Below are 57,478 nucleotides of genomic sequence, written 5' to 3' on the forward strand. Positions count from 1 at the left end.
GTCGACGCTGGTTTGATACGCGGGACGTTGGGAACGGTTTGATCCGTCCTGATCCTCGAACGGCGTACGCCATACTCATTCGAAAAGCGGTCGATCGCGGATGCTGACGCCGGCCGTCGGATTCACATCATGCCGGCTTCGCGGTCGGATCCAAAGGAAGGTAGTCGGGTGAAAAGGCCGGTGTTAAGGTTCGCTTGGATCGCCCTCCTAGTGCTCGCCGTCACGGTCTGCGTCTACATCTTCGCTGTGATCGGCGCGGGGCGCCAGCAGGCCGAAGCGGTCGCAACGCAAATCTCCGATCCGCGACGGGACGCAGCCGAGCGCCCGGGGGCCGCACCGATCGCCACGACGCTCGCCCGAGCCGTACGGCATTCGATCACCGAGACACTCGCGGTGACCGGATCCCTCGTGGCCCGAGAGGAGGATGTTGTCGGTGCGGAAGTCGACGGGTTACGTATCGTCGAGATGCTGGCCGACGTCGGCGATCGCGTCGAAGAAGGGCAGGTGCTCGCTCGCCTCGACAGCACGATGCTCCGGACACAGCTCGCGCAAAACACCGCGATGATCGCGATAACCCAAGCGTCGGTCGCGCAGATGAACGCGTCGTTGACGGAGATGCAAGCCAACCAAGCGGAAGCGGCGGAGACGTTGAAACGCACGCAAACCTTGAACGCGACCGGCGCGATATCTCCAGCGCAACTCCTGACGCGTGAGACCCAGGCCAAGGTCGCCGCGGCAAAGTCCGCTGCCGCTGCGGAGAATTTGCGCATGGCCGAAGCCCAGGAAGCGTTTGCGGAGGCGCAGCGTGGCGAGATCGAGCTGAAAATCGCGCGAACCGAACTGAAGGCGCCGTCTGCGGGGATTATCTCGCACCGCGCCGCCCGCCTGGGCGCGGTGGCCGGCACGGGGGGCGAACCTCTATTCCGGCTCGTCCGCAACGGTCAAATCGAATTCGATGCCGAGGTTCCGGAAACGGTGCTTCCACAGATCGAGCCAAGCCAAGACGTCGAGGTTTGGCTGCCCGGCGTCAGCGAGGCCGTCATCGGCCATGTGCGGCTGGTCGATCCCACTGTAGACAAATCGAGCCGTCTCGGCCGCGTCGCGGTCGCGCTCCCGCCGCATACGGCCATGAGGGTCGGTGTTTTTGCCCGCGGCAGCATTACAATCGGCAAGCGACAAGCCATCACTGTGCCGTTGTCCGCCGTGAGCTTCAGCAAGAATGGCACCTATGTTCAGCTTGCGACCAACGATGTCGTCGAAATCCGCAATGTCCAGACCGGCCTCAAACGCGGCACCCGTGTCGAAATTGTCGACGGGCTGATCGAAGGTCAGGAGGTCGTCGTTCGAGCCGCCGCTTTTGTCAGGCCAGGCGAACGGATCTTGCCGGTCCGCAGCGATGCTGGACCAGGGCGGGCAGATTGATATGGCCCTCAACATCTCCGCCTGGTCGATTCGTAAGCCTATTCCGTCATTGGTGTTGTTTGGCGTTCTGATCGTGCTCGGCGCGGTCAGCCTGAAGACCCTGCCGATAACGCAGATGCCCAACATCGACATCCCCATCGTGACCGTCACGATCGCCCAGACCGGCGCTGCGCCGAGTGAGCTGGAAACGCAGGTCACGAAGAACGTAGAGAATGCGGCGACCGGGGTCGTCGGGGTCAAGCACGTCACGTCGAGCATCTCTGACGGGGTCTCCGTGACGACCGTCGAGTTTCAACTGGGGACGCCGGCGGACCGTGCGGTCAACGACGTCCGCAATGCGATGGCTAACATCCGGTCGGAGTTGCCGCAGAGCATCGAGGAACCCTCGATACAGCGGGTGGAGGTCGAAGGGATGGCAATCGTTACCTATGCCGTGTCGATTCCCTCTTGGACGACCGAGCAGGTGTCCTGGTTCGTCGATGACGTCATCACGGGGGCGCTCCAGGGCGTTCGGGGCGTCGCGCAGGTCAAGCGTGCGGGCGGCGCCGATCGTGAAATCCGGGTATCGCTGCTGCCCGACCGGCTGATCGCACTTGGCATCACCGCGGCGGACGTGAACGAGCAACTGCGAGCGACCAATGTCGATCTCACCGGCGGGCGCGGTGAAGTGGGGTCGGGAGAGCAAACCATACGGATGCTCGCGGGGGCCGCGACGATCGACGGACTGACCAATAGCGCGATCGTGCTGCCGGGCGGTCGAAGGGCTGCGTTGAAGGAGATTGCCACGGTCACCGATGGCGCAGCCGAAGCACGCAGCTTTGCTCGCCTCAATGGGAGTCCGGTGGTCGCCTTCGGTGTCTTTCGTGCAAAGGGCTTCTCCGACGTAGCCGTCGCGGAGGCGGTCGCGAAGAAGTTGCAGGCGCTCACCAACGAGCATCCCGACCTGTCCGTGTCCGAGATCGACAGCACGGTGCGCTATACCAAGTCCGATTATAGAGCCACCATGCAGACGTTGGCCGAAGGCGCAATCCTCGCGGTCATCGTCGTATTGATTTTTCTGCGCGACCTTCGAGCGACGGCGATTTCCGTGCTCGCGATACCACTGTCAATACTTCCGACCTTCTGGGCGATGGACCTCATCGGGTTTTCGCTGAACGCCGTTAGTCTGCTTGCGATCACGCTGGTCACCGGCATCCTGGTCGATGATGCGATCGTCGAGATCGAGAACATCGTCCGGCACATCCGGATGGGCAAATCACCCTATCGCGCCGCGCTCCAGGCGGCCGACGAGATCGGGCTCGCGGTCGTCGCGACGACCACGACCATCGTCGCCATGTTCGTGCCGGTCAGCTTCATGGGCGGCATCGCCGGTCAATACTTCAAGCAGTTCGGCCTCACGGTCGCAATTGCAGTGGCGTTTTCTCTGCTGGTCGCAAGGCTGATAACGCCGCTACTGGCGGCATATTTCCTTCGCGACCGTCAGCACCATGCCGAAGGGCACGGAGTGATCATGCGGCACTATCTTCGCATGCTCGAATGGTCGCTTCGCCACCGCTTCGTCACGCTCGCGCTTGCGGCGCTGGTCTTCCTGGGCTCGCTAATGGTCGCAGGATCCTTACCGCTTGGCCTTCTGCCGACCAATGACCTGTCGCGTTCGGTTCTCCAGATCGAGCTGCCACCGGGCTCGACGATCGCGGATACCGCGGCCGCCGCGGACCGCATCACGGCCCTGCTCGCGAAACGGCCAGAAGTCAGGAGCGTCTATGTCACCGGCGGCGCCGCCGGCGCCAACGGGCTGAGCGTCACCGCCGGTGACGTCCGCAAGGCCACCATCATCGTCGAGCTCGTTGCGCGCAGGAACCGGTCGCACGACCAGAAGGCATTCGAGCACGACATGCGCGCGACGCTCAGCGCGATCGCGGACATACGTTACAGCTTCGGCAATGGCGGCGGCGGACGCGAGTTCACGCTGATCCTTTCCGGACCCGATGGCGCCGCAGTTGAGCAGGCGGGGCTCGCGGTGGAGCGGGACGTCCGGCAGAACGTCTCCGTTCTCGCGAATGTCGTCTCGACTGTGGCTCTTGCCCGGCCGGAGATTCGCATCTTGCCAAGGCTGGAGGAGGCTGCCGATCTCGGAATCTCCGGGACGCAGATCGCCGAAGTTGCACGGATTGCGATGATCGGAGATACATCCGCAAATCTGGCGAAGTTCTCGGCCATCGACCGGCAAGTACCGATCCGCGTGCAACTCGACGAGCGGGCGCGGGGCGATCTATCGACCCTCGATATGCTGCGAATCAGGGCCAAGAACGGCACCGTACCGTTGGCCACGGTCGCCGACGTCGGCTTCGGCGAGGGGCCGACGACCATCGAACGCTATGACAGCAGGCGTCGCGTCGCGATCCAGGCCGATCTCGTCGGAAACACCCCGCTCGGCGAGGCGATCGAGCAGGTTATGGCGCTGCCCTCGGCGCGAAACTTGCCAGCCGGTGTGACGATCGCAAGGTTCGGCGATTCAGAGATCATGGAAGAAGTTTTTTCGAGTTTTTCGCTCGCGATCGCTGCAGGCGTACTCATGGTGCTCTCCGTCCTCGTTCTTCTCTTCGCCGACGCGATGCATCCGATCACCATTATCTTCTCCATGCCGCTTTCGATCGGCGGAGCGTTCCTTGCGCTGCTTCTGACCGGCAATGCCATCAACCTCTCGGCCACTATCGGCTTCCTCATGCTGATGGGAATCGTAACGAAGAACGCGATCCTGCTGGTGGACTTCGCAATCACCGAGGTGGCGAGCGGTGTGGAGCGCACGAAGGCGTTGATCGAAGCCGGCCGCAAGCGCGCTCAGCCCGTGATCATGACCACAGCGGCTATGACCGCAGGCATGGTCCCTTCTGCATTGGGAGTCGGCGAAGGCGGCGCATTCCGTTCCCCCATGGCGGTCGCATTGATTGGCGGGCTGCTCGCCTCGACCTTTCTCAGCCTCGTATTCGTGCCGGCCGCCTTTACGATCATGGACGACGTCGGCCGGATTTTAAGCAGAAAGCTTTCGCGCTTTGTCGGGCCGAAGGATGAAATGAAGCTCGACGAGAGTGACCCGGCCTCACCACGCAGATCGTCTGCACGGCATTGATCGGCTTGAACTCGTTGCCGCCGTTGTGCAGATCGCCGGCAATGGCACCGGTGACACACGATGGAAAGTGCCGGGCGTGCTGGACTGGTCGAGCATGAGCCATAATCCCTTCGTGGACGTGACCAAGGATACGACCACGCTCTATGCCAGTGATCGCGACGTGTTCCTGTTTCTGGTCGACGACACCAATCCAATCGAGGCGGGACGGCTGCCGGACGGCTCGCCCGATGTCTATTTCCGGGGCTCTACTGTTGGAACAGTGAGGTCGGGAGCAAGACGCTTGGCATAGCGAGCTTCTATCTGCGCGCCGTCTGCATGAACCGCAATCTCTGGGGCGTGGAGAACTTTGAGCAGATCACCATCCGGCATTCGAAGTTCGCCGCGCAGCGGTTTGCGCATGAAGCTGCACCGGCATTGACGAGTTTTGCCAATTCCTCGCCCGCGCCGTTTGTCGCTGGTATTGCAGCCGCACGGCAGCGGATCGTTGCTCGCACGGATGAGGACCGGGAAAGCTTTCTGCGCAAGAATGGCTTTTCCAAAGCCGAGACATCGAAGGTCATTGAAGCCGTTCTTGGCGAGGAGAACCGCAAGCCGGAGAGCATCTTCGACTTCGTGCAGGGCATCACCGCCGTGGCCCGAAGCAAGGCGCATCAGGACGGAAGACTCGAGCTCGAAAGCAAGGCCAGGCGCCTGATGGAGCGTGCCGCCTGAGCACAAGCCGCGCACGGTCTTCAGCGCCGCCGCTCCCGCAAGCCGAACCCGCGGCGCGGCCGCGTGCACACGGCCGGGGGGCTCGCCGGTCCTTCAGCCTGGCTCGCGAGAGCATAAATCGAACAGTCGATCACAGATACGACTTCCAGGCGGACGAACGATTCGTCCGACGTTTCTGGATCGCGCTGGTTTGCCAATTTCGCGAGATCATGGGCTTAGTGCGCATCCTGCACGGAACGATATCGCCAACGACGTCGGCATGCAGTGGCGAGCTTGGTGCTGACGTCTGGCCGAAAATCGACTGACAACCGACATCTGATTTGCCGTGGGTGGGCAGAAAGTCAGGCGGCGTGCGTCAGTTGCCACGCGTTGGAAGCGGCTTCATCCTTGGCCCCGCGGCGCCGAATGGTCTTGGTCCAATTTATCAGGCTGACGATTCCCAGGATCGATCGGCCGCTGCGAGCCGCGATCGGTCTGCAACGGGACTGCCGAGATAGTCTCATTGCTATACGGGGGTAGGGATATGCTCGCCCGATCGTAATGCAAAGAGCCTCCACGAAATTCGCACTCGGAAGGCAGTTTGTTGGCAGCGCAACTGTAGCCATATCGACTTGCCGACCGCAGGACTTAAGCGATTTGTCCGCTGAGATCTGGCTGATCCACAAGCCCCGGAAGAGGACGAGAAGCCAAGCCAAGGATCAAGGAAGGGAAGGGAGATTTCACACCCTATGCACCCCTGGTGCAGGTCTGAAGCGAGATGATAGTCGCAATTGAACGATATCACCGCCAACCGATGATGGTGCGCTCTCGCCACGGAAATCGATCTGCCTGCTAACTCTTTGCGGCTCGACCGTAAGCCTCTTAGCAATGATCTGACAGAAATCTTTGCCGAAAGATCAGGTGAGAAGAGGGCAGGGTCTGATGGCAAGATAAAAGCGGCTCGCCTGTTGATCAGCAAGCCATTGACATGGCTAGCGTTCAACCGTGCTCGTTCGGTCGAGCTGAGTGCCGCAATCGAGCTTTTTGTCAGCAAAGTGAAAGGCGATTTCGGCACTGATCGTAGTCTAGCGAACTCCGGCGAAAAACTCGGTGGAGCTACGCAACGAGTGCAGGATCTGCGACTCGGAGTGCGGGTTGACCGATCAATCGTGTTGCGCCGTCGTATCTCGGAGCCTTGGCCGATGCGTTCCGCCGCCGCGGCCGGAATGAAATCTTGGTCGTTTCCTTCGGGGGATCACTCGGGTCAGACGGTGCTACTGCTGCCGACCTCGGCCTCCTGTGCGGGCCTATCGATCTCAGCTCCTTATCGCTCCAGCCAAGAGCCAGGGGCATGATACCAGACCCGTTCGGAATCTTGCGGACGATGGGTTCCCGCGGTGGAGTGCCCGGATCGGGACATTCACCGTGTTCGCGCTCTCGAGTGCGCTCTTCAGCCGGCGGCTGGCGTCCTCATCGCGGCCATTTTTGCAGGGGTAGATGCTGACCCCACCGGTGGACGAGGCGTCGAAAGAAGTGCCGCGGCGGACCACGCGCAGCAGGAAGCCGGACCAATCCTCGGCGGTCAGCGGGAGGAGCAGCCGGCCGTTCTCGGCGAGGCCATCGAGCCATCGCGCCGTGGTATGCGTGCAGCCCGCGAACACGATCACGAAGCGCGTGCGACGTCTGCGCAACTGGCCCCGTGGAATCCCCGGGCGGCGACATCGGCGACGGCATGGTCGACGAGCCGTGTCGGCGCGTCCCCGCGTCTGCAGGGCGAGGTCGGCGCGGCTAACGAGCATTCGCTGGGGTGTGCCGGCTGCCGGGGAGGGCGGCGAGGATCCCTTTCGCTTTGCGCAGGGACCAATGCGCTGAGCAGCGGCTCGGAAGAGGTCACCGGGAGCTTGAGCCGGACTACATGTTCGGCAGGATGGGCGTTGACGCCAAGGTCGGTGGTGCCAGCAATCCCAGGCTGGACCGTTACGGCTCTGGTGTTCATTCCATTCGCGGCTGGTTATTTCCTGTCGTACCTGTTCCGGACGATCAATGGCGTGGTCTCCCAGCGCCTCGCCTCCGAGCTTGGACCGATGCCGATGATCGCTCTTGGCGCTCGCCGAGGCGAAGCAAGCCACGCGTCTGGAGGTCGTATCAATAGAGCCGAGCCGGACAAATGCAGCGCTGCGGTTGGAGGCTTCGGCACGTCGCGATGAACTGATGTGCCGGCCGAACCGGCTCCATGGGGGAGCGGCGGAGGTTCATTTCGCACCCGACAGGAAGCTCTTGATGAAATCGACGGCTCCCGCCGATTTTGCCGGATCGGGCGGCGGCGCTTCGGCGGCCGACGGTTGCGCCGCCTGACGCGCGGTGTGCGCGTGAAGATGCCGCGTCCGCCGGTGGGCGTGAGTGGCGCTCCGCCCGTGCCTCTGCGAAGCACTGCTCACGGTGATCGTGATCTTCTTCGATACCAGCGGCGGATCGAAGTTGAAGTGCATGCCGTCGCCCAGGACGAGCTGCAGGGTATGCTTGCCGGGGGGCAGCTCGATCAGAGCCTCGGTCTCGCCCGCGCCGTAGTGCAGGTGCTTTCTGTCCTGCGGAATCGGCTCGCCTGGGCTGATCGGCTCATCGGCGTCGATCAGGAGGTGATGATGGCCGGTATTGGCAAAGGCGTCACCGGCATGGGTCACGCCCATGTTGCGAAGGCCGAAGCGGCACCAGAACGCGCTCTTCACGGTGTCGCCGTCGGTTGGCGTGATGAAATACAGGTAGGCGTCCTTCGGCGCCGTTTTCGCCTGTGCCCATGCGAGAGTCGGCAACAGCACCAGCGTGCAGGCCAACACGGTGGACCCGAGCGTCGCGACTGGGGCGAGACGACGTCGTCGCCAGGGCGTCAGATCCAATAGCGGCGCGCGACGCGTAGATTTCTCACTCCACATAAATCCCCAACTCATAAACAACGACGATCATCGATCGCAAATATCGAACGGTGTAGCCGGTCCATGAATGGGGCGTAGCGCGGCAAATTTGAGGTTTCGATCGGTCTCGTCCTACGATTCCCGATAAGAATTTGAATAAAGAGGCTCGGCAGAACAGGCGTCCTGCGGATCTGCGACGCTGGTGTTCGCTGTGGTGCGAGACATTTGCGGGCGCAGGCCCGGCATCGGTGTCGACGGCACCCTGGCCTGGCTCAGCATACAGCGGCCGCATCAGAGCGAAAGAGCGAGGCGAAAGCCATGGGTCGGATACCTGACGCGCCCATCATAGCGATCGCGGCTCCCGCTGCGGGCATAGCTCGCATCCTTCTTCCATGAACCCGAGCGAATGACATGGACGAAGCTCTGCTCGTCGATCCATGCCGAGCCATCGGACGGCGCGCCCTGATAGCTCTTGTGCCAGCTGTCGGCCACCCATTGGTCGACGCTCCCGCCCATGTCGAACAGGCCAAACGGATTGGCCGCAAAGCTTCCGACCTTCATGAGCTGCGCGGGCGCGCCGGGCTCGTTGCATCCGTTGCAATTGGCCATGCCGGAGCGCATCTGGTCGCCCCACCAGAACGCCGTCGTTGCGCCGCCGCGCGCTGCATATTCCCATTCGGCCTCGGTCGGGAGCCGGAACGGCTTGCCGACGGCCCGCGAGAGCCAAGCCAGATAGCCCCTGGCGTCGTCGTAGCCGACATTTGTCACGGGGTTGTCGTCCGGGCCGCTCATCACGTCGGCGCATGCCCTGTCAGCCACGCACGCCTTCCACTCGCCAATCGTGACGGGGTATTTGCCGAGCGCGAACGGCTTGATCGTGACGCGGTGGACCGGAAGCTCGGAGCTCTCGACGCCGCCCATTGCGAATGCCCCTCCTGGAATCATCACCATGTCAGGCAGGCGAATCGCCGCTGCCTCCGCCGGCCCTGGGGTCGCAGTCGACTCTGCCGCCGGCGCAGTCTCGGGAGCAGTCGCAGCGCTTGCCGACGCGAGCAGGGCGGGCGCCTCGAGCGGCGCGGTTTCCGCGGAACGCGAGAGCGTTGCAGTGTCCGAGGGCGCGTCCGGCATCGGCGCCGGGGCGGGGGCGGTCGCGGCCGACATGGCCTCTGCCGTGACGACGCGCCCCGAACTCTCGACGCTTGCGCGGCTCGACGCGGCCACGGAGGCCTCGGCGGCTTGCGGCTGTGTTGGTGGGGGAGCGGCCGGCTCCCGCGCCAGCATGAACCAGCTAGCGGCGGCAGCGAGCAACAATGCGCCGCTGCCGGCCGCCGCAGCGCGGGTCCAGACCAGCGGCCTGCGCTCCGCCCTCGCCGCGGCCGCACGAAGCGTCGTGGCCAGCTTGTCGTAGCCGTGTGCCTGCCAGATCTCCGCGCGGCTGCGCGCCTCGTTCGGGGCGTATTGAGCGATCGAGACGCCGGGAATGCTGCAGACGACCCGTCCCGCCTGTCCGCCACCGGGAGCGGTGGCCTCGACCTCGGCCGCATCGCATCGTGCGGCGAGCGATTGCTTCAAGGGACCGCACATCATCAACAACAGTCCGCCGTCGCCCCTGCTGCGGCGCTCCTGGATCTCGGGGCAGGCGACCTGCTCGTCGACACGGTGGAAACTGGGCGGGCGCAGCGTGTTCATCGCCACCCGCACGATCCGGCCGCACTGCTCGCAAGGCACCGGATAGGTGACGGCGGTCAGCGGTCGCTCGTCCCGATCGGTGACCGGCGCCTGCGCTGGCGCGACGACGTCGATGCCGATCATCGGACGCCTTTCGTGCGCCGGCCTTGCCGTCTGGTCATTGGCCCCAGGCGGCAAACGCATCCTTGAACGCGCGCTCACCGTCCGCTCCCTTCTCGATCGCCAGCACCGCCCGGCTGCCGCCATTGTAGACGATCGGGATGTCGATCCAGTCCTTGCCCTTGAGCAGCAACACGTTCCGCTTCATGTCGACATCACCCGCCGACAGCGCGATCATGAAGAACTCTGGCGTCACTTTGGCGGTCATGGTGGTCAACGGGGTCCCGCGGCCCGCTTCCTTGGGCTTCATGCTGACGCCCTTCAAAGTCTCTACCCCGACGTGAGACGGATCGTCCGGCCAGTTGAACTTGATCTCCATGATGTGGCTCGCCGGCATTTCGGTTTCCTTGTTTGGACGCAGCGACAACGTCGCCTTCATCCTCTTGTCGATCTCGACATCGCCTTTGATCGATGCCGGCACCGCTCCTGCCTCAGGCTCGACATGCCAGGTTACCTTCCCGAGATAGCGCTTGCCGTTCGGATCCTGCGGATCCTCCTGATACAGCACGGCGTGGGATACCATCGTCGCGGTCGCGTTCCCCGTGGTGATCGCATCGCCGCCTGCACCGCCCCTGACGTCGGGCGTGATCCGATCCGCGGTGACCTTGCGGGGCTCGGTGCCGGCCGGTAGCGCGGCGGCCGGCGAGGCCGCATTCCAGGAGACCGGGAGTCGGTTCAAGACCGTCTGCCAGGACGTCGTGATCCGGCTCGCCGCCGGCTGCCAGTAGATCGATGCGCCAACCACCGCGACCGCCAAGCCGGCGGCAGCGGCCATCATGTGCCGGCGGAGCGAGCGGTGTGGACGCCTCGCTCCATGATCAGGCCGCGGACGCCGACCCGGCGACAGCGCGCGATGATCGATACGGACAGCGGCAGGCTCCGACTCGGCTTGACCGGGTGTCATCGTCTCGGACGTTTCCACCTCGTGGGCGAGCACGGCCACTCGTGCGACGGCGACATCGTCCGCCGGCGACCTTGCAGCCTGCGCAAAACGATCGGCCACGGGCGGCTCATTCTCCGCGATTTCGACCGGCGCTGCGGGCGCGACGGACGCTGGCGGCGCAGAGGCGAGCGTATCAGACGACGAGGCGGCAGGCGTTTCGTCGGTCGCGACCTCACGCGCCCCGCGCCGCGATGGGCGTGCATCGATGCCGGCGCCTGTCCTGTTGCTCAGCCAATCCGGCACCGGACTCTCGATCGAGATGGCCGGCTCGTCGCGTTGCTCCGACAGCCGGGCCATCGACAGGCTTTCGGCCACCGTGGCGATCTCGTCTTCCAGCGAATAGGCGCGGCGCGTCAGGGATTGCGCAGATGCAGGGTGATCCGCCGCCGTGCCAGCAGCGGGTCCCGTGGCAGCCGGATGCATACCGGTTGCCGGCTGTGCCGATGGCTGCGGTGAGCCGACGGCTGCAAGCGCGACCGGATCGACCCGGCGAGCGTGCTCCCGAAGTCTGATCATCCGGTCGGGAAACAGCATCTTGACGAAATCGCAGAGCGCTGCGCCCGGCAGCAGGAACTGGCGCATGGCAGCCGGACCGCTGCGCAGGATGCTGCGTGCGATGGTTTCGATGTCGTGCTCACCTTGCGCGACGCGCTCGCCGGTCTGCCGATCGTCCTCGATGACGACGACCTTGCGGGCCCGGAGCATCGCAGTGAGTTCGCGCAGATCGGATTGCGAGGCATCGTCGATGACGACGAGATCAAATGCGCCGAGCCGGGCCGGTAGCTGCTCGGCCACGCGCCATGCCGGCACGAGCTGGCATGGGATGCCTTCGTAGCAGCTCTCGAGTGCCTCGCGTGTAACCTGACGCAACCGGCATGCGGTGGGGCCGGAACAGGTCGCTGCCATTTTTCGCAGCGTGGTCATGAACACGGTGAGGGCCTGCCTCATGGCGCTGCCGGTGTTCTGTACCAGGCCGAGATGCATCCGTGCCACGACCACCTGGCCGAACAGCTCGCGCAGTCGCATCTCCATCGCCGCGCGCTGGTCGGACAGATCTCGCAAGCGCTGATGCTGACCGATGCCTTCGTTCTGCCGCATCAGCACCGCCCAGTTCCAGGCCATCATCCAATCTGCAACGAGCACCGGATCGCCGGTCTGCGGATGTGCCGGCTCGGTCCTGAGCCGACGGGCGAAGGCATCTGCTCCGGCCTCGGTCATCGCTCGGCAGACCTCGTCGAGCAGCTCGAGATCCTGGCGCCGGTCGTGCAGCGACTTCAGCCGGGTGCGAAGGGTGGTCCAACGCGTCTCGATGTCGCGCGGCTCGACACCATCGCAGCCGATCTGCGACAGCACGTCGGCATGAGCCAGCGTTGTGAGCTTACCGCTGCCGCGAAACAGCCCGTTCAGCCGGGTGAGCTCCAGCCGCTGCTTGGTGATGCGGAGAGCCATGCTCCTCACCGCAGCTGCCAGCGCAGAAAGTCGTCGGCCGTCGCCGAGCAATCCGGCGATCGCGTCGTCCGACATCGACAGCTTCGGTGCGGCGGTGAGAACATTGCGCTTCGCCAGCGCCGCCAGCACGATCGCGGCCTCGACGCTTTTGACGACGCGCTCGTGACCGTGGAACGTGTGAGAGGAGTCCGGCTCGGGCGCAGGCGCACCGATTTCGGCCGCCAGCGATCGCCATCTGGCGTCGAGCGAATGCAGGTGACGACGCCAGGTCAGATAGTCGCGAACATGGCCCCAGTCGGCCGCGCCTTTCGGCGGGAAGCCCGCCACCCTGATCGCCTCCACGGTCTGCTTCAACGCACGGCCGGACAGGGAGAATGTCGCGAACGGCCTTGCTCCGGCCGACAGCCGTTCGACAATCGTGAGCAGTTCCTGGCTGGCGAAGGCGTCCGCCGGCGTTTCCACCGGCCGAACCAGGAAGCCGGCACGTTGCGACAGCAGGGACGACGCATCGCGGGCAAAATCGACGAGGATGCCACCGTCAACCGACATTGCATCGGCCTTGCGGCCGACCGGCGACAGCGCTGCGAGCCAGGGCTCGTCGGCAATGACCCGGTGGGCCGCCGCGAGCGCGTCGAGGTCGCCGGCGAGCAAGTCCGCTCCGTCCGGCCCGAGCTCCGCGATGATCTGGCAGGCAAGCCGGCCGTCACGGCTTTCGCCGTCGATCCGCGCCGGCTGCAGGTCCTGGTGCAGACGTCTCACTGTCGCGGCGTCCGGCAGGGCCGCGATTTCCGGGAGCGCGTCGTCGACATATGCGAGATCGGCACCCAGCCGAACACGCGCCTCACGGGCCTGCTCGACCGCCGCAACCAGAAGGTCGTTCTCTCTCACGAATCGTGACGGCTGGTCGGTGAACCAGGCATAGGCGTCGCGGTCGGCGATCAGCGTCGTCAACGCGTCGAACGGCAGGTCGGGGACACCGGATGACCGCAGCATGCTGCGGCTGGCGATGTCTGCGAACGCATCATCGAGACGTGATATCTCGACGCTGGTCGCGATGATGTCGCGCTCCAGCCGATTGACCTGTTCCGCCCGCGCGCGCGGGTTCGTGGTCTTGAGGATCGACAGCAGCCGGCTGACGACTGTCTCTGCATGCTTCAAGACGTCCTTGTCGGAGCCGGTCAGATCGACGGTCAGATCACGGACGGCGCGCGGCAGCTTCTCGGACAACAGTCCGAGCGCAGCCTCGTTGCGCGAGACGACGAGAACGCGCAGGCCCATTGCGAGGTGATGGCAAACCAGGTTGACGAGGGTGGACGTGCGCTCGGACCCGCGCGCGCCTTGCACGACAAGTCCGTCCGATCGCCGGAGCTGTCGCACGATCTCCATCTGGTCGGAGTTCGTCGGCAGCGGAAAGAACAGGTCGCCGTGATCCGCCGCGATCTGCGCATCCGGCCCGACGTCGATCGGGTCACCGATCACGCCGGATAGACGACGGCGCGCGCCGTCATGGGCTTCGTGGTCCGGCGCGCCAAGCAGGAGGCGAGACAGTGCGGCCAGGCAGCAAGCGTCGCCGGGCGCGTATTCGATCGCTCGCTTCAGTCGGTCGATGTCGCGCAACAGCAGTGCGTCCGAGCGCGGCCGCGCAAAGATCACCCAGCGATCGGAGACGACCAGTTGCTCGTCCTCCTCGGGAAGCAGCAACGCGGAGTCGGGCATGGTGGGACAGTAGATCCCATGCGGGTCGAGCTGTGAGCCGATGGCGCTGAGAACCGGCTCGAAGCTGGCGGGCTGGAATGGCGAAAGCTCGTTGCCGCGCTCGATCGTCTCGAGCAACTGCTCGGCCGTTTGCCCCGCCAAGCCGGCCGCTGATGTCAGCGGTTCGAACGCCTTGAGATTGGCCGTCGCGCCGACCATGCGGGGCCGGATTCTGATTTCGGTGTCGGAGCCATCGAGGACCTCGATCTCGACCAGGCGTTCGAGCAGCGGCAGATCCAGCTCGCGGCCTTGTCGCCGCCAGCGTGACACGCCAACGCCCCACACGATTTCGCAGCTGCCATCGTTGCCTCCGGCTCCCGCCACGCGAGCCATCTCGCGCAATCGCTGGTGAACCGCGATGGTCTTGCGGCGTGGCCGCTCGGCCGCGGCCCAATTGGCCCACGAGCCGGCGAGATAGCGGTCCAGACGCTCGACGATGTCCGGGCGCTGCTCAAGATGCAATCGCACGCTCCAGAGCCCGGCGGCCACCCCCGGGCCGTTCGCCGGCGAGCAGTGCTCGGCGCGTGCGTGACCGGCCGCGATCAGCAGGTCTTTTTCCGCCGCGTGCACCGTGATCGTCACGCGCTGCCGAACCAGAGGGCGACGGTCCGGATCGCCGGACACGTCGATCCACATCGCCAGGTCGTACTCGACGGCGGGAGGATCGGTGGCGACCAGGCGTTCGATGGAGAGCCACACGGGGCCATCAGCATCGAACGTGTTGTAGGTAATGCCGGGCAGCTTCTCCAGCTCATGCTGATGAAACACGAAGCATTGTCCGCCCGCAAGCCGATGGTCAGACAGGCGCGCGACCGCACGTGCATCGCGCAGGATCATCTCGGTGAGATATCCAAGAACATTCTGCAACGGTCCGGCCGCCGGCTCCAACCGATGGACAGCGTTCATAGTGCCTCTCCGATGATAGCGGCGACCAAGCGAAGCAATCGGTTCACCCTCAACTCCCGTCCTGACGTTCGTCCCGCTTTGCAGAAAATTCCGTCACGCGCGTCGAAGAAGATGGACGTATCTGACTATTCACGATCCGATGTGGCCAGGCGACGTCTTTCGTCGACGGCATTCGAGGGAATACTGAAGCCAACGTCATATAGACCGCACTAACTGGCGAATAGTAGCGTCACGCAATGCGGCGTAATGATGGGAGCTAGTCCGGGCGTGTCGTCGGTCCTGAAAATTGCGCCAACTGATTTGTTATCATTTCGAGAACCGCCGCTGTCGGTTCGCGTAACCGGTTTAGAATCCCTTTAAAGAAGCCGAGCGTCTTTCCGGTTTGACCGCCTTGATCGGAAACGGCTGGTATTCGCGTGCGTAGATGCGGCATCTCCATGAGAGAAGCATGCGGCGTCTTGCCGCAATCTCAGTCGCGATCACTTGCGGTTTTTCGTCGGATTCCATCGCTTCGTCCGAGCTGCGCCATCGCGCCAACGCAATTTCTTTCGGAGTAGGGCCGTCGCTGACGAAGTGTGACATCGCTTATTACTTCGCGATGCAAAGGCATGAATGCAGCTCTACGCTGCGCTACTCGGCGCTTCGCACGCCGGACATGAACCCAGCAGCAATTATCAATGACTGAAAACACTTAGCCAGATCTCGGCAGGGTCCGAGCGATTGGTAGGCCCAGCCGCGCCTCTGCCGCGCAACGAGCGCCGCCCAAGTGCTGACACGCGAGCATCCCCGACGAGCCCAAGTATCGACATCGCGGGCTTCTAGCGCGAATGGCTCGCAGTCGCGCACGAATTCTGTGCTCACGGCGGCGCGGGCGAAGGGGATGCACGTCCGCGTATCATCATGGGGAGGTTTGACTGATGGTCTTGATTAGCTGCAGCGGAAGGCGCGCAGATTGCTCCGCGTCTTCACACGACGGCGCTTTGAGTATTGGCAAAGGCGGCGGCCCGCTTCGCGGCCGCGACCGACTCCTGCCATCTCTGCTTGCCGCGGTATCGACATTGGCGTTGAGCGCGGCAGCAGCCCAGGCGGCCGAAGCCGGTTCGGCGCGGTCCACGGACGGGGCAGCCGTCAAAGCGCTGATGGCGAAGCTCGAGTCCATGGAGCAGCGCATCAACAGCCTTCAAGTCGAGCTCAAGGACGCCAAGGCAAAGAAGACGACCAGCGTCGGGCAGTCCGCATCACTTGCATCCCGCCGCCCGTCCGATCCGATGCCTCTGATCGGCGCCAAGGACGCGCGTGCCGGCGGCGCGAAGGCATCCGACAACGCACAGGCTGCATCCAGGCTGCCGGTCGGCAATGCCATGGCGCTCGCCGACCCGAAGGACGTCAAGGCCAGTGGAACGAAGGCGGCTGATGCCGCACCATCGTCGTCCCCGGCATCACGGCTCGCGGCAGCGTTCGCCGATTCGGATTCCAAGCCGCGATCTCTCCCGGCAGCCGATCTGAAAGCGCCTGCGCCGCAGCCCAGCAGAGACCTGTTCGGTGCCGCGCCGTCGCCGGTCCCCGGCATGAAGATCGGCATGTACGGCGAGATCAAGTTCGGCTCGGTGCAAAATCCCGCAGCTAACGGTCAGTGGCAGAACGGCTTCGACATGGCCCGCCTGGTCTTGCTGCCGACCTATCAGGTCAATGACTCCATCACCTTCAACGCGGAGCTGGAATGGGAGCATGGCGGCATCGCGTTCGACAATGACGACAAGCTTCACGGTGCGGTCGAGGTCGAGCAGGCCTTCTTCGACATCAAGTTCAACGACCACTTCACCCTGCGCTCTCCGGGTATCGACCTGATCCCGATCTCCTTCACCAACCTGTATCACGAGCCGACGCTATTCTACAGCGTGCATCGGCCGGAGCTCGCCAACGGCCTGATCCCGACGACGTGGTATGCGCCATCGGCAGGATTTCATGGCAAGATCATCGATGGCTTGAACTACCAGTTCCAGGTCAGCCAGAGCGCGGAGGACTTCGGCGACGGATTCGATCATCGCGGCGACAATGGCCACATCAATCCGGGCGGCTATGAAGGCGGCATCAGCGGCTCGGAAGCGCTCGCGCTGTCGCGAGCGCCGATCGGCGACTATCGGCAGCTGAGCAACGAGCTCGCCTATACGCTCCGGCTGAGCTACACGCCATCGTTCCTCCCCGGCTTTGCCGGAAGCTCGGCGATCTATTATTCGCCGAATGTCACGCCGCGGGGCGCCTATGCGACGCTGCCGGACGGCAGCGAGGTGCCGCTCGGCAAGAACGCGATGACGATCTTCAATACCGAGGCTCGCTATCGCGTTCCGAACACCGGGCTGGAGCTGCGGGCTGAATATGCCCACGTAAACTTCTCCAATCCGGAGAACCTCCGCGCCAACAATGATCTCGTCGACGACAACAACGTCGGCAAGAACATGTGGGGCTATTCCGGCGAGATCGCCTACCACTTCAGGGCGCCGAACGACTACGACATCGTGCCGTTTTACCGCTATACCCGACAGAATTTCCAGACGTCGGGCATGCTCGGCTCCGATCTCACCAACGGCCTGAACAACATCACGGGCAGCGGTGACATGACGTTCCACGATGTCGGCATTGCCGTGTTTCCCAATCCGAGCCTTGTCTACAAGCTGAACTACACCAAGGTGATCGATCACAGCGCGGCGGGGGCGATGTCCGATCGGGTTCTCGCGGGCGTCGGCTGGCTCTGGTAGCCGACCGGCGCGAGCAGGGGCCGCGGCCTGACGGCAGCGGCGTCTCCTCGCAAGACACAGGTTGGAGGACCCGGGCGGAAAGCAGTCGCTCTCCGCCCGGGCGTGCCTCGAAACGAAGAACGGACTCGGCAGATCGGGTGGGCGGGCGAGTGGTTGAGATTGCTGATTTGAGCGCAGGTTGGCTGCGATGCCGCACGCTCGCAACGCTGGTCATGACGTCGATCGCGTTGGCGGGCTGCAACCCGGCGACGCTCGGCAGCGATAGCCGCGGTGATGACGTGCTTGACAAGGTGGGCCGGATCGACCTTTCGCCGCGCTATCCCAGGCAGGCGATGCCGGAGCAGTCGCCGGCGGCGCGGCGCGCCCGTGCCGAAATCTATGGTGGCAACGACGATGCACGAGATGCCAGGGATGCGCGAGCGGAAGCGCCGGCCGCGGGCTCGCTTCCGATCCAGCAGGTGGCGGCGCATTCGCAGCCGGTTGGCAACGGGTTCGAGCTGAACTTCGAGAATACGCCGATCGCGACGGTGGCCAAGGTCGTGCTCGGCGACGTCCTCGGCGTCGGCTACACCATCGATCCAAGGATCCAGGGAACGGTCAGCCTGTCCTCGGTGCGCCCGGTCCCGAAATCGGACGTTGCCTACGTGCTCGAGAACGCGCTCCGGCTCTCGGGGACGGCGCTGGTTCGCGACAACTCCGGATACCGGCTGATTCCGCTCGGCGACGCGGTCGGCGCCGGCAACGTCGATCCGGCCGGAGGCTCGGCAGAGCCTGGCTACGGCATCTCCGTGCTGCCGCTGCAATATGTCTCCGCCCCGACATTGCTGAAGCTGCTCGACAGCTTTGCGCTCAAGCCGGGCACGGTGCGCGCCGATCCGGGTCGCAATCTGCTGCTGATCCAGGGCACCGGAGCCGAGCGTCGCACCGCGATCGATGCCGCGCTGAGCTTCGATGCGGACTGGATGCGCGGACAGTCGGTCGGGATCTTTCCGATCGTCAATGGCAATCCCGAGCCGATCGTCGCCGAGCTCGAGAAGATCATGGACACCGGCGACAGCGGGCTCGGCCAGAACATGGTCAAGTTCCAGACTGTCAGCCGGATGAACGCCGTCATGGTCATCAGCCGCAAGCCGGCGCTGCTGCACACGGCGGAGACCTGGATCAAGCGGCTGGATGCCGGCAACACGCTGCGCAACAGCGTCCATGTCTACCGTGTCAAGTATGGCGAGGCGCGCCAGATGGCGCGGGTGCTGAACGACATGTTCACCGGAAACGCGGGCAGCGCGGCCGAGGGATCGTCGACTGATCTCGCTCCCGGGTCGGGAGCATCGTCGAGCTCGAGCAGCGAGCGGCTCTCGGCCGCCGGGACGACGGCACAGTCGGGCGGCTTCGCGAGCCAGCAGCAGGGCAACACCGGCCTTGTCGCCAACCGCGGCTTCGGCGGGACGCCGCCACCGACCCAGGCTGGCCTCGACGCGGGATCGGAATCGCGCGCAACGGGCGCGGGCGGCAAGCCGCTCATGGAGGGCGTGCGGATCACGCCCGACGTCGTCAACAACACGCTTCTCATCTACGCGGACAGGGAGAACTACCGGCTGATCGAAGCTACCCTGCGTCAGTGCGATCGTCCGCAGCTGCAGGTCGCAATCGACGCGACGATCGCCGAAGTCACGCTCAACGATTCGCTGAACTACGGCGTGCAGGCCTATCTCACCAGCAAGAATCTCGGCCTGAAGCCCGACCAGGGGTCAGCGCTCAACACCACTTCGACATCGGCGCCGGCAACGGTTGCCTCGGCCGCGGGAACGATCACCAACGCCTTTCTCAGCCGCGCCTTTCCCGGGTTCAATTTCCTGGTCGGGTCGGAATCCCAGCCGAGCGCGATCCTGAGCGCGTTGCATACGGTCACCGACGTCAAGGTGCTGTCCAACCCATCGCTGGTGGTGATCGACAACCAGGCGGCGACTTTGCAGGTCGGCGATCAGGTGCCGGTGTCGACCGGCAGCGCGACGGTGCTCACGACCAACAACACGGTCGTCAACACGATCGATTACCGCAACACCGGAATCATCCTGCGGGTCGCTCCGCGGGTCAACGAGAACGGCAACGTCCGGCTGGAGATCGAGCAGGAGATCAGCAACGTCTCGCCGCAGACCGCCAACAGCCTCACGCCGACGGTAGCGCAGCGCAAGGTGAAGAGTTCGGTCGCAGTCGCCAGCGGCCAGACCGTGCTGCTGGCCGGTCTCATCAGCGAGACCCATCAGGGCAGCCGCAGTGGCATTCCGGGGATCGACCAGATCCCGGGTCTCGGCGACCTCTTCAGCAACAACGACCGCAGCCGCGGGCGGACCGAGCTGATCATCTTCATTCGCCCCCAGATCATCCGCGACGGCACTGACGCGCACTACGTCGCCGAGGAGCTGCGCTCCAAGCTGCGCGGCACGATAAGGCCGGTGTCGACGAGTGCGCTCCAGGCGCCGCGGAGCAATCGATGACGAGGCAAGCGACGGCCGCCTTCGCCATTCTGGCGCTTGCCTTGAGCACCGCTCCGTCCGGCGCGCGGCCGAAGGGAGACGGATGGGCCGCGCTCGCGCATGGCGACTATGTCAGGGCGGCGGCGTTGCTGGCGCCGATGGCGCAGAGTGGACATCCGCGCGCCATGACCGCGCTCGGCTACATGTATGAAAACGGGTTCGGCGTCCCGCAGTCCTACGAGGCGGCGGTCGAGCTCTATATCGGAGCCGCCGAGCGCGGCGATCCGACGGCGCAGCACCTCTTGGGCCTGAGCTACGACAAGGGGCATGGCGTGTGGCGGGACCATGTGCTGGCCTACAAATGGCTGAGCCTGGCAGCGGCTGCCGCGCCCGTTCCCCTGCGCGAACCTTATCTGCGAATTCGCGATGCGGTCGCACTCAAGATGTCACCTGATCAGATCGTCGACGGTCAGCGCCTCGCGCTCGAATGGCGGCAGACACAGACGACCAGGGTTGGTGCGGCCGCATCGGATTCAGGTTTGTAGTTCTTCTAATCAGGTCATCGCAGAAGTGTCATCTTTGACATCGACAACGAACCGTTCAACGATCCGGCCCTCGGCAATGAGGTGATCGACAACGATCCATCACGGGACGCGCCATGAGCTCGACTCCTCTTCTCCGATTTGCTGACGATCTGCAGGGTGGCGGAGGGGCGGACGGTCTCGCCGCTCGACCGGTCGGCGCGGCGCGCGAAGGCGCGGGGATGAGATCAACGGCGGCGACCGACGCCGCAATTCCCGAATCCGCCGACGACATCGCGCGACAGCTCGGATTGCCTCGGATCGCGCTGTCGGATCTGCTGGCGTCCAAGCCGCTGGCCGAGCATTTTTCACGGCGCTTCCTGCGCGAGACGATGGTCTTTCCGTTCCAATCCGCCGGGCACGGACCGTGCCTTGCGGTGGCCGATCCCCGCGACACCGCGGCTGCACGCGCCGCGGAGCTGGTGTTTGGCGGCGCGGTCGAGCTGGTGGTGGCCTCCACCGAGGACATCGCCACCGCGTTGAACCGGCTCGCGGGTGATGACGAGGTGCCTGCGCGCAACGAGGTGGCTGCGCCGCAACTGCGCGACGACGACATCGAAAGCCTGCGCGACCTCGCCACCGGAGCGCCGGTGGTGCGCGCCGTCAACGATCTGTTCGAGCACGCGGTCGAGCTGCGCGCCAGCGACATTCACGTCGAAGCGATGCGGAGCGGGTTGTCGGTCCGGATGCGCGTGGACGGCCTGTTGAAGCCGGTCCCTGAGCCGTCGGGCGTGCTGCCCCAAGCCGTCATCTCGCGCATCAAGATCGTCGCCGGGCTGAATATCGCCGAACGGCGCCTGCCTCAGGATGGCGCTGCGCGGCTCCGCGCCGGCCGCTTCGAGCTCGACGTGCGCGTTGCCGTGATGCCGACGCAGCATGGCGAGTCGGCGGTGATCCGGCTGCTGCCGAAGGACCGGGGCCTGCTCGCCATCGAGAAGCTCGGCTTTGCCCCGCACGACGATCGATCGCTCCGCCGCCTGCTGGCGCTGCCGCACGGCATGATCGTGATCTGCGGGCCGACCGGCAGCGGCAAGACCACGACGCTCGCGACCGCGCTGTCGATCCTCAACGAGCCGACGCGGAAGATCCTCACGATCGAGGATCCGGTCGAGTATGAGATTCCCGGCATCAACCAGTCGCAGGTCAAGCCATCGATCGGGTTGACCTTCGCCTCTGCCTTGCGGTCCTTCGTCAGGCAGGACCCGGATGTCATCATGGTCGGCGAGGTGCGCGACGACGAGACCGCCCATGTCGCGGTCCATGCGGCGCTGACCGGCCATCTCGTGCTGACCACGCTGCACACCGAAAACGCTGCGGCGGCGGTGCCGCGGTTGCTCGATCTCGGCGTCGAAGATTTTCTGTTGCGATCGACGCTCCGCGCGGTGATCGCGCAGCGGCTGGTGCGCCGGCTGTGCGAGCGCTGCAGGTCGAAAAGGATGCTGAGCGCTGCCGATCTCTGCGTGGACCCGCGCTACGCAGCGGTAGGCTTCGACGTCGGCGAGACGGTCTATGAGCCGGCGGGCTGTGAGAGCTGCGGCGGTACGGGCTATCGCGGCCGGCTCGGCATCTTCGAGGTCCTGGAGCTGACTCCGGAGATCCGATCGCTGATCCAGGGCACGACCGATGCGGCCGCGATCGACCGCAGCGCCATTCTGAACGGCATGACCACGATGCTCGACGATGGCCTCGAAAAGTGCCGGGCCGGCGCCACGTCGGTCGCCGAGATCCTGCGCGTCACGACGTTACGGTGAGCCGGTGAGCAAGTTCCGCTATCGCGCACTGACCGAGAACGGCGACGTGGTGCACGGCACGATCTCGGCCGCGACGGCCAAGGAGGTGATTGACCGGATCGAGTATCTGCGGCTGTTGCCGATCGAGACGGTCGAGGAAAAGACCGCGAGCTTCGTCGCGCGCGACATGCTTGCGCTGCTCGGCGGTCCGACCCACGGCGATGTCACGACCTTCACGCGCGATCTGGCGCTGTTGTTGAAGGCCGGGGCACGGCTCGAGGAGTCGCTCGAACTGCTGGCCAGCGACGCCGATATCGGGCGGCTGCGTCCGATCATCGGTCGGTTGCGATCCAGCGTGCTGGCGGGAGAAAGTTTCGCCGAAGCGCTGTCGCATCATGCTGTGCAGTTTCCTGCGATGTATGTCGCGCTGGTGCGGGTCGGTGAGGTCTCGGGCACCCTCGATCACGTGCTCGACGTGCTCGGCGCCGAGCGGGCGCGCGCGGAAGCCATGCGTCGCAAGCTCAGTGACGCGATACAGTATCCGCTTTTCGTCCTGATCGCCGCGTGTCTGGTGATGCTGTTCTTCTTCATCGTCGTGCTGCCGCAGTTTTCGGCCGTGCTGCGCGACTTCGGCGCCAGGACCGATGCCACCATCAACACGTTTCTGGACATCTCCGATTTTGTGCGCGGCAACGGCACGGCGATGGCGCTATCGGCAAGCGCGCTGATCGCTGTAGGTCTGCTCGCTTTCAGCCGCGCCGGCGTACGGGCTGCGGTGATTGCGCGGCTCTGCCGGCTTCCGGGTCTTGCGACCGTGTTCCGGTCGTATCGCACGAGCGTGTTCTGCCGCAATCTCGCGATCCTGCTTGGCAGCGGGCTGACATTGACGGCGACGCTGCGCATCCTGGTCGACATCATGTCGGTCACCGGCAGCGCTGCGGCGTGGAACGCCGCCGCTGACCGTGTTCGTCACGGCGGCAAGTTATCGGAGGCGCTGGCAGCGACCAACATCCTGCCGGCGATGGCGACGCGGATGATCCGGATCGGTGAGGAGACCGGGCAGCTTCCGGTCCTCGCCGGCCGCATCGCCGAGTTCTACGAGGCGAAGCTGCAACGCGGCCTCGATCGGATCGTCGGCATCGTCGGTCCGGCCGCGATCATTCTCATCAGCACCGTCGTCGGAGGTCTCATCGTCTCGGTGATGACGGCGCTCCTGTCGGTGACGCAACTCGTCGGGTAGCCCAAGATGGACCATCGCATGAAACAGGCAGGGATCAGCGGCAGCGCGCGGCGGACACGTACCGCGCGCGACGACCCTCAGAGCGGCTTCACGCTGGTCGAGATGCTGGTCGTCATTGCCATCATCGGAATGATCATGGGTCTGATCGGACCGCGTGTGCTGTCCTCCCTGAACGAATCCCGGGTCAAGACGGCCCGGATTCAGATTCAGAGTTTTTCCAGCGCGCTCGATCTGTTCTATCTCGACACCGGCCGCTATCCGACCTCGTCGGAAGGCCTGACCGCGCTGGTCCGGCCCGCCTCGACCATCCCAGGCTGGGCGGGACCGTATCTCAAGGGAGGAAACGTCCCGAGCGATCCCTGGAGCCACGCTTACGTCTACCGCTCGCCCGGGCAGCATGTGCCCTACGAGATCGTGTCGTACGGATCGGACGGGCAGGAGGGTGGCGTGGATCTCGCCGCTGACATCTCATCGTCGATGACGATCGGTGCCAGATAGCAATGGGGGGCCGCGACGGCTGCGAGGCCGGCTTCACTCTGATCGAGGTAGTCTGCGTGCTCGCGATCGTCGCGCTGCTGGCGTCCGTTGCGGTCCCCGCCGTATCGCGGCAGACCTCGCGGCCGCAACTCGAAGCCTATGCGGTCGAGGCTGCTGCGCTGTTGAAGGCCGATCGCAATGCCGCGATCAGGCGGGGCCTCGAGGTCACGACTCGCATCGATGCGCAGGCGCGGGCGCTCCGCTCGGGCGCGAACGGGCACGTCGTCCGCTTACCTGCGGACGTGCGGTTCGAGACGGTGCTGCCGCGCAGTTGCGACGAGCGGCCCGCCTTCGAGACCATCAGCTTCTTCGGATCGGGCAGGTCGTGCGGCGGCGTCATCACGCTCACCCATCTCGACGCCGGCTACCAAATTCGCGTCACTTGGCTGACAGGAAGGATCGAAGTTGTCTCAAACGCTGGTCTGTCGAAGCGATAGGGCGACAGCGGGATTCACGCTGATCGAGACGCTCGTCACGCTCGCGATCGTGGCGGTGTCGCTCGTCGCCATCGGTGCGCTCATGGGGTCCTCGGCGCGCGGCAGCAGGAAGCTGGAGCAGCACGTCGCGCTGGTGCAGGCCGCCTACGACGCGCTGTGGCTGGCCTTTCCGTCGCGCCTGCCGCCGGCATCTCCGACGCAGTCGGGGGAGGCGACGGCACATCTCTGGCGCGCGCAGGCGGAGCCCTTCCCCGTCGATATCGGCGCGCCGGGCGGCGCATCGGCCTGGATCCCGCAGAAGATCATGCTTCAGGTGCGATCGCCATCGGGCGCGACCATGGAGCTGGAAACGGTCCGGCTGTTCCGGAGGCGGGCCGAGTGATGACGACACGGGTCAACGATCGTCGAGCAGGCTTCACGCTGGTCGAAGCCCTCGTCGCAATGGTGGTGATGGGGCTGCTGGTCTCCGCGCTGTTCGCGATCACGGCGCAATGGCTGCCGAACTGGAATCGCGGTCTGCATCGCATCCAGCGCAGCGAATCGGTGAGCGTGGCGCTCGACCGCATTGCCGCCGATATCGCGGCCGCCGAGTTCATGAGGCCCGATGGGCAGGCTAGGTCCGTTCTGTTCGACGGATCGGAGACGTCGGTCACGCTCGTCCGAACGGCACTCGGACCGCAGCGGGGCCGGGGGCTCGATGTGATCCGCATCGCCGAGAGCGGCGGTGGCGACGACGTGGCGTTGACGCGGACCCGCGCGGCCTTCGCACCTGGCAGTGCGTCCGCCCGGGAGTTCGCCGATCCGGTCGTGCTGCTGCAGGCGCCGTACCGGGTGTCGTTCGCCTATGCGGGGGCCGACCGGATCTGGAGTCCGTCGTGGCGCAATGCAGAGAAGCTGCCGGCAGCCGTGCGGGTGACGGTGCATGACGGAAGCCGCGGGAGCGCGCCGTCGCTGTCGCGGATCGCGGTCATTCGTGTCTCGGCGCCGGCCGACAGCGTCTGCCGGCCCGCGGACACCAATTGCGACAGGCAGGCGCTTTCCGCCGATGCGACGGTCGGGCGTGCCTCCGCGGCATCGAAGCCATGATCATGTGCCGAGACAGCCATCCGCGAGAGTCTGATCCCGATGATCGGGAAGGTGGCTTCGTCCTCGTGGCGGTGCTCTGGCTCCTGGTCTCGCTCGCAGGACTCGCGGGAGCCCTGTCCGTCTATCTCGTCAGCACCGCCCAGCGGCTGTCGCTCGACGATGCGCGCCTGCGATCCGCCGCGCTGGTCCCCGCCGGCCTGGAGCTTGCGGCCTACAAATTGTTGGCGTTGCCGAAGCCGCAGCGCCCCGCTGCCGGGGCCTTTTCGTTCCGGCTCGATCATGCGCAGGTCTCGGTCGCGTTTCGGTCGGAAGCAGCTCGCATCGATCTCAATCATGCCTCCAAGCAGATGCTGGCCGCCTTGTTCGAGGGTCTCGGCGCGCGCGCCGACAGGGCCGGCGAATATGCCGAGCGGATCGTCGGCTGGCGAACGCCGCCGGCCGAGACCGCTGCGGACGCAGGGCGCGATCTCTACCGTACAGCCGGCGCGAACTACATGCCGCGCACCGCGCCGTTCGCAAATGTCGAGGAGCTTCGGCTGGTGCTCAACCTGCCGCCGGCGCTGGTCGACAAGGCGATGCCCTTCGTGACCGTCTTCAGCGGCCGTAGCGAGATCGACCCGCTGGAGGCGGCCCCCGAGGTTGTGGCCGCGCTTCCCGGGATGACGCCGGATCAGCTGAAGAGCTTCCTCGAGCAGCGAGCCGGCCTGCGTCGAGACGTCAGGTCGCTCAACGCGGCGCTCGGTCCCGCACGCGCCGCAGCGACGCTGGAGGTCGCCGATGCCGTCCGCGTGTGGATCACGATCGGCTTTGACGGCGGTCGCCGGGCCGCAACGGAGGCGGTCATCCTGCTGGGCGATGGTGACGATCCTTACCGGGTGCTGTCGTGGCGCGATGACGTCGATGCTCCGGGTATGCTCAAACAAGCGGGGAGGGCGCCGAGATGACGATGTCGACGAGAGTGCGCCGCGAACTGGCGGCCTGGATCGGCTCTGTCGCCGAAACCATCGTCGCCGCGATCGGCCGGCTCAATATCAGGCCGGGGATTCGGCTGATCGAGACCGAACGGAACGTCTTCATCATGCGGATGGTCGCGCGGCCTCGGCGACCGGTCCCGCCGGATTGTCGCGTTCGTCTGCCGGACGGCCACGAGGCCTTTCCCGCACTTCCCGAGAGCTGGAAGACAGTCCTGCGCGGCAGCCGGATCGAAGTGGTGCTGAGATCGGACCGCTTCCTGTGGCGGCCGCTGGATCTGCCCAAGCGGGCCGTCGAGTTTCTCGATGCCATGATACGCTCGCAGCTCGATCGGCTGACGCCGTGGTCGGCCGAAGAGGCCGTGTTCGGCAGGACTGCGCCAGTAGAGATATCGGGTGAGCGCATTCGGACCATGGTGATCGCAGCACCAAGAGCGAAGCTGGATCCGCTCATTCGCCTTGCCGAGTCCTGGCGTGCCGGATCGATCGTCCTGTTTGCTGCGCCCGAGACGGCGCCGACGCCGCGTGACGACCGGCTCATTGCGTTCAGCGAAACGAGGCTGACCGAGCAGCGCCTGGAGGGAGCGCTCGACGTCGGCCGTATCAGTCGCGTCCTCACCGCGCTCCTGATGGTCGCCGCCCTCGCGGCGGCGCTGTCGTTCGCGACAACGAGCCTGCTGGGAGGACATCTGGACGAGCAGCAACGCCAGCTCGCGCAGAAGATCTCGGATCGGCGCGCAGCGCTGCGCCTCGATCTGCAAGGGGTCGACAGTGCCGCGCTGCGTGGCCTGATGCGACGCAAGCAGGAGACTCCCGCAGCGGTCGTGCTGCTGGAGGCGCTGTCCCGGCTCCTACCGGACAACACCTACGTGACCGAGTTGCGGATCGAGAAGGACAGGATGCAAATCGTCGGCATGACCCAGGACGCGCCGGCGCTGGTCAAATTGATCGAGCAGTCGGCGCACTTCACGCGCGCGACCTTCTTCGCACCGACCACACGGTCGGCCGATGATCCCGGCGAACGGTTCCATATCGAAGCTGGCATCAAGCCGCATTTTGGACTCGGCACATGAGCATCGCAAAATTCGTCACGGGCCGTCCCGCAGCGCCGTCGGTCGCCGCCGCCGTCTATGGCGGACTGCTGATCGTGCTGATCGCTGCGACGGCGCTGCCGATCAAGAGCGTGCTCGATCAGCGCAGCGAGGCGGCCGCGCTCACCGATACACTCCGCCTGCTGGACGCCCACAGCATGGCGGCTGCACATCAGGACGGCAACGGCGATGCCGGCCTGACGGGATCAGCCTTCCTCGAAGGACCGACCGTGACGGTGGCAGGAGCTGCCCTGCTGCAGCGCCTCGGCGACGTGGTGACGCGTCATGGCGGCAGCGTGTCGTCGTCGCAGCTCGATGTGCAGGGTCCGCGGGCCAAGGACGGTCATATCAGCGTGAACGCAAACTTCGAGACCCCTCAGTCCGCCCTGCAGCCGATCCTCTACGATCTGGAGGCCGGCATGCCATGTCTGTTCGTCGATGAGCTGGTGGTTGAAGGGAACGCCCCCTCGGCGGCCTCCGGCGGAAAACTGCGCGTGCTGATGACGATCTCCGGACAGTGGCAGGGCCCGCAATGAGCAGTCTCGCAAGGCTTTGCATGATCGGCTGTTGCTGCGTTCTGGCGACGGCTTCGGCGTTCGGCATCGCTCATTCGACCGGCCTGGACGTCTCGGAAGCGGTCTCCGCCGAACAGCCGAGCGGATCGGCGCAAGCCTCGTCCATCGCGCAGCGACCGCCGTCGCGCACCGGCAACCCGTTGTGGGGCATTCCGCTCGAGCAGCTGTCGGCAACGCGCGAACGCCCGCTGTTCTCGCCGTCTCGCCGCCCTCCGCCGACCGATGTCCCGCCGCCGGCCGTCGTGGCCGCTCCGGTGGTGCAGGAGCCGTCCGTTCCGGAACGGCCGCAGCTCGCGCTCGTCGGCACCGTCGTGAACGGGGACCGCGGCCTTGCCGTGTTCGTCGATACGAGCAGCAAGACGCCGTTGCGGATCAGAACCGGCGCAGACTATCGGGGTTGGACGCTGCGTCTCGTCGAGGCGAGATCGGTCACGCTGCAACGGGGCGAAGACGTCACCGTTCTCACGCTGCTGCCGACGCCGGCCCAGCCGACAAATTCAGCTAACGAAAGCTTTGCGCAGATGCCGTCAACCCCCACGGCGCCTCCGCTGGCTCAAGCAGGGTCGCCCTTTCTGTCGCCTGAGTCCAGGCTACTTCGGATGCATCAACGCCAACGTTCGGGACGCCGCCAATTGTGAGGATGGATCCGATCTGGATCGAGGCGCGACAGTGGACGCCGGACGGCCGCACCGGCATGCCCCGATCGAAGCCGATGCGGCTATCGGTCGGTGGCGCTCAGCGCTTGCACAATCCGCTCGTCAGCACCCATCCCTTGTCCGTGAGAGCCGCGGAGACGATGTCGAAATACAGGCGCTTGTCCGGATCGTCCTCCGACACGAACGAGACCTGGCACAGGAAACGGCCGCCCTCGTCGCCCTTGTCGCAGGTCGCCTCGACGATCTTGAGGCCCTTGTCGTGGCGGACTCCGGATGACGGCGCCTCCTGCTCATAGGCCTTCTGGATGATCTCGGTGGTCGGTGCTCCACAGGCCATGCCGGTCACGTTGCAGGCCCATGCGAGAACAACAGCAAGCAGCATCGTTCGGTCTCCTCGGGGCGGGGCACTCACAAACATGTCCGGCAGCGTTCGCGTCCGACACGATCTCATGAGCTTCATGGCGAGCTACGAGAGCTGGTTGTCGTTTTTGTGTCGCTGATGTCCGCCACGCGCACGACGCAGCCGGCTGGATGTGTAGTTAGATCGATTCTTAAACGCCGGTCGGCAATTCTCACAAAGCGAAAGAAAACGTCACAAAGGAGCCACCCGACGTAGCGACGAAGGCAGAGGGGGACGATGCGGCAGATCGGCTGATGAGTTCGGACTGCTCATTCGAATTCCGCATCCCGGGGACGGTGATCGTTCCTACCGGTGTATCTCGAGCCAGATGGGGATCAGGCATGTTAGTTGGGCGTGTGCGCAAGCCAACTCTGCGATTACTGACATCGGCGGCCGCGATGTTGGCCGGTTTGACCGTTGCGGGTCCTGCGGCGCAGGCCCATGATCTGGTCGAGCCGACGGTGTTCAGGAGCTGGCACGGCGTGCTCGATCTGCTGATGATCGCACGCCCCAAGCTGATCTCGACGATCACCTATGCGCCCCCTGGGGGCTCGTCGATGAACCCGACCGGCTGGGTCTACGAGATCTGTCGGCGGCCCGCCTCAGGCGACAAATGTCCGGCCGGCGCCGCGGTGGCGGACTACGGTGGCGTGCGACTTGCCCTGCAGAAGGGGGATACGCTGAAGATCAGGCTGGTGAACCAGCTGCCGCAGCTCGACCCGGCCAAGGTGAATCACAACACCGATCCCGGTCAGGCCAATTTGTTTCGCAACCCGACCAACCTTCATACCCATGGGCTGATCGTCGAGCCGCGCGCGCCAACGCTGACCGACCAGACCTTCGGGGACTACGTCTTCGTCCAGATCTTCAATTCGGCCAACGGCATGCCGGTGCCGCAGACCACCCACCAGCACGGCTCCAACAAGATGGACTCCGCGGATTTCCGCATCGAGATTCCGCGCAACCACCCGTCGGGCCAGTTCTGGTTTCACCCGCACATCCATGGCATTTCGCTCAACCAGGTCTCGCAGGGGCTGGCCGGCATCATCTCGGTCGGCGAGGTCTCGGACTACGCGCATGGCGATGCCAGGCATTCGCCGTTTCCGGACGCGAGCGTGCGCCATCTGATCCTGAAGGATCTTCAGGTCGCGCCCGGCGGCCCGGTGCAGTTCGACGGCGGTCCGGTGGACGTCCAGCCGGGCGAGGTGATCAACCAGCAGGATCCGGGCTTCTGCGCCCAGTTTCCGGCAGACAGCTCCGAAGTGCGTGAAGGGTCGTGCCCGGGCGTCGATCTGTCGGCCGATGGCGGCTCCAACTTCTCCGGCGGCAAATGGTTCTTCACGGTCAACGGCCAGACGTTCCCGAAGATCAAGGTCACCGATCCCGATGGCGAGATCTGGCGGCTCACCAATGCGTCCGGCAGCCTGTCCTACAATCTTCAGCTGACCGATGACGAGACGCAGAAGCCGATGGTCATGCAGCTGATCTCGGTCGACGGCGTGAGCGTGAACCTGCCGCAGGATACGACGATGGACACCATGGTTCGTCTCGGCGGCGCCCGCTTCAGGGTCGTTCCCTGTCCGCCGTCGCCGACGTCGGGCTTCCATTCGAAGCCGGTCTGCGTCACCCAGATGGTCATGATGCCGAGCTCGCGCACCGAAGTGTTCGTCACCTATCGCGATCCCGCGACGGGTGCGATCGCCAGCCTCGGGCGGTCTGCCTCCGCGACCTTCAAGATGGCCGGACTGACGATGGGCAGCGGCGATCAGTGGCCGGCGGTCGATCTCGCCAAGGTGCACTTCCACCAGCGCGGTTGGCGCAACCACATCGCCTACGCCATGGACATCAGGGGCGACGCCTTGGCGACCATGCAGCCATCAGGCATCCTCGATGCCAAGGTGCCGTATGCGAACGCTGCGCCGCTGCGTGCCGGCTGCCGTCCGCTGCCGACGGGACATCGCCGCCGGATCTTCTTCGGCATCGCCGACCTGACCGACGACGGCACCTTCGGTCTCGGCTATGAGGAGGTCGATCAGAACGGCAACCCGGTGCCCGGCACCCAGCTTCCGGTGAGCCAGTTCGACCCGTCGCAGAACATCGTCTGCCTACCGCTCGCGCCGGGACAGCGCCCCGTCCACGAGACCTGGGAGCTGGTGCAGCTGTCGACGGAAAATCACAACTTCCACATTCACCAGACGCGCTTCCGGACCGTCAACAGCAAGGCGGGGGAGAACACGCCACTATCAGTATCGCTGAACAGGAGCATCGGCGGGGGCATGCTGCAGGACAACGTCCCGCTCGGCGTCGCGACTCCGAACGTCCCGGAAGTAATGGAATCCCAGAGCGGGGTCTGCAGCATCGAGCAGTGGCGGAACGGGCAGTGCACGTCGAAGCCCGTGGTGGTTGATATCCCGTTCTCACAGGTCGGCGAGTTCGTCTATCACTGCCATATTCTCGAACATGAGGACGGAGGCATGATGGCGAAGATCAAGGTCGTGCCCTCGCCCTATGGCGGCAATCCATGGGAGGCAATGAACCAGATGCCGTGGTAGTTGCGGCAGCGGTCTTCTGCCATGTCGTTCACGAGGTCGGCGCCACATCTGCGGCGCCGACCTTCGTTTGTGCGCAGCGATGCTCTTGCGCGGCTGCCTTACCGCCGCGAAGGACGATCGCCTGCCAAACGCGACGCGCTTTCCAGGTCTGGTTCGAAGAAGGAATTGCGCATTTTGAATCGGTCTAAACGGCTGCAAACGTCTTTGCATGACTTTGAAATGTCAGGCTCGCGTGCCGCAAGCTGCACGAGCGCGGTCCCCGCGACGTGGCGATCTGCAGCAACATTGTTATTCCTCAGCCGCTCCGGCAAATCGCCAACATCGACGTGGCAATTCGCCGCAATCGAAACACTACTCTCTCGACTGACATTCGGAGCCATTTGCAGCGCGCTTGGTTGCGAACGTCGCAAGGACGGAGGCAGACCCGCGAACGGGTAGGGCTGTTGCCGAGGCAAAGTGTGATCGATCGCTCGGGTTCATTGTCGCACTGAACTGGATGGTTCGGAGCGTCGCTGCTGCCGTTTAGACGGCTTCGCAGGAGAGGTTGACAGCGATTGATGCCCTGAGAAGACGAAAATGCGTTCGGCGAGGGAGGGCGTACCATGGAAACAAAGTCGAGGTGGACGAGATGAGCGATTGGTTGAAATGGACGGCGCCCGCAGTGGCCGTCATGTCGATCGCCGCACCGGCCCATGCCATTCAGTACATGAGCGTCGAAGAGGCGCAGAAGGCCGCTTTTCCGGGAGCCAGCTTTTCCGAAGTCCAGCCGGGCAGGGTATGGAAGGCGAGCAATGGCGGCTACTTCTATTACGATCACGTCGTCGGCAAGCACCTTCTGATCGACTACACGGTTGCCGTCGGACCCGACGGGCGGGTGCGTCGCGTCGACATTCTGAACTATCGCGAATCCTATGGCGGCGAGGTGCACGATGCCAGCTGGCTCGGTCAGTTCGTCGGCAAGAGCAGTCAGAACGAGCTTCGCATCAACTCCGACATTCGCAACATCTCGGGCGCCACGCTGTCCTCGACCCACTTGACCGAGGGCGTTAAGAAGGTGCTGTCGTATCATGCCAGCCACTTCCGCTAGCCTTCGACGAGCACGGGCTCTGCTCGGGACATTCGTCGAGATCGACGTCACGGATGCACACCGCTGCGATGCGGAAAATGCCGTTGAAGCTGCGTTCTCCGCGGTGACCGACGTGCATCGGCTGATGAGTTTCCACGATCCCGACAGCGACGTGTCGCGGCTGAACCGCGCGGCATCGAGCGGCGTCGTGAAGGTGCATTCCTGGACCTACGCCGTGCTGAAGATGGCGCTCGATGTGACCCATCACTCCGACGGCGCCTTCGACGTTGCCGTCGCCGGCGCGGGAAGGCCGTCTGTGGGCTCGACGGCGCAAGCGGATGTCCCGCAGTCGACTGCGATCGAGTTGCTCGCCGACGACCGCGTCCGTTTCCGCGATTCCGCCGTCAAGATCGATCTCGGCGGCATCGCCAAGGGGTTCGCCGTGGACCGCGCGATCGCGGCGTTGCAGAGCCGCGGCGTGCGCTCCGCAATGGTCAATGCAGGTGGGGACCTCGCCGCCTTCGGGCCCGATGCTCGCATCGTCCACATTCGCGACCCGCGTTTCCCAGACAGGCTTTTGTGCCAGGTCGAAGTAAGCAATGGGGCGCTCGCGTCGTCGGCGCGCCGCTTCGACCCGTTTCGATCGATGGAAACAATGGATACAGCGGTCGTCACGCCTTCGACCCGGCTGCCCACAGGGGTGGCCCACGGCGCCACCGTGAGCGCGCTAACCTGCATGGTTGCCGACGCCCTCACCAAGGTCGTGATGGTGGCTGGCCAACAGGCTGCGGCGCCACTGGCGCGCTTCCAGGCGAGCGCGATGTTGATTGCGGCGAACGGCGCCATTCATACGACACCGGACTGGCAAGGAGTTCACCAGCATGCGGCTTAAAGGCTTGTTTCGGTTCGCCCTCTACGGAATTCTCGGACTCTTGTTCGCCAGCGGGGCGCTGTGGATCTATGCCGATCAGATGAAGACCCGCACGGAGCTGGACAGCGAGATGTGGCAGCAGGCCGCCGCATTCCTGCTGAGCATGCATGGCGGAACTGCAATGGTGACGCTGATGCTGCTTGGGGCGCTCGGTCCCGTGCACGTCCAGCGCGCGTGGCGTGCCGGGAAGAATCGAGCGACCGGTATCGTCAGCCTCGCGATGTATGGTCTGCTCATCGCGACGGCGTTCGGGCTCTACTACGTCGGATCCGAAGCGCTTCGGCCCTGGATCAGCACGGTCCACATTGCGTTCGGGCTCGGCGTTCCGGCTGTCATCACCGCCCACATCATCGTCGGCCGCTCGAGCGTTGTCGCCACGGCTCAGTCCGTGCGGCCACAACGTGCGACCTCTCCGACCCTGGTTCCTGCCGACGCGCCTGCCGATGCCGATCTGGTCAACGTCATGAGCAAGGTAGGTTGACCGCATCCGGCGTTGGGCCGAGCAGGTCTCCATCCCGGCAACGACTTCCTTGCTCGCAGTTGGCCAGTCGCCGCATGGAGGAATTCTCCGAGCCGGCGGCCGCTGCGCCATATCGCCCGTTTCTTGCTGATCGGGTTGTACACTGGTACGCGCGCTGGGGCCATCGCGTCGGCTTCGCCTGAGCGCGACGGAGGCCGGTCATTCGTCGATCTCGATCGGGGGATCTTCTATCGCCTCGCGGAGGGCAAGCGAGCGACTAACAAGCGGCAGCCTCCAGTACCGATACCAGGACGGCTTTTGGCGCACATGCGGCGCTGGACGCGGCGCGGCGCAGTGCGTTCGCACTTCGTCGAATGGAACGGCCAGCCGGTCAAATCCGTCAAAACTGGATTTGCGACCGCGGTGCGGCTGTCAGGGCTGTCGCTGAGGGAGGGGAATATCTCGCCGCACACGCTGCGCCACACGGCAGCGACGCGGCTCATGCAGAGGCGCGCCGACCCCTGGCAGGCCTCAGGTTTTCTCGGAATGTCGGTCAAGGTACTGCTCGACACATATGGCCATCATCATCCGGATTACATGCGCGAGGCCGCGGCCGCGATTACGTCAAAGGACCGCAAGCAGAACGTATCGGTGGTCGAAACAGTGGTTGACCTGGAGAGGCACTTGGCCCGCAAGCCGTAAACTATTGACTTTGCGAGTGGGCCCGGCAGGACTCGAACCTGCAACCAGACCGTTATGAGCGGTCGGCTCTAACCATTGAGCTACAGGCCCCGCGGCGCGGAGGTCTTGCTGGCGGCGGGCAGGAGCGGGCCTGTCCGGCGCGGTGTGGAACCCCAACGACGGTTCGGGCTCCGTTTACAGCCTGGCCAGCCATCCGGCAATGCCGCTACCGGATCGTTTTGGCGCGCCGCCGTCGCCGCCGGCCCGGTCTCGGCCCGCCGCGACGCTAGTCCACCGAAACCCCGGCGAATTCCACCACCTTGCGCCACTTCTCGGTCTCGTCGACGACCAGCTTGCCGAACTCCGCCGGCGTCATCGCGCGCGGGATGCCGCCGGTCTCGGTGAGCCGTGCCACCAGCTTGGGGTCCTTCAGCGCCTCGCCGACCGCCTTGTTGAGAATCTCGACGATCTCAGGCGGCGTGCCCTTGGGCGCCGAGATGCCGTAGAAGCCAACCGATTCGTAGCCCGGCACGGTCTCGGCGATCGCCGGGACGTCCGGCACCGTCGGCCAGCGCTGCGGCGAGGTGACGCCGAGCGCGCGCACGCTGCCGCCGCGCGCCTGCTCCAGCGCCGTCGGCAGATTGTCGAAGATCAACTGCACCTTGTTGGAGATGATGTCCGGGAACGCCAGCGCCGAGCCGCGATAGGGCACGTGCAGCATGTCGCATTTGGTCATCGCCTTGAACAGCTCGGCCGCCATGTGCACCGAGGTGCCATTGCCCGAGGAGGCGAAGGCGATCTTGCCGGGGTTGGCCTTGCAATAGTCAATGAACTCCTTGACGGTCTTGGCCGGCACGTCGTTGCTGACCACCAGCATGTTGGTGAGCTGCATGATGCTGGCGACCGGCACGGTGTCGCGGATGAAGTCGTAAGGCAGCTTCTTGTAGAGCGAGGTGCTGATCGCGTTGTTGGGCGCGACGAACAGCAGCGTGTAGCCATCCGGCGGCGCGTTGATCGCGGCGGCTGCGGCGATGTTGCCGCCCGAGCCGGTGCGGTTCTCGACCACCACCTGCTGGCCGAGCCGATCGGACAGCCACTGCGCCATGATGCGCGCGACGATGTCGACCGGCCCGCCCGGTGCAAAGCCGATCAGCCAGCGGATCGGACGGTCGGGGTAGGCCGCCGCGGCCGGTTGTATCGCCAGGCATGCCGTGACCACCAGGCCGGCCAGGAACGTGCGCGCCCACTTCATCTCGTCCTCCCGAAGTTCTTGTCGTCGTCTTTGGCGACATGCTTCCATAGATCTGCACGCTTGCATACAAGCTTGTGTCGGACGCGCAGGCAGGGAAAGGCAGGCTCATGACGTCGTTGCGAATGCTCGGCCTTGCCGTTGCGCTGGTGTCCAGCGCCGCCGCAGCGCAGCAGGGAGGGAACGCCATCAGCAAGCTCACGATCAGTCTCGGGACCGCGACGCCAGGCGGCGGCTTTCCGCTCTATGGCGATGCCTTCGCCAAGGCCCTGAATGACGCCGATGCCGGGCTTGCGATCGTCACGCGCAACACCAAGGGCAGCAACGAGAACATTCCGCTGCTGGAGCAGGGTGAGCTCGATCTCGGCCTCGTCGCCGGCGAGCCGGCCTACCAGGCCTTCATGGGCATCGACCGCCCCAAGACGCGGCTCAAGATCCTGACCGCGATCTTTTCCAGCCCGGGCCTGTTCGTGGTGCGCGCCGACAGTCCTTATCGCAGCATCCGCGATCTCGTCGGCCAGACGGTGGTGTTCGGCGCCAAGGGCTCGGGCCTGCCGATCATGTCGCGCTACATGCTCGACGGGCTCGGCCTGCAGCAGGACCAGGACTTCAAGGCGATCTATCTCGACCGTGCTGGCGACGGCCCGGCCATGGTGCAGGACGGGCGCGCCGCGGCGCTGTGGGGCGCCGGCATCGGCTGGCCCGGCTTCGCGGCGATGGCCAAGGCGCCGGGCGGTGCCCGCTTCATCGCGCCGTCCGCCGAGGAGATCGCGCAGGTCAGGGCGAAGCACGGTTTCCTCAAGGCCCTGACGGTGCCCGCCGGCAGCTATGCCGGGCAGGACGCGGCGATCGATTCGATCGGGTCATGGAGCTTCGTGCTGGTGCGCGAGACCTTGCCCGACGACGTTGCCTACCGGCTGGCGAAGACGCTGCATGGCGCGGAAGCCGCGCTGTGCAGGACGCTGGCGCAGGCCTGCGAGACCACGGCCGCCAACACCGTTGCGGCAGCGCCCGATCTCGCACTGATCCATCCAGGCGTGATGCGATATTTGAAAGTGATTGGCGTTGCCAAGTGAACCGCTGTCGTCCCGTCGAACGCCGGCGTTCGCCGGGACGATGCCTTCATCGTTGCGGCGCCCTCACTTCTTGATCAAGGGGCACGCCGGATCGGGCGGCCCGAACGCGTCATCGCCTTTGATGGTCGCGAGGATCTTGTAGTAGTCCCAGGGATATTTGCTCTCCTCCGGCGATTTCACCTGCGCCAGCACGAGATCGTGCACCATGAGATTGTCGGCGCGCAGCTTGCCGTTGCGGGCGAAGAAGTCCTCGACCGGCGTGTCCCGCATCTTCGCGGCGACCGCGAGCGGATCGTCGCTGCCCGCCGCCTTGATGGCGTTGAGATAGTGCATGACTGCGGAATAGACGCCGGCCTGCCACATCGTCGGCATCCGGTTCATCTTGGCGAAATAGCGCTTCGACCATTCCCGCGTCTTGTCGTCCATGTCCCAGTAGAACGAGGTGGTGAGCAGGAGCCCCTGCGCCGCCGGCAGGCCGAGCGAATGGATGTCGGTGACCAGCGCGAGCAAAGCCGCCATCTGCTGTCCGCCCTTGAGCAGGCCGAACTCGGATGCGGTCTTGATCTCGTTCATGTTGTTGGGCGGGCCGGCGGCGATGCCGATGATCTTGGCCTTGGAGGCCTGCGCCTGCAGGATGAAGGACGACAGATCCGGCGTCGCGAATGGCGGCCGCACCGCGCCCACGACCTTGCCGCCATTGGCGGTGACGACGCTCGACGCGTCGCGCTCCAGCGAATGGCCGAAGGCGTAGTCGTCGGTGATGAAGAACCAGCTGTCGCCGCCGCGCTTGACGACCTCCTTCGCCGTGCCGGTGGCGAGTGCGCGGGTGTCGAACACCCATTGCATCGCGTAGGGCGAGCAGAACTTGCCGTGGAAATCGGCGGAACCGGTCGACTGGGTGATGAACAGCTTCTTCTTCTCGGTGGCGATGGTCTGCACGGCGAGGCCCACCGCGGAGACGGGCACGTCGACGATGAGATCGACCTGCTCGGTGTCGTACCAGCGGCGCGCGATCGCCGCGCCGATGTCGGGCTTGAGCTGATGATCGCCGACGATGACGCTGATCGGCTTGTCCAGCACCTTGCCGCCGAAATCATCGACCGCCATCTGCGCCGCGGTGACGGACCCTTGTCCGGTCGGCGTCGAGGCCGGGCCGTTCATGTCACTGAGCACGCCGATCTTGACGACGTTGTCGGAGATCTCGGCCTGCGCGGCGGTCGTGACCAGCAGCGCGGCTGCGGCCCACGCCGCCCGCTTCAAGCAGCTGAGTTGCAATCAGTCCTCCACCGATACCGGCATGATGCCGTTGTTTGTTCCGGCTCTGCCGGCCGGTCCGCCTATCTGCAATCAATCCAGGGCGGCCGTCAATCGTGCCGGACGGCGGAGCGGTGGAGCGATCCTGTGCGCTGCAACGCCGCAAGCAGCGAGGTCGTCGCGCACGCGCGCAGGCTCCTCGGCCGTTCAGGCCTTGGCGGTCATTTGCTCCTCGTGCGCAGCCTCCCACACCTCGCGCGCGGCGTCCGCATTCATCAGTGCGATGCCGACGCCCACGATCAGGTCGGGCCAGATCGAGGGCCACACAAAGGCGGTCACGAGACCGACCGCGATGATCGCGATGTTGGCGAAGGCGTCGTTGCGTGCGGACAGGAAGGCGGCGCGGGTCAGGCTGCCCCGGTGGTCCCTGACCCGCGCCAGGATCAGCGCGCAGCCGAGATTGACGATCAGCGCGCCGAGGCCGGTCACGGTGAGCGGCAGCGGCGCGGGCACGATCGGCGTGAAGAACTTCTCGCCGGCGGTCCACAGTCCGGCGATCGCCGGCGCCAGCAGGATCAGCGCCAGCACCTTGCCGAGCAGCGCCCGCCGCGGCGGGCTCCAGCGCAGCGCCAGCGCAATCAGGATGTTGACCGAGGCATCTTCCAGAAAATCGACGCTGTCGGCGAACAGTGACACCGAGCCGATCGCCAACGCCACGGCGAACTCGATGCCGAAATATCCGAGATTGAGCACGGCAACGGCGAGCACGGCGCGGCGGACCATGGTTGTCGCGTCCATCAGGCGTCCTCAATCCTCGAGAGCTGCGAGCCGCTCCGCCTCGGCGAGGTCGAGCGCGGTATTGGCATTGAAGAACGGATCCAGCGGAACCGACGGCCAGCTCACGGTCGCGACCTTGTAGCGCGCCGTGAAGCGGGTGACCTTCCGGATGTCCTCCGCGACCAGGGCGTGGCGAAGGTCCTCGCGCAGCCCGACCGGCCACAGCCCGATCACTGGGTGGATCTGTCCGCCGGACGCCGCCAACGCCAGTTCGGCCTGCTCCGCCGCCCGCGCTGTCGCCAGCCGTGCGACCAGATCACGCGGCAGGAATGGACAGTCGCCGGCGGCGCTCAGCATCCACCGTGCCTCCGGCATGTGCGCCGCAACCCAGTCGAGGCCGGCGAGAATGCCGGCGAGCGGGCCCGGAAAGCCGACGACACCATCTGGCACGACTGTCAGGCCGTTGCCTGCGAAGCGCGCGGGGTCGCCATTGGCATTGAGGATCAGCCGGCTGCACTGCGGCGCCAGCCGCGCGATCACGCGCTCCAGGATGGTGCGGCCGTCGACCATGCGCAACGGCTTGTCGCCGCCGCCCATCCGCTGCGCGCGACCGCCGGCGAGCAGCACGCCGGGGATCGAAGTCGAGGTCATGGCTGTCATCGCGGGTTCGTTACCACGACTGCTGCCAGGGCGTCAGCGTTGGCGCGCACGATCCACCATTTGAGTCTGCGGGGCGGCCGCACGCACCGGCATGCCCCTCGCTTACGGGCCTTGCCTGGTCCGCGGGGCTGCTGGCATGACAGCGCGAAGCGTGGACATGGCGTTCCACCCGGCCTTCGGGCCATCGATCGATTCCGCGCTCCTGGCTGTGCGAAAGCGCCGGGGCTTTTCTGGAGACCGCGATGAAAGTCATCGGCCTCGCCGGCTGGAGCGGCGCCGGCAAGACCACGCTGCTGACGCGGCTGATTCCTCATCTCAAGGGGCAGGGACTGCGCGTCTCGGTGATCAAGCATGCCCATCACAAGTTCGACGTCGACCTTCCCGGCAAGGATTCGTGGCGGCATCGCGAGGCCGGTGCCGAGGAGGTCCTCGTCGCGTCGGGCACGCGCTGGGCGCTGATGCACGAGCTGCGCGGCGCAAGGGAGCCGGCACTCGCGGAGCTTCTGGCGAAGTTGTCTCCCGTCGATCTGGTCGTCATCGAAGGCTACAAGGCCGGGCCGCATCGCCGCATCGAGGTGCATCGCACAGCCAACGGCAAGCCGCTGCTGTTTCCCGATGATCCAGGCATCGTCGGGCTCGCCAGCGACGGCGATGTCGAGACCGTGCTGCCGCGCGTTCATCTCGACGATATCCCGGCGATCGCGGCGCTCGTCCGCCATCTCGCGATGCCGCTGGCGGACGTTCTGGCGTTGTGCGACAAACTTGGTGTTCCGTGATGGAACTCGCGCGAGTTCGCAACGCCAGTGTTCCTGGCATCCCAGGAACCCAGTTCAGGGTTCCCGTGATGGTGCGGCCCGGTTGACGTGCCGGAACCGCTTGGCCATGGTCGCGCACATGATGATGACGAGGCTGGATCTGACGGGCCTGAAGTGCCCACTGCCGGTGCTGAAGACCCGGAAGGCATTACGGACGCTCAAGGCGGGAGAGCGGCTCGAAGTGTGCTGTACCGACCCGCTTGCGGTGATCGACATCCCGAATCTGGTACGGGAGACCGGAGATCGGGTGGAGAGCGTCGATCGCACCGAGCGCGGCATTCTGTTTCGGATCGAGAAGGCGGCGGGACCGGCCGGATGACCCGTGCGGCGGTGAACATCCTCTGCTGCAGGTTGCTCGAACTACGTAGTTCGTGCGTGCTATCTCGACGCATCGATGTGTCAAGGGATCGTGCTGCTTCCTATCGTCGCAGCGGCGTCAACCCGAGCTCACAACAATGCCGCGTTCTCAGTCCAGGCTTGCGACGCTGTTGCCAGGCAAGGACAAGTTGCTTCGTCTTCACGTTTCCGCGAGCGCGCGCATGCGGCCTTAAGCCGTGTCCCGTTGCTGATCGCCCGGACATCTCATTAGTTGATTCCATCAGGAATGGTCGTGACGCGTCCGGAAAGTAATCGAGAGCAATGTGGCTACAGCCGTGAGTGGCGGTCGCGTTGGTTGCACGTGAATTTGTGTGTTTGTTAGCAACACATTCCCGCTGCAGTGCGATCAATCCACGAAGATCGACCGATTATTACCATTTTACTATCGACAATTTGCCTCAGTTCTGCACCAATTGAGACGCTTCCGCGGAGGTTGCGGGAGACGAGTCATGCCCGCTGGGGAGCGGGCCAGGCAGAACAGCGGCACAAAGATGGTGAGGGCATAACGTCTCGGGTGGGGTGTTATGCGCATCGAGCCAATGATGAGCGTTTGTGCGTTGCGGGACTGCTCTGGTACGCGATAGCGGGCGGGGTGAGTGGGCGTATTGATTCTGATCAAGGGGACAGAACATGACGTTGTTGCGTTGGACGGGAGTCCGTAGGGGAGGAATGCATGGCTACCATTGAAAGCGCGGGCACGCTCCCGGGCTCGCAAGCGGGGATCTTCGATCGTGAGCACACGGTCGCCAAGGCGGGGTTCAACCGCTGGTTGGTTCCTCCGGCTGCGCTGTGCATCCATCTGTGCATCGGCATGGCGTATGGCTTCTCGGTGTTCTGGCTGCCGCTGTCGCGCGCGATCGGCGTGACCAAGACTCAGGCCTGCCCGGACATGACCCTGGTGCAGGAGCTGTTCACGACGACCTGCGACTGGAAGGTCGCAAGTCTTGGCTGGATGTACACCCTGTTCTTCGTACTGCTGGGTGGCTCCGCGGCGGTCTGGGGTGGCTGGCTCGAGCGGGCCGGACCGCGCAAGGCGGGTGCCGTTGCGGCCTGCTGCTGGGGTGGCGGCCTGCTGATCGCAGCGCTTGGCATCTATGTGCACCAGCTCTGGATGATGTGGGTCGGCGCCGGCGTCATCGGCGGCATCGGCCTCGGCCTCGGCTACATCTCGCCGGTGTCGACCCTGGTGAAATGGTTCCCGGACCGGCGCGGCATGGCGACCGGCATGGCCATCATGGGCTTCGGCGGCGGCGCGATGATCGGTGCTCCGCTCGCCAACCTGCTGATGAACTACTTCAAGACCCCGACCTCGGTGGGTGTCTGGGAGACTTTCGTCACGATGGGCGTGATCTACTTCGTCTTCATGATGATCGGTGCCTTTGCCTATCGCGTCGCTCCGGTCGGCTGGCAGCCCGAAGGCTGGACGCCGCCTGCGGTCAAGAAGGCAATGATCTCGGAGCACCATGTGCATCTCGACAACGCGCACAAGACTCCGCAGTTCTGGCTGGTCTGGTGGGTGCTCTGCTTGAACGTGTCGGCAGGCATCGGCGTGATCGGCATGGCCTCGCCGATGCTGCAGGAGATCTTCGCCGGCAAGCTGATCGGTCTGCCCGACGTCAGCTTCAACCAGCTCGACGCCGGCCAGAAGGCTGCGATCGCGGGCATCGCGGCAGGCTTTGCCGGCCTGTTGTCGTTGTTCAACATCGGCGGCCGCTTCTTCTGGGCGTCGCTCTCGGATCACATCGGCCGCAAGAACACCTATTACTGCTTCTTCCTGATCGGCATCGTGCTCTATGCGCTGGCGCCGACCTTCGCAGCGATGGGGTCCAAGCTGCTCTTCGTGGGGGCCTTCGCCATCATCCTCTCGATGTATGGCGGCGGCTTCGCGACCGTACCTGCCTATCTGGCCGACCTGTTCGGCACCCAGTTCGTCGGTGCCATCCACGGCCGGCTGCTGACCGCGTGGGCGACGGCCGGCATCATCGGTCCGGTGGTCGTCAACTACATCCGCGAGTTCCAGCTCGCCGCCGGCGTGCCGCGCGACCAGCTGTACAACACGACGATGTATATCCTCTGCGCCATGCTGCTCGCCGGCCTGATCTGCAACTTCCTGATCAAGCCCGTCGATGACAAGTGGAACATGAGCGCGGACGAAGTCGCGAAGTACCAGGCGGAGCTCGCCAAGAACGAGTCGGCGATCCAGCACGGGTCGTTCGGCATCGGCAAGGGCGGCCTCGACGTCAAGGCCGCCCTGTTCTGGGCCTTCGTCGGCGTGCCGCTGGCCTGGGGCGTCTGGAAGACGTTGGAAAGCGCGGTCAAGATCTTCTGACCGATCGACGATGATACAAACGGGGCGGCCGGATCGGCCGCCCCTTTTTTTTGCGCGGTGCTGCGCGGCCGCTAGGTGGAAGCTCGCTTACCGCGAAAGCGCCGAACCTCCTTGCACTTATTGATTTCCTATACGAGACGAATTCGGCCTCTCTCGCATTCCTACGCTGCTGGGCTCCATCTTCCGCCTTGCCGGCCGGATCTGGCGCCGGCCCGACGGAGAATGGACATGAGCGCGGTTGACCTGTTTCGCGAAGCCCGCGGCGCTATCGGCCTGAGAGCCATCCGGCGGCCGCATCCAATCAAGACGCTGCGCGGCATCTTCAGGACCATTCATGCCGCGATCGCCGCGGCCAAGCTGCGGCGCTTGCGCAACGAGCTGCTCTGTCGGCGCAGTTCCGTGGCGTCTCCGTCGCTGCCGGGTGATGCGAGAGTCCGGCCGCGGTCGCCGCAGATTGTTGACGACAAAGGGAGCTTCTGAACGATCGGTCCTCGCGGCACCGCGCGGTGGGCCCTCTCAACACCGGACCTCCTGCCTCCGTGACGCGGCTGCGGTGTGAGCGCTGAGCAGCGTCATGGCCTGCATGACGGCTGCCATCGTGGGAGAGTCCAAAGCTGTCAATGGCAGACGAACGCCGGCGGCGATGAGCCCCTGGAGACTGAGCGCGTATTTGACTGCGGCCGGCGTATCGCGGCTGAATGCCTCGATCAGCGGCAGCAACTGATGATGTAGCCGTCGCGCAGCGCTCCAGCGGGCGCGCTGACAATAGGCGAAAAGCGCGCCGCAGAGCTGCGGTGCGACGTTGGCCACCAGCGAGATGTTGCCGTCGCCTCCGGCGGCTGCGAACGGCACCGCCGTCGCATCGTCGCCTGATAGCAGGCGGAAGCCGACCGGAAGCCGCGATCGCAGATGTACGGTCCGTCCGATATCGCCGGTGCCGTCACGCAGGCCGACGAATTGCGCCCACCGCGCAAGGCGCACCAGTGTATCGTCGGGCAGTGCGCGTCCCGTGCGCGACGGGCAATCGTGCAGAATGACCGGCAGCGCCGTCGCGTCGCCGACGGCGCGGAAATGCGCGTAGATTCCCTCTGCCGTAGGTCGGTTGTAGTAAGGGACCACCGACATGATCGCATCCGCGCCGGCGGCTGCCGCCTGGCGGGTGTTCTGCACGGCCTGGAGCGTCGCGTTGGATCCTGCTCCGGCGATGACGTGGACCCGATTGGCGGCCGCCGTCACTGCCGTGCGAATGACCTGTTCGCGCTCTGCCGCGGTGAGCGTAGATGCTTCGCCTGCGGTCTCGCAGACCAGGATCGCGCTGGCGCCCGCTTCGATCTGCCGCTCGCACAGTCTGGCGAGCGCCGGGCGGTCGAGCGCACCATTGGCATCGAACGGGGTTGGAATGTCCGCGATGGTGCCGGCGAGCCAGCGTGCGGCCGATCCAGGGTGCATCCTGAGCGCATCGCTCATGCGACCGGTCGCCTTCCGCTCGCGAACAGCAGACCGATCGGAGCAAGCCGGCCATCGGCATCGAGCTCGATCGTGCGCGCGAGCTCGACGATGGTTTCCGGGTGGTGGCCGTTCTCGAACAGCGCATATTTCATCGCCTCGGCACGGCTCACGAACAGGCCGCCATAGAGCCCATTCTGCTCCTGGGCGACCCACTGGCCATGTCCGTTCTTGCCGATGAAGACGAGCGCGGGGGCCGGCATGTTGCACGATGGGGGTTCGAGACTTTTCACGGGACTGTTCCTTGTTGTGGTGTGAGCAGGCCGGTCGGAACGATCGGCGCTCATGGACGGCAATATCGAAGGCGAGGGGTAGGAATTCGAGATGGCGCCGCGTGCGATCGCATAAGAGCGGTGTAAGGGCGCTTAGTTTCCGGACGGCTGGATCAGCGCCATCACCGCGCAATAGAGCGCGGTGTAGCCGATCATCTCGTCCCAATGGTTCAGGCTCGCGGCGGACACGCGCTCCCGGCGCAGCATCGCGAGCACGGCACACAGGATCGTCGTCATCCAGAGCAGGGCAGCGAGGCTGCGACCGAAGCCGATGCTGCCGAACGCGGCGAACAGGATGAGGACCAACATTCGTAGCAGAAATCGAAGCAGCACCCTGGCGGCCGGAAGCTCCGTGGCCTTGTCAGCGGAAAGCAACATCGCGGCAATGACGGCGGCTCAGAAATTGTCGCAGCAGAGCAGGTCGGCGACCGCCGGCTCCGTCGTGATGCCGCGCCTTGCGTCAGGCTGCGAGACGCTCGGCTCGAGACGGCGGGCTTCGGCCGCGGCGTGGAGAATGGCGAGGGCGAGATCGCTGTGGCGGGCTTCAGCGCAACGATCGAGCCAGTCCGGCAATTCGCGCTGTTGCGACAATGCGCAGTGCCATTCGCCGTCATCATAGGCGATGCGGCGGAGCTGCCATTGCGGCAGTTGCAGCGCGATCAGCTCGAGCGCGGCATCGATCCGCGCCTCGACCTCCAGGAATCGTGCGATCCGCAGCCGGCGCCGCCCGCGCGCCGACAAGGGTGAGACTCCCTCGTCGTCGTCAAGCAAAGCCGCCAGCATCGCCGTGGTGGTCTGCGCGATCTGTGCCGGCTCCGGCACATCCGGTCGTGTCGTCAAGGCAGCCATGCTGGCCTCCCGTCGTCAGTGAGCGTTGGCCCGGTGGGCCCTGACCGGCAATGTGGCCGACGGCGCCGTAGGAATGCGAGAGGGGCGGAGGCTGAGAGAAATAAGCGGCGCATAAAGACGCCTCCGCCGTGCGGCCGCTCATATGCGGACGAGGCCCGCAGCCGGGCGATTTTGCCCGGGGAATGCCGCGGTCTTTATGAGATTCCTATAACTCAGCCGGTGGTGCCGTCTCGAAAACCTACGAGGCCCGATGCCATCTGTCCGCCATGGAACGGACCGTGGCTGCACCGGCGCTCGCGGCCGCTCCACGCATTGCGCGTCTTTCGCGCGCATGAGGAGCACACCATGCTTGACATCCTGATGCTGGCGCTGGCCGCCGGCTTCTTCGCCTTGGCGATCGGCTATACCTACGCCTGCGAGCGACTCTAGGAGACGCGCCATGATCTTCGACTATTCGCTCGCCGGCGCCGTGTCGCTCGGCCTTCTGATCTATCTCACCTACGCGCTGTTGCGGCCCGAGCGGTTCTGACCGCCGGCTCTCGCACCTTCAAGGACACATCCCATGACTGTGATCGGCTGGATCCAGATCTTGCTTTACTGCGCCGTCATCGTCGCGCTCGCCAAGCCGCTCGGCTGGTACATGACGCGCGTCTTCAATGGCGAGCGAACCTTGCTCTCGCCGGTGCTGCGGCCGGTGGAGTCCGCGATCTATTGGATCGGCGGCGTCGACGAGCGGCGCGAGCAGCATTGGCTGACCTACACGGTCGCGATGCTGCTGTTCCATGTCGGCGGCTTCCTGATCATCTACGGCGTGATGCGCTTGCAGGCCGTGCTGCCGTTCAATCCCGCAGGACAGTCCGCGGTCGCTGAGGATCTCTCCTTCAACACCGCGATCAGCTTCCTGACCAACACCAACTGGCAGAACTACGGCGGCGAGAGCACGGTCTCCTATCTCGTGCAGATGCTCGGCCTGACGCACCAGAACTTCCTGTCGGCCGCAACCGGCATCGTGCTCGCGATCGCGCTGATCCGCGGCTTCTCACGCGCCTCGGCGCGGACCGTCGGCAATTTCTGGGTCGATGTCGTCAGATGCACGCTCTATGTGCTGCTGCCGCTCTGCATCGTCTACACGCTGTTCCTGGTCTGGCAGGGCATCCCGCAGACGCTCGGGCCCTATGTCGAGGCGACCACGCTGGAAGGGGCGAAGCAGACCATCGCGGTCGGCCCGGTGGCCTCGCAGGTCGCGATCAAGATGCTCGGCACCAATGGCGGCGGCTTCTTCAATGCCAACGCCGCGCATCCGTTCGAGAACCCGAACGCGCTGTCGAACTTCATCCAGATGCTCTCGATCTTCGCGCTCGGTGCCGGCCTCACCAACGTGTTCGGCCGCATGGTCGGCAATCAGCGCCAGGGCTGGGCGATCCTCGCCGTGATGGGCGTCCTGTTCATCGCCGGCGTCGCTATCACCTACTGGGCCGAGGCCAACGGTACGACCACGTTGAACGCGCTGGGACTGACCGGCGGCAACATGGAGGGCAAGGAGGTCCGCTTCGGCATCGTCGCCTCGTCGCTGTTCGCCGTGATCACCACGGCGGCGTCCTGCGGCGCCGTCAACGCCATGCATGATAGCTTCACCGCGCTCGGCGGCATGATCCCGCTCATCAACATGCAGCTCGGCGAGATCATCGTCGGTGGCGTCGGCGCCGGCCTCTACGGCATGCTGCTGTTCGTCGTGCTCGCGATCTTCGTCGCCGGCCTGATGGTCGGGCGCACGCCGGAATATGTCGGCAAGAAGATCGAGGCCCGCGAGGTCAAGATGGCGATGCTGGCGATCCTGGTGCTGCCGCTGATGTATCTCGGCTGGACCGCGGTCGCCGTCGTGCTGCCCTCGGCCGTGGCGTCGATGGCCAATGCCGGCCCGCATGGCTTCACCGAGGTGCTCTACGCCTTCACCTCGGCGACCGCCAACAACGGCTCGGCGTTCGCAGGACTCACGGGCAACACCTTCTTCTACAACCTCACGCTCGCGTCCTCGATGTTCGTCGGCCGCTTCTTCATGATCATCCCGGCGATGGCGATCGCGGGCTCGCTCGCGCAGAAGAAGTCGATCCCGCCCTCGGCCGGCACGTTCCCGACCACCGGCGGCCTGTTCGTCGGCCTCGTGGTCGGCGTCATCCTGATCATCGGCGGCCTCACCTTCTTCCCCGCACTCGCCTTGGGTCCGATCGTCGAGCACCTCGCGATGACCGCCGGCACCGTGTTTTGATCTCGGAGCAACCTCCATGGACACCATGAAACTGCAGAAGCGCTCGTCGATGTCGACGATGCTCGACCCGAAGATCGTGCTGCCGGCCATCAAGGCGGCGCTCGTCAAGCTCGACCCGCGGCTGATGATCAGGAACCCCGTGATGTTCGTGGTCGAGGTCGTCGCCGCGCTCACCACGGTGATCTTCCTGCGCGACGTCGTCACCGGCGGAGCGAACCTCGGCTTCACCTTCCAGATCATTCTCTGGCTGTGGTTCACCGTGCTGTTCGCCAACTTCGCCGAAGCGGTCGCCGAAGGCCGCGGCAAGGCGCAGGCGGATTCGCTGCGCAAGACGCGCACCGAGAGCCAGGCCAAGCTGCTGACGGGCACGAACCCGGCCGATCACACCTACAAGCTCGTGCCCGGCACCAGCCTGAAGGTCGGCGACATCGTGCTGGTCGAGGCCGGCGACACTATCCCCTCCGACGGCGAGGTGATCGAAGGCGTCGCCTCGGTCAACGAGGCCGCCATCACCGGCGAGTCCGCTCCCGTCATCCGCGAATCCGGCGGCGACCGCTCGGCGGTGACCGGCGGCACCCAGGTCCTGTCGGACTGGATCCGCGTCAAGATCACGGCCGCGCAAGGCTCGACCTTCATCGACCGCATGATCAAGCTGGTCGAGGGCGCGGAGCGGCAGAAGACGCCGAACGAGATCGCGCTCAACATCCTGCTCGCCGGCCTCACCATCATCTTCGTGTTCGCGACCGTGACCATCCCGAGCTACGCGGCCTATGCCGGCGGCTCGATCTCGGTGGTGGTGCTGGTGGCGCTGTTCGTGACCCTGATCCCGACCACGATCGGCGCGCTGCTGTCGGCGATCGGCATCGCCGGCATGGACCGCCTGGTGCGCTTCAACGTGCTGGCGATGTCCGGCCGTGCGGTCGAGGCCGCCGGCGACGTCGATACGCTCCTGCTCGACAAGACCGGCACCATCACGCTCGGCAATCGCCAGGCGACTGCGTTCCGTCCCGTCAGGGGCGTGAGTGAGCAGGAGCTCGCCGACGCGGCGCAGCTCGCTTCGCTCGCCGACGAGACACCGGAGGGCCGCTCGATCGTGGTGCTCGCGAAGGAGAAGTACGGCATCCGCGGCCGCGACATGGCCGAGCTCGGCGCCACCTTCGTGCCGTTCACGGCGCAGACCCGCATGAGCGGCGTCGATGCCGGCGGCTCCTCGGTGCGCAAGGGCGCGGTCGACGCCATCCTCAACTCCATCGGCGGCGGCGGCGGCCCGACCCAGCCCGTCTCCGGCAATACGGTGCGCGCGGTCCAGCCGGTCGAGAGCGAGCTTGTCCGCGAGATCCGTGCAATCTCCGACGACATCGCCAAATCCGGCGGCACGCCGCTCGCGGTCGCCAGGGACGGGCGCCTGCTCGGCGTCGTCCAGCTCAAGGACATCGTCAAGGGCGGCATCCGCGAACGCTTCGCCGAGCTGCGCCGGATGGGCATCCGCACCATCATGATCACCGGCGACAACCCGATGACCGCGGCGGCGATCGCCGCCGAAGCCGGCGTCGATGATTTCCTGGCGCAGGCGACGCCCGAGGACAAGCTCAAGCTCATCCGCGACGAGCAGGCCAAGGGCAAGCTGGTGGCGATGTGCGGCGACGGCACCAATGACGCGCCGGCGCTGGCGCAGGCCGATGTCGGCGTCGCCATGAACACCGGCACGCAGGCCGCGCGCGAGGCCGGCAACATGGTCGACCTCGACTCCAACCCGACCAAGCTGATCGAGGTGGTGGAGATCGGCAAGCAGCTGCTGATGACGCGCGGCGCACTGACGACGTTCTCGATCGCCAACGACGTCGCCAAGTATTTCGCCATCATCCCGGCGATGTTCCTGGCGTTCTACCCGCAGCTCAACGTGCTGAACGTCATGAACCTCGCGAGCCCGCAGAGCGCGATCCTGTCGGCGATCATCTTCAACGCGCTCGTCATCATCGCGCTGATCCCGCTGGCGCTGAAGGGCGTCGCCTACCGCGCCATCGGCGCCGGCGCGTTGCTCGGCCGCAACCTGATGATCTACGGCTTAGGCGGCATCATCATCCCCTTCATCGGCATCAAGGCGATCGACCTGATCGTGACCGCCTTGCATTTGGCTTGACAACCACAACCGCTGTCATTGCGAGGAGCGAAGCGACGAAGCAATCCAGACTATCACGGCTTGAAGACTCTGGATTGCTTCGCTTCGCTCGCAATGACGGGAGAGAAACAGGAGACACCACAATGCTCAAAGAAATCCGTCCCGCCATTTTCATCCTGCTCGCGCTGACCCTGATCACCGGGCTGTTCTATCCGCTCGCCATGACCGCCGTCGCCGGCTTCGTGTTTCCGGCGCAGGCCGAGGGCAGCCTGATCACGCGCAACGGCCAGGTGATCGGCTCGGCGCTGATCGGCCAGGAGTTCAAGGACGACAAATATTTCCACGGCCGCCCGTCCGCGACCTCGGCCGCCGATCCGAACGATGCGACCAAGACCGTGCCGGCACCCTACAACGCCGCCAACTCGTCCGGCTCCAATCTGGGCCCGACCAGCAAGGCGCTGGCCGACCGCGTCAAGGAGGACGTCGACAAGCTGAAGGCGGAGAATCCCGCCCAGGCCGTGCCGGTCGATCTGGTGACGACCTCGGCGAGCGGGCTCGATCCGGACATCTCGCCGGAGGCGGCGCTGTTCCAGGTGCCGCGGGTGGCCAAGGCACGCGGCTTGCCGGAGGCCAGCGTCCGCAGCCTGATCGCTCAGCAGACCCAGGGCCGTCTGCTCGGGCTGCTCGGCGAACCCCGCGTTAACGTGCTGGCGCTCAATCTGGCGCTCGATGCTGCCAAACCGCAATGAAGCCTTGCCGGCCGCGCCTTGAGGGTCTTGGCCTTAAAGGTCCTGGCCTTAACGGTCCTGGCCTTGGCGCCGAGGTCCCTCCGTCTATAATGCCGCATGGCCAGTCAACGCCGCGATCCTGACCAACGTCCCTCGCCGGAAGCCCTGCTCGAAGCGGCCCGGCGGGAGGACAGTCCTGCCGGCAAGCTCAAGATCTTCGTCGGCGCCGCCCCCGGCGTCGGCAAGACCTATGAGATGCTGTCGAGCGCGCATGCCAAGCTGAGGGCCGGCGTCGACGTCGTCATCGGCTTCGTCGAGACCCATGGCCGCGCCGAGACCGAGGCGCTGGTGCGCGGCCTGGAGGTCGTCCCGCGCAAACATATTTCCTACAAGGACCAGATCGTCGAGGAGATGGATCTGGATGCCGTGATCGCGCGCCGTCCCAAGCTCGCGATCGTCGACGAGCTTGCGCACACCAATGCCGCCGGCAGCCGCCACCCCAAGCGCTATCTCGACGTCGAGGAGCTGCTGTCGCACGGCATCGACGTCTACACGGCGGTCAACGTCCAGCACATCGAGAGCCTCAACGACGTCGTCGCCCAGATCACCCATGTGCGCGTACGCGAGACCGTCCCGGACTCGATCCTCGATCGGGCCGATGCCATCGAGCTGATCGACCTCACGCCCGACGATCTGATCCAGCGGCTGAAGGAGGGCAAGGTCTATGTCCCCAAACAGGCCGAGCGCGCGCTGGAGCATTATTTCTCGCCCGGCAATCTGACCGCGCTGCGCGAGCTCGCGCTGCGCCGGACGGCCGAGCGCGTCGACGAGCAACTGCTCACCCACATGCAGGCCAACGCCATCGCCGGACCCTGGGCAGCCGGCGAGCGGATCCTCGTCTGCGTGTCGGAGGATCCGCGGGCGACCGGGCTGGTGCGCTACACCAAGCGGCTCGCCGACCGTGTCCACGCGCCGTGGACCGCCGTTACCATCGAGACCCGGCGCAATCTGCAGCTCTCCGACAAGCAGCGCGACCGGCTCGCCGATACGCTGCGGCTGGCCGAGACCCTCGGCGGCGAGGCGCTGACGATTCCGGGCGTCGGCCGGCGCATCGCGGATGACCTCATCAGCTTCGCGCAGGCCAACAACGTCACCCAGATCATCATCGGCAAGTCGAGCCGCTCGCGCCTGTTCGAGATCATCAGGGGCTCGGTGGTGCATGACCTCGTCAGGCGCGCCGGCAACATCAGCATCCACGTGATCGCCGGCGAGGAGGCGCCGGACACGCCGAGCCCGTCGGTGCAGACGCGCCCGCGCAGCGAGCCGCTGCAGCCAAAGCCCTATCTGATGGCGCTGCTGATCACGGCTGTCGGCCTTGGCCTCGCCGAGCTCATCCAGCCCTTCTTCGGTATCGAGAACGTCGATCTGGTGTTCCTGACCGCCGTGGTCGGCGTCGCCGCGCGTTACGGTCTTGGGCCGTCGCTGCTGGCGAGCCTCGCCGCCTCGCTCTGCTACAACTTCTTCTTCCTGCCGCCGCTGTATACGTTCACGATCACCGATCCGACCAACATCGGCGCGTTCTTCTTCTTCATGCTGATCGCCATCCTGGTGTCCAACGTCGCCGCGCGCGTGCGCGTTCAGGCGGATTCGGCCACCCAGCGCATCCGGACCACCGAGCAGCTCTACGCCTTCAGCCGCAAGCTCGCGGGCACCGCGACCCTCGACGACGTGCTGTGGGCGACGGCCTATCAGGCGGCGTTGATGCTGAAGGTGCGGGTCGTGCTGCTGCTGCCGCAGGACGGCAAGCTCACGGTCATGACCGGCTATCCGCCGGAGGATCAGCTCGACGACGCCGATCTCGCCGCTGCGAGCTGGGCCTGGAGCAACGACCGCGCAGCGGGCCGCGGCTCCGACACGCTGCCCGGCGCGAAGCGCCTGTTCCTGCCGATGCGCACCGGGCGCGGCTCGATCGGTGTCATTGGCATCGACGACGATCGTACCGGGCCGCTGCTGACGCCAGACCAGCGCCGGCTGCTCGATGCCCTGGTCGATCAGGGCGCGCTCGCGATCGAGCGCGTGCTGCTGGTCGAGGACATGGACAAGGTCAAGCGCACCATGGAGCAGGACCGGCTGCGTTCGGCGCTGCTCACCTCGATCTCGCACGATCTGAAGACGCCGCTTGCCTCCGTGCTCGGCGCGGCTTCGACGATGCGCGATCTGGCCGCCAGGCTGTCCGACAAGGAGAAGCTCGACCTGCTCGCCACCGTCATCGACGAATCCGAGCGGCTCAACCGCTTCATCGCCAATCTCCTGGACATGACCAAGCTGGAATCGGGCGCGATCGTGCCGAACGCCGCGCTGCACGACGTCGGCGAGATCGTCGGCAGCGCGCTGCGGCGCGCGGGCAAGATCCTCGCCGGTCATCATGTCTCGCTGGAGCTGGCGCCCGATCTGCCGATGGTCGAGGTCGACGCGGTGCTGTTCGAGCAGGTGCTGTTCAATCTGCTCGACAACGCCGCCAAATATGCGCCTCCCGAGACCTCGATCGCGATCCGTGCGGCCCGCGACAACAACTGGGTCGTGCTCGAGATCCGTGACGAAGGCGACGGCATTCCCGCCGCGGAGGTCGAGCACGTGTTCGACAAGTTCTATCGCGTGCAGAAGGGCGACCAGGTGCGGCCCGGCACGGGGCTGGGGCTCGCGATCTCGCGCGGCTTCATCGAGGCGATGCATGGCCGCATCTTCGCCGGCAACCGCACCGATCGGCGCGGCGCGGTCCTCACCATCCGCCTGCCGGTGCCGGCGCAGGCCAGACCGCTGGATACGGCCGCATGACCGGCGCTCCGATCAAGGTGCTCGTGATTGACGACGAGCCGCCGATCCGCAAGCTGCTGCGGATGGGCCTGACCACGCAGGGCTACGAGATTCTCGAAGCCTCGAACGGCAGGATTGCGCTGGATCTGTTGGGCCAGGAGCCGGCGCTGATCATTCTCGACCTTGGCCTGCCCGACATCGACGGGCTCGAGCTGCTGCGTACCATCCGTGGCCGCAACGAGGCTGTGCCGGTCGTGGTGCTGTCCAGCCGCGGCGACGAGGCGGGCAAGGTCCAGGCGCTCGATCTCGGCGCCGACGACTACATCACCAAGCCGTTCGGCATGGATGAATTGCTGGCGCGGCTGCGCGCGGCGTTGCGGCATCAGTTGCAGGTGCAGGGCGAGCGTCCGGTGTTCCGCTCCGGCGATCTCTCCGTCGATCTCGTCCGCCGCATCGTCAAGGTCGGCGAGCGCGAGATCAAGCTGTCGCCCAAGGAGTACGATCTGCTCCGCGTCCTGGTGCAGCACGCCGGCAAGGTGCTGACGCACCGCTTCCTGCTCAAGGAGCTGTGGGACGAATTGACCGACGCGCAATATCTGCGCGTCTATGTGCGTCAGCTCAGGCAGAAGATCGAGGCCGATCCCGAGCGCCCGCAATTCGTATTGACCGAGACCGGCATCGGCTATCGGCTGCGCGCGCCGGACTGAGCTTGGCCGTATCGGCCGACTGGTCCTATGTGTCAGGGGCGTTGACATCGCCATTCGATGGGCGAGCTTGCGTGTCCCGCGGGCGGCATCAGCTCGTTTCGTTAAATTTGCGAGCAATTTTGACCAACCGGTCATGTCGCGCTGCGGCACAGTACGTCCGCAGGCGCCCGTTCTCTGGATCAACGGATGATCGAGACTGCGGTCGTGCCACCTGATCGGCGCAGCTGATCGTGCGTTTGCATGCACGATGGTGTAAACACGGGACGTGCCATGTCTCGGCTTGTCAGAACGCGATCTGAATTCTGGGGGGCGAGGCTGCCGACTGCGGCGCAGAGATTGTCATCGGCGATACCGGGAAGAGCATCATGCCCGAAATTCATCTCAATCAAGGTCAGCCCGACGCGTTGTTCTTGGCTCCCATCAGTGAGGTCGGTCATGGAAGAATACATTCATCTGCAGAACCTCATCCTGTTCAGGAAACGTCTCGCTGAATTCAACGATGAGTCCAAGCGGACGGTGCTCCTGAAATTGCTGACTGAGGAAGAGGCCAGGGACGCATCATTCGGAACGTCGCCTTGTCCAGTTGCGCCTCATGCGGCGGATCAGAACGTCTGATCGGCTTCTCGGTCTATCCGTCATCGAAGCGACGAGCGCGAAGCTGCATTGGAATCTCGATGTATCGACGGGCTTCGATTCCCGCGATCGTGAAAGCATGTGTGGAGGTACGCGGCATCAGCTTGCGCTTTGGAACTTTCGTCTCGCCGACGCGGTTTACGTGTCGCAATCGGGAGGATGTTTATGGCACGACAATACTCGCGCAAGGCATCGGCCAAGGTCGGCCGGGCCATGAAGAAGCGCAAGGCCGGCACGCTGCGCAGCGGCGGTTCCGGTCGCAAGGTCAAGAGCCGCAAGCAGGCCATCGCGATCGGCCTGTCGGAGGCGCGCCGCGAGGGCAAGAAGGTGCCGCCGAAGAAGAGCGCGCGGACATCGGCGAAGAAGTCATCGAAAAAGACAACCAAGAAGGCATCGAGCAAGAAGACCACGAAGAAGACCAGCCGGAAGACGGCAAAGAAATCATCGAAGAAAAGCTGAGGCTCGGGATTGTGCCGCCTTGCGCTCATCCGGGCTACGGCGTACTCAGCCCGCCTTCCTCTGCCGCGCCGCCGACCGATGCGCCTTCTTCGCCGTGCGTCGATGCGTGCTCGTCCGCCGTGGCGCCGCACGCGCCGTCTTTTTTCCGCTCTTGCCGTTCAGGCTCTGCTTCAGCGCATCCATCAGGCTGACGACGTTGTCGGGCCGTTCCTCCGGCTCCGGTAGCTTGATCGGCTTGCCCGACGCCTTGCGTTTTACCAGCGCCTTCAGCGCGGTCTCGTATTGGTCCTTGAACTCCGAGGGATCGAAATGCGCCGCCTTGGTCTGCAGGATGTGGCCGGCGAGCTCGACCATGTCCTTGGTGATCTTCGGCGCCTTGATGTCGTCGAAGAACTCAGCTTCGTCGCGCAGCTCATAGGGAAAGCGCAGGGTGGTGCCGAGCATGCCCTTGCCCATCGGCTCGATGGCGATGATATGCTCACGGTTGGTCAGCACGATGCGCGCCAGCGCGACGCGGTCCTGATCCTTCATCGCATCGCGGATCACCGCGAAGGCGTCGATTGCCGCCTTGCCGTCGGGGGCGATGTAATAGGGATCGTTGAGATAGCGCTGGTCGATCTCGTCGCGCGGCACGAAGCTGTCGATGTCGATCGTATGGTTGCTCTTGATCTGGACCGCCTCCAGCTCCTCGGGCTCGATCTCGACGTACTGTCCCTTGGACAGCTCGTAGCCGCGGCCCTTCTGGTCGCCTTCGACGATGTCGCCGGTCTCGGAGTCGACCATCTGCTGCTTGAGCCGGTTGCCGGTCTCGCGGTTGATCAGATGGAAGCGCGTCTTCTCCACCGAGGTCGACGCCGGATAGAGGACGACGGGGCAACTGACGAGCGAGAGTTTGAGCGAGCCTTTCCAATAGGCGCGGGGGGCCATCGTGGTCTCCTTGGACAATCCGGACGAGGCTGCAACGGGCAAGCGTCGGTGTGGGTTCCATGGGCCCGGCGAAGGTCGCTTCGGGAAAAAATAATTCGCTTGACGACTTCGTAAAATCAGCATTATGGTCAGACCCGTTCCGTTGCGTCGGAGGGGACGTATCGCGGTCGTCACGGACGTCGGCAGCGGAATGCGATGGGTGTGTCGGATTGCAGCGTGATTCAGTCGCGCCGACGAACAATCCGGCATGCACGGTCAAGTCGCGCGGTCCTGATACCCCGATGCTGGTATCCAGCGCGATGCGCGCAAGCGCATTGTCGCGACACGGTGGCCAACAAGCCCGGCGCGCCGAGGAGAACGCGAAGCAGCCGTTAAAGCCGTCGC

The 57,478-nt window shown here is 65.1% G+C and carries 47 protein-coding genes, 1 tRNA gene and 2 pseudogenes; 35 read left to right on the forward strand and 15 right to left on the reverse strand.

Annotated features, from left to right (window positions below; translation table 11 throughout):
• Positions 1-210: 210 nt before the first annotated feature.
• From QX121_RS30150 to QX121_RS30160, 3 genes and pseudogenes are all read left to right on the forward strand, one after another.
• On the forward strand, positions 211-1,422 hold the full coding sequence (locus QX121_RS30150) for an efflux RND transporter periplasmic adaptor subunit (RefSeq protein ID WP_315813755.1): 1,212 nt from the start codon (positions 211-213) through the stop codon (positions 1,420-1,422).
• Between the two features lies 1 nt (position 1,423).
• Positions 1,424-4,552 carry an efflux RND transporter permease subunit gene (locus QX121_RS30155; RefSeq protein WP_315813783.1) on the forward strand — a complete coding sequence of 1,043 codons (3,129 nt, stop codon included), beginning with the start codon at positions 1,424-1,426 and terminating at the stop codon, positions 4,550-4,552.
• Between the two features lie 7 nt (positions 4,553-4,559).
• Positions 4,560-5,263: pseudogene (locus QX121_RS30160) on the forward strand (DUF932 domain-containing protein); the annotation flags it as partial.
• Positions 5,264-7,494: 2,231 nt separating this feature from the next.
• Here QX121_RS30160 and QX121_RS30170 read toward each other — a convergent pair.
• The 3 genes from QX121_RS30170 to QX121_RS30180 all read right to left on the reverse strand — a co-directional run bounded on the left by QX121_RS30170 (position 7,495) and on the right by QX121_RS30180 (position 15,052).
• On the reverse strand, positions 7,495-8,058 hold the full coding sequence (locus QX121_RS30170) for a DUF4399 domain-containing protein (protein WP_315813784.1): 564 nt from the start codon (positions 8,056-8,058) through the stop codon (positions 7,495-7,497).
• 384 nt (positions 8,059-8,442) lie between these two features.
• Positions 8,443-9,963 carry a formylglycine-generating enzyme family protein gene (locus QX121_RS30175; RefSeq protein WP_315813756.1) on the reverse strand — a complete coding sequence of 507 codons (1,521 nt, stop codon included), beginning with the start codon at positions 9,961-9,963 and terminating at the stop codon, positions 8,443-8,445.
• A 34-nt stretch (positions 9,964-9,997) separates the two neighbouring features.
• A complete protein-coding gene (locus QX121_RS30180; RefSeq protein ID WP_315813757.1) occupies positions 9,998-15,052 on the reverse strand; it encodes a helicase in 5,055 nt (1,684 codons plus the stop codon).
• A 448-nt stretch (positions 15,053-15,500) separates the two neighbouring features.
• On the opposite strand from QX121_RS30180, the gene QX121_RS30185 reads away from it, so the two are divergent.
• The 14 genes from QX121_RS30185 to QX121_RS30250 all read left to right on the forward strand — a co-directional run bounded on the left by QX121_RS30185 (position 15,501) and on the right by QX121_RS30250 (position 29,168).
• A complete protein-coding gene (locus QX121_RS30185) occupies positions 15,501-15,737 on the forward strand; it encodes a hypothetical protein (protein WP_315775874.1) in 237 nt (78 codons plus the stop codon).
• Positions 15,738-16,191: 454 nt separating this feature from the next.
• Positions 16,192-17,808 (forward strand): porin, encoded by a 1,617-nt coding sequence (locus QX121_RS30190; RefSeq protein WP_315813758.1) that lies wholly within the window; start codon positions 16,192-16,194, stop codon positions 17,806-17,808.
• A 137-nt stretch (positions 17,809-17,945) separates the two neighbouring features.
• Positions 17,946-20,303 carry a type II secretion system secretin GspD gene (gene gspD / locus QX121_RS30195; protein WP_315813759.1) on the forward strand — a complete coding sequence of 786 codons (2,358 nt, stop codon included), beginning with the start codon at positions 17,946-17,948 and terminating at the stop codon, positions 20,301-20,303.
• Complete coding sequence (locus QX121_RS30200; RefSeq protein ID WP_315813760.1) at positions 20,300-20,827, forward strand: tetratricopeptide repeat protein; 528 nt, start codon at positions 20,300-20,302, stop codon at positions 20,825-20,827. The genes gspD and QX121_RS30200 overlap by 4 nt, the downstream gene beginning before the upstream one ends.
• A 218-nt stretch (positions 20,828-21,045) precedes the next feature.
• Complete coding sequence (locus QX121_RS30205) at positions 21,046-22,614, forward strand: GspE/PulE family protein (RefSeq protein WP_315813761.1); 1,569 nt, start codon at positions 21,046-21,048, stop codon at positions 22,612-22,614.
• Between the two features lie 4 nt (positions 22,615-22,618).
• The gene (locus QX121_RS30210; RefSeq protein ID WP_315813762.1) at positions 22,619-23,833 is read left to right on the forward strand and encodes a type II secretion system F family protein; all 1,215 of its coding nucleotides are present in this window, start codon (positions 22,619-22,621) and stop codon (positions 23,831-23,833) included.
• Positions 23,834-23,851: 18 nt separating this feature from the next.
• Positions 23,852-24,331 carry a type II secretion system major pseudopilin GspG gene (gspG, locus tag QX121_RS30215; RefSeq protein ID WP_315813763.1) on the forward strand — a complete coding sequence of 160 codons (480 nt, stop codon included), beginning with the start codon at positions 23,852-23,854 and terminating at the stop codon, positions 24,329-24,331.
• Between the two features lie 2 nt (positions 24,332-24,333).
• Complete coding sequence (locus QX121_RS30220) at positions 24,334-24,807, forward strand: prepilin-type N-terminal cleavage/methylation domain-containing protein (RefSeq protein ID WP_315813764.1); 474 nt, start codon at positions 24,334-24,336, stop codon at positions 24,805-24,807.
• Entirely contained in the window at positions 24,776-25,189 is a 414-nt protein-coding gene (locus QX121_RS30225) for a type II secretion system protein (RefSeq protein ID WP_315813765.1), read from the forward strand. Before QX121_RS30220 ends, QX121_RS30225 begins: the two co-directional genes overlap by 32 nt.
• On the forward strand, positions 25,189-25,893 hold the full coding sequence (locus QX121_RS30230) for a prepilin-type N-terminal cleavage/methylation domain-containing protein (protein ID WP_315813766.1): 705 nt from the start codon (positions 25,189-25,191) through the stop codon (positions 25,891-25,893). The genes QX121_RS30225 and QX121_RS30230 overlap by 1 nt, the downstream gene beginning before the upstream one ends.
• A 2-nt stretch (positions 25,894-25,895) precedes the next feature.
• Entirely contained in the window at positions 25,896-26,837 is a 942-nt protein-coding gene (locus QX121_RS30235) for a type II secretion system protein GspK (RefSeq protein ID WP_315813785.1), read from the forward strand.
• Between the two features lie 2 nt (positions 26,838-26,839).
• The gene (locus tag QX121_RS30240) at positions 26,840-27,937 is read left to right on the forward strand and encodes a PilN domain-containing protein (protein WP_315813767.1); all 1,098 of its coding nucleotides are present in this window, start codon (positions 26,840-26,842) and stop codon (positions 27,935-27,937) included.
• On the forward strand, positions 27,934-28,491 hold the full coding sequence (gene gspM / locus QX121_RS30245) for a type II secretion system protein GspM (protein ID WP_315813768.1): 558 nt from the start codon (positions 27,934-27,936) through the stop codon (positions 28,489-28,491). Before QX121_RS30240 ends, gspM begins: the two co-directional genes overlap by 4 nt.
• A complete protein-coding gene (locus QX121_RS30250) occupies positions 28,488-29,168 on the forward strand; it encodes a hypothetical protein (protein WP_409999385.1) in 681 nt (226 codons plus the stop codon). Before gspM ends, QX121_RS30250 begins: the two co-directional genes overlap by 4 nt.
• Before the next feature lie 97 nt (positions 29,169-29,265).
• Here QX121_RS30250 and QX121_RS30255 read toward each other — a convergent pair whose 3' ends face one another.
• Positions 29,266-29,568 carry a hypothetical protein gene (locus QX121_RS30255; protein WP_315738692.1) on the reverse strand — a complete coding sequence of 101 codons (303 nt, stop codon included), beginning with the start codon at positions 29,566-29,568 and terminating at the stop codon, positions 29,266-29,268.
• A 575-nt stretch (positions 29,569-30,143) separates the two neighbouring features.
• Here QX121_RS30255 and QX121_RS30260 point away from each other — a divergent pair.
• From QX121_RS30260 to QX121_RS30280, 5 genes and pseudogenes are all read left to right on the forward strand, one after another.
• Positions 30,144-32,138: a multicopper oxidase domain-containing protein gene (locus QX121_RS30260; protein ID WP_315813786.1), complete on the forward strand. Its 1,995-nt coding sequence runs from the start codon at positions 30,144-30,146 to the stop codon at positions 32,136-32,138.
• A 628-nt stretch (positions 32,139-32,766) separates the two neighbouring features.
• Positions 32,767-33,225, forward strand: a complete 459-nt coding sequence (locus tag QX121_RS30265) for an FMN-binding protein (RefSeq protein WP_315715594.1) — start codon at positions 32,767-32,769, stop codon at positions 33,223-33,225.
• Positions 33,206-34,096 (forward strand): FAD:protein FMN transferase, encoded by an 891-nt coding sequence (locus tag QX121_RS30270; protein WP_315813770.1) that lies wholly within the window; start codon positions 33,206-33,208, stop codon positions 34,094-34,096. Before QX121_RS30265 ends, QX121_RS30270 begins: the two co-directional genes overlap by 20 nt.
• Positions 34,086-34,616 (forward strand): hypothetical protein, encoded by a 531-nt coding sequence (locus tag QX121_RS30275; protein ID WP_315775888.1) that lies wholly within the window; start codon positions 34,086-34,088, stop codon positions 34,614-34,616. Before QX121_RS30270 ends, QX121_RS30275 begins: the two co-directional genes overlap by 11 nt.
• Before the next feature lie 93 nt (positions 34,617-34,709).
• Positions 34,710-35,297, forward strand: a pseudogene (locus tag QX121_RS30280) (tyrosine-type recombinase/integrase); the annotation flags it as partial.
• 17 nt (positions 35,298-35,314) lie between these two features.
• Here the strand turns inward: QX121_RS30280 and QX121_RS30285 are convergent.
• Both QX121_RS30285 and QX121_RS30290 read right to left on the reverse strand, forming a co-directional pair.
• Positions 35,315-35,387: transfer RNA gene (locus QX121_RS30285), tRNA-Ile, on the reverse strand.
• Between the two features lie 175 nt (positions 35,388-35,562).
• Complete coding sequence (locus tag QX121_RS30290; RefSeq protein WP_315738688.1) at positions 35,563-36,528, reverse strand: tripartite tricarboxylate transporter substrate binding protein; 966 nt, start codon at positions 36,526-36,528, stop codon at positions 35,563-35,565.
• 107 nt (positions 36,529-36,635) lie between these two features.
• Between QX121_RS30290 and QX121_RS30295 the strand changes: the two genes are divergently transcribed.
• Positions 36,636-37,601: a TAXI family TRAP transporter solute-binding subunit gene (locus QX121_RS30295; protein WP_315813771.1), complete on the forward strand. Its 966-nt coding sequence runs from the start codon at positions 36,636-36,638 to the stop codon at positions 37,599-37,601.
• Between the two features lie 63 nt (positions 37,602-37,664).
• Here QX121_RS30295 and QX121_RS30300 read toward each other — a convergent pair whose 3' ends face one another.
• From QX121_RS30300 to mobA, 3 genes are all read right to left on the reverse strand, one after another.
• On the reverse strand, positions 37,665-38,876 hold the full coding sequence (locus tag QX121_RS30300) for an ABC transporter substrate-binding protein (protein ID WP_315738686.1): 1,212 nt from the start codon (positions 38,874-38,876) through the stop codon (positions 37,665-37,667).
• A 186-nt stretch (positions 38,877-39,062) separates the two neighbouring features.
• Positions 39,063-39,653: a cation transporter gene (locus QX121_RS30305; protein WP_315813772.1), complete on the reverse strand. Its 591-nt coding sequence runs from the start codon at positions 39,651-39,653 to the stop codon at positions 39,063-39,065.
• 9 nt (positions 39,654-39,662) lie between these two features.
• On the reverse strand, positions 39,663-40,292 hold the full coding sequence (gene mobA, locus QX121_RS30310) for a molybdenum cofactor guanylyltransferase MobA (protein WP_315813773.1): 630 nt from the start codon (positions 40,290-40,292) through the stop codon (positions 39,663-39,665).
• A gap of 242 nt (positions 40,293-40,534) precedes the next feature.
• Between mobA and mobB the strand changes: the two genes are divergently transcribed.
• The 4 genes from mobB (at position 40,535) to QX121_RS30330 (ending at position 44,294) form a co-directional block, all read left to right on the forward strand.
• Positions 40,535-41,068 (forward strand): molybdopterin-guanine dinucleotide biosynthesis protein B, encoded by a 534-nt coding sequence (gene mobB, locus QX121_RS30315; RefSeq protein ID WP_315813774.1) that lies wholly within the window; start codon positions 40,535-40,537, stop codon positions 41,066-41,068.
• A 118-nt stretch (positions 41,069-41,186) separates the two neighbouring features.
• Complete coding sequence (locus QX121_RS30320) at positions 41,187-41,426, forward strand: sulfurtransferase TusA family protein (RefSeq protein WP_315738740.1); 240 nt, start codon at positions 41,187-41,189, stop codon at positions 41,424-41,426.
• 732 nt (positions 41,427-42,158) lie between these two features.
• Positions 42,159-43,814 carry an OFA family MFS transporter gene (locus tag QX121_RS30325; RefSeq protein WP_315771955.1) on the forward strand — a complete coding sequence of 552 codons (1,656 nt, stop codon included), beginning with the start codon at positions 42,159-42,161 and terminating at the stop codon, positions 43,812-43,814.
• Positions 43,815-44,042: 228 nt separating this feature from the next.
• The gene (locus QX121_RS30330; RefSeq protein WP_315738681.1) at positions 44,043-44,294 is read left to right on the forward strand and encodes a hypothetical protein; all 252 of its coding nucleotides are present in this window, start codon (positions 44,043-44,045) and stop codon (positions 44,292-44,294) included.
• A gap of 36 nt (positions 44,295-44,330) precedes the next feature.
• Here the strand turns inward: QX121_RS30330 and dapA are convergent, their stop codons facing one another.
• The 4 genes from dapA to QX121_RS30350 all read right to left on the reverse strand — a co-directional run bounded on the left by dapA (position 44,331) and on the right by QX121_RS30350 (position 46,441).
• A complete protein-coding gene (gene dapA / locus QX121_RS30335; protein ID WP_315813775.1) occupies positions 44,331-45,281 on the reverse strand; it encodes a 4-hydroxy-tetrahydrodipicolinate synthase in 951 nt (316 codons plus the stop codon).
• A complete protein-coding gene (locus QX121_RS30340) occupies positions 45,278-45,553 on the reverse strand; it encodes a hypothetical protein (RefSeq protein WP_315738679.1) in 276 nt (91 codons plus the stop codon). The genes dapA and QX121_RS30340 overlap by 4 nt, the downstream gene beginning before the upstream one ends.
• Before the next feature lie 132 nt (positions 45,554-45,685).
• The gene (locus QX121_RS30345) at positions 45,686-45,970 is read right to left on the reverse strand and encodes a hypothetical protein (RefSeq protein WP_315813776.1); all 285 of its coding nucleotides are present in this window, start codon (positions 45,968-45,970) and stop codon (positions 45,686-45,688) included.
• A gap of 18 nt (positions 45,971-45,988) precedes the next feature.
• Positions 45,989-46,441, reverse strand: coding sequence for a hypothetical protein (locus QX121_RS30350; RefSeq protein WP_315813777.1), 453 nt, complete (start codon positions 46,439-46,441; stop codon positions 45,989-45,991).
• A 439-nt stretch (positions 46,442-46,880) separates the two neighbouring features.
• On the opposite strand from QX121_RS30350, the gene QX121_RS30355 reads away from it, so the two are divergent.
• The 6 genes from QX121_RS30355 (at position 46,881) to QX121_RS30380 (ending at position 55,075) form a co-directional block, all read left to right on the forward strand.
• A complete protein-coding gene (locus QX121_RS30355; RefSeq protein ID WP_042340291.1) occupies positions 46,881-46,970 on the forward strand; it encodes a K(+)-transporting ATPase subunit F in 90 nt (29 codons plus the stop codon).
• Positions 46,971-47,003: 33 nt separating this feature from the next.
• A complete protein-coding gene (kdpA, locus tag QX121_RS30360; protein ID WP_315813778.1) occupies positions 47,004-48,707 on the forward strand; it encodes a potassium-transporting ATPase subunit KdpA in 1,704 nt (567 codons plus the stop codon).
• Positions 48,708-48,723: 16 nt separating this feature from the next.
• Positions 48,724-50,847, forward strand: a complete 2,124-nt coding sequence (gene kdpB, locus QX121_RS30365) for a potassium-transporting ATPase subunit KdpB (protein WP_315813779.1) — start codon at positions 48,724-48,726, stop codon at positions 50,845-50,847.
• Between the two features lie 122 nt (positions 50,848-50,969).
• Positions 50,970-51,575 (forward strand): K(+)-transporting ATPase subunit C, encoded by a 606-nt coding sequence (locus QX121_RS30370; RefSeq protein WP_315813780.1) that lies wholly within the window; start codon positions 50,970-50,972, stop codon positions 51,573-51,575.
• A gap of 96 nt (positions 51,576-51,671) precedes the next feature.
• A complete protein-coding gene (locus QX121_RS30375) occupies positions 51,672-54,389 on the forward strand; it encodes a sensor histidine kinase KdpD (protein ID WP_315813781.1) in 2,718 nt (905 codons plus the stop codon).
• The gene (locus QX121_RS30380) at positions 54,386-55,075 is read left to right on the forward strand and encodes a response regulator transcription factor (RefSeq protein ID WP_315775903.1); all 690 of its coding nucleotides are present in this window, start codon (positions 54,386-54,388) and stop codon (positions 55,073-55,075) included. The genes QX121_RS30375 and QX121_RS30380 overlap by 4 nt, the downstream gene beginning before the upstream one ends.
• Before the next feature lie 179 nt (positions 55,076-55,254).
• Here QX121_RS30380 and QX121_RS30385 read toward each other — a convergent pair whose 3' ends face one another.
• Positions 55,255-55,512 carry a hypothetical protein gene (locus QX121_RS30385; RefSeq protein ID WP_315771968.1) on the reverse strand — a complete coding sequence of 86 codons (258 nt, stop codon included), beginning with the start codon at positions 55,510-55,512 and terminating at the stop codon, positions 55,255-55,257.
• Between QX121_RS30385 and QX121_RS30390 the strand changes: the two genes are divergently transcribed.
• Positions 55,511-55,690, forward strand: coding sequence for a hypothetical protein (locus QX121_RS30390; RefSeq protein ID WP_315738670.1), 180 nt, complete (start codon positions 55,511-55,513; stop codon positions 55,688-55,690). The genes QX121_RS30385 and QX121_RS30390 overlap by 2 nt on opposite strands.
• A 183-nt stretch (positions 55,691-55,873) precedes the next feature.
• Complete coding sequence (locus QX121_RS30395) at positions 55,874-56,167, forward strand: DUF6496 domain-containing protein (protein ID WP_315738669.1); 294 nt, start codon at positions 55,874-55,876, stop codon at positions 56,165-56,167.
• A gap of 45 nt (positions 56,168-56,212) precedes the next feature.
• Here the strand turns inward: QX121_RS30395 and QX121_RS30400 are convergent, their stop codons facing one another.
• Positions 56,213-57,094, reverse strand: coding sequence for a Ku protein (locus QX121_RS30400; RefSeq protein WP_315813782.1), 882 nt, complete (start codon positions 57,092-57,094; stop codon positions 56,213-56,215).
• Between the last annotated feature and the right edge of the window lie 384 nt (positions 57,095-57,478).

This window comes from Bradyrhizobium sp. SZCCHNR2028, assembly GCF_032380995.1.
Taxonomy (GTDB): Bacteria; Pseudomonadota; Alphaproteobacteria; order Rhizobiales; family Xanthobacteraceae; genus Bradyrhizobium.

Excerpts from the sequence above, each read along its gene's own strand:
- QX121_RS30155 (WP_315813783.1), top strand. The coding sequence starts at position 1,424 with ATGGCCCTCAACATCTCCGCCTGGTCGATTCGTAAGCCTATTCCGTCA.
- QX121_RS30175 (WP_315813756.1), bottom strand. The coding sequence starts at position 9,963 with ATGATCGGCATCGACGTCGTCGCGCCAGCGCAGGCGCCGGTCACCGAT.
- QX121_RS30180 (WP_315813757.1), bottom strand. The coding sequence starts at position 15,052 with ATGAACGCTGTCCATCGGTTGGAGCCGGCGGCCGGACCGTTGCAGAAT.
- QX121_RS30185 (WP_315775874.1), top strand. The coding sequence starts at position 15,501 with ATGCGGCGTCTTGCCGCAATCTCAGTCGCGATCACTTGCGGTTTTTCG.
- QX121_RS30190 (WP_315813758.1), top strand. The coding sequence starts at position 16,192 with ATGGCGAAGCTCGAGTCCATGGAGCAGCGCATCAACAGCCTTCAAGTC.
- QX121_RS30200 (WP_315813760.1), top strand. The coding sequence starts at position 20,300 with ATGACGAGGCAAGCGACGGCCGCCTTCGCCATTCTGGCGCTTGCCTTG.
- QX121_RS30205 (WP_315813761.1), top strand. The coding sequence starts at position 21,046 with ATGAGATCAACGGCGGCGACCGACGCCGCAATTCCCGAATCCGCCGAC.
- gspG (WP_315813763.1), top strand. The coding sequence starts at position 23,852 with ATGAAACAGGCAGGGATCAGCGGCAGCGCGCGGCGGACACGTACCGCG.
- QX121_RS30220 (WP_315813764.1), top strand. The coding sequence starts at position 24,334 with ATGGGGGGCCGCGACGGCTGCGAGGCCGGCTTCACTCTGATCGAGGTA.
- QX121_RS30230 (WP_315813766.1), top strand. The coding sequence starts at position 25,189 with ATGACGACACGGGTCAACGATCGTCGAGCAGGCTTCACGCTGGTCGAA.
- QX121_RS30235 (WP_315813785.1), top strand. The coding sequence starts at position 25,896 with ATGTGCCGAGACAGCCATCCGCGAGAGTCTGATCCCGATGATCGGGAA.
- QX121_RS30240 (WP_315813767.1), top strand. The coding sequence starts at position 26,840 with ATGTCGACGAGAGTGCGCCGCGAACTGGCGGCCTGGATCGGCTCTGTC.
- gspM (WP_315813768.1), top strand. The coding sequence starts at position 27,934 with ATGAGCATCGCAAAATTCGTCACGGGCCGTCCCGCAGCGCCGTCGGTC.
- QX121_RS30250 (WP_409999385.1), top strand. The coding sequence starts at position 28,488 with ATGAGCAGTCTCGCAAGGCTTTGCATGATCGGCTGTTGCTGCGTTCTG.
- QX121_RS30255 (WP_315738692.1), bottom strand. The coding sequence starts at position 29,568 with ATGCTGCTTGCTGTTGTTCTCGCATGGGCCTGCAACGTGACCGGCATG.
- QX121_RS30260 (WP_315813786.1), top strand. The coding sequence starts at position 30,144 with ATGAACCCGACCGGCTGGGTCTACGAGATCTGTCGGCGGCCCGCCTCA.
- QX121_RS30265 (WP_315715594.1), top strand. The coding sequence starts at position 32,767 with ATGAGCGATTGGTTGAAATGGACGGCGCCCGCAGTGGCCGTCATGTCG.
- QX121_RS30270 (WP_315813770.1), top strand. The coding sequence starts at position 33,206 with ATGCCAGCCACTTCCGCTAGCCTTCGACGAGCACGGGCTCTGCTCGGG.
- QX121_RS30275 (WP_315775888.1), top strand. The coding sequence starts at position 34,086 with ATGCGGCTTAAAGGCTTGTTTCGGTTCGCCCTCTACGGAATTCTCGGA.
- QX121_RS30290 (WP_315738688.1), bottom strand. The coding sequence starts at position 36,528 with ATGAAGTGGGCGCGCACGTTCCTGGCCGGCCTGGTGGTCACGGCATGC.
- QX121_RS30295 (WP_315813771.1), top strand. The coding sequence starts at position 36,636 with ATGACGTCGTTGCGAATGCTCGGCCTTGCCGTTGCGCTGGTGTCCAGC.
- QX121_RS30305 (WP_315813772.1), bottom strand. The coding sequence starts at position 39,653 with ATGGACGCGACAACCATGGTCCGCCGCGCCGTGCTCGCCGTTGCCGTG.
- mobA (WP_315813773.1), bottom strand. The coding sequence starts at position 40,292 with ATGACAGCCATGACCTCGACTTCGATCCCCGGCGTGCTGCTCGCCGGC.
- mobB (WP_315813774.1), top strand. The coding sequence starts at position 40,535 with ATGAAAGTCATCGGCCTCGCCGGCTGGAGCGGCGCCGGCAAGACCACG.
- QX121_RS30320 (WP_315738740.1), top strand. The coding sequence starts at position 41,187 with ATGATGATGACGAGGCTGGATCTGACGGGCCTGAAGTGCCCACTGCCG.
- QX121_RS30325 (WP_315771955.1), top strand. The coding sequence starts at position 42,159 with ATGGCTACCATTGAAAGCGCGGGCACGCTCCCGGGCTCGCAAGCGGGG.
- QX121_RS30330 (WP_315738681.1), top strand. The coding sequence starts at position 44,043 with ATGAGCGCGGTTGACCTGTTTCGCGAAGCCCGCGGCGCTATCGGCCTG.
- dapA (WP_315813775.1), bottom strand. The coding sequence starts at position 45,281 with ATGAGCGATGCGCTCAGGATGCACCCTGGATCGGCCGCACGCTGGCTC.
- QX121_RS30345 (WP_315813776.1), bottom strand. The coding sequence starts at position 45,970 with ATGTTGCTTTCCGCTGACAAGGCCACGGAGCTTCCGGCCGCCAGGGTG.
- QX121_RS30350 (WP_315813777.1), bottom strand. The coding sequence starts at position 46,441 with ATGGCTGCCTTGACGACACGACCGGATGTGCCGGAGCCGGCACAGATC.
- QX121_RS30355 (WP_042340291.1), top strand. The coding sequence starts at position 46,881 with ATGATCTTCGACTATTCGCTCGCCGGCGCCGTGTCGCTCGGCCTTCTG.
- kdpA (WP_315813778.1), top strand. The coding sequence starts at position 47,004 with ATGACTGTGATCGGCTGGATCCAGATCTTGCTTTACTGCGCCGTCATC.
- kdpB (WP_315813779.1), top strand. The coding sequence starts at position 48,724 with ATGGACACCATGAAACTGCAGAAGCGCTCGTCGATGTCGACGATGCTC.
- QX121_RS30370 (WP_315813780.1), top strand. The coding sequence starts at position 50,970 with ATGCTCAAAGAAATCCGTCCCGCCATTTTCATCCTGCTCGCGCTGACC.
- QX121_RS30375 (WP_315813781.1), top strand. The coding sequence starts at position 51,672 with ATGGCCAGTCAACGCCGCGATCCTGACCAACGTCCCTCGCCGGAAGCC.
- QX121_RS30380 (WP_315775903.1), top strand. The coding sequence starts at position 54,386 with ATGACCGGCGCTCCGATCAAGGTGCTCGTGATTGACGACGAGCCGCCG.
- QX121_RS30390 (WP_315738670.1), top strand. The coding sequence starts at position 55,511 with ATGGAAGAATACATTCATCTGCAGAACCTCATCCTGTTCAGGAAACGT.
- QX121_RS30385 (WP_315771968.1), bottom strand. The coding sequence starts at position 55,512 with ATGACCGACCTCACTGATGGGAGCCAAGAACAACGCGTCGGGCTGACC.
- QX121_RS30395 (WP_315738669.1), top strand. The coding sequence starts at position 55,874 with ATGGCACGACAATACTCGCGCAAGGCATCGGCCAAGGTCGGCCGGGCC.
- QX121_RS30400 (WP_315813782.1), bottom strand. The coding sequence starts at position 57,094 with ATGGCCCCCCGCGCCTATTGGAAAGGCTCGCTCAAACTCTCGCTCGTC.